The sequence below is a fragment of the Pueribacillus theae genome, assembly GCF_003097615.1.
GTDB classification, from domain to species: Bacteria; Bacillota; Bacilli; order Bacillales; family UBA6769; genus Pueribacillus; species Pueribacillus theae.
The window spans coordinates 1-57,671 of sequence record NZ_QCZG01000015.1; the positions used below are offsets into that span (position 1 = coordinate 1).

The following is a 57,671-nucleotide window of genomic DNA, read 5'->3' on the forward strand; positions in this document are numbered from 1 at the left end:
TGATTATTGCGGATGAATTGAGCCACTTCTGCAGAGTTTTGAGCCAGTCAGTGCGGAAAAGAGAGCCACCTTCTGCGGACTAGAGAGCCAATACGATAAATAGAATAACCTCTTGTATAATAAAAATTGCATGCAAACAAGCATGAAAATATTATACAGGAGGTTTTTTTATGGTTAATTGCCGAAAGATTCTGGAACTGTATTTTGAAGGGATCAGTCAAAGAACGATCAGTTCTAGCACTGGTCACTCCAGGAATACAGTCTCTGAGGTCGTTCACCGTGCCAAGAAACTTGGCTTGGAAAGTTTGAATGATACCATGACCAACTCATGGCTAGAAGCGTTTCTCTTTCCTGAGAAACAAGCTATTGAGAAGGGGTATTTCCCGGTTGATTGGGAAGTGGTGCATAAGGAGCTACAAAAAAAGAATGTTACCTTGGCCTTATTGCATCATGAATATGAAACGGAAGCACGTGAGGGTGGAAAAATCCCTTATGCTTACAGAACTTTTTGTGAGAAATACGGGAAGTATGCGAAGAAATATAAATTAACGATGCCTATTCGGAGAAAACCAGGTGAGATCATGGAAGTGGATTGGGCTGGCTCCACGCTGTCTATTATTGATCGTTCTACTGGGGAAACGATTCCGGCGTATGTATTTATTGCGACCTTGCCTTACAGTCAATTAAGTTACGTGGAAGCATTTTTAGATATGAAATCACCAAATTGGCTTAAGGCTCATATTCATGCATTCCAATATTTTGGTGGAGTTCCTGAAACATTGGTTCCAGATAATCTAAAAACAGGGGTTACAAAAGCCCTTCGAGATGAACCTCTTCTCAATGAGGCCTATCGTGAACTAGCAGATTATTATCGCACAGTCATCGTGCCGAGCCGGGTTCGAAAACCAAAGGATAAGGCAAGTGTGGAGGGAACAGTCGGCTACATTTCCCGACAGATTATTGCCTCGTTGAGAAACTATCAATGTTTTCATATAGAGGACTTAAATCAACGAATCTTTGAAAAGCTAGAAGAAATCAATACAATTGATTTTCAAAAACGCCCTGGTTCCCGTAAAAAGGTGTTTGAGGAAGAAGAGAAATCCCACCTTCAACAGCTTCCCCAAACACGTTACAAGCTTGCGGAATGGAAAACAGCAAAGGTTCAACTGAACTACCACATTCAAGTTGAACGAATGTATTATTCCGTTCCATATGATTACGTCCGTGAACAAGTCGATGTTCGACTGACTACGGATCTAATTGAAGTGTACTTCAAAGAAACACGGATTGCATCCCATAAAAGGTTAACCGGGGAAGTTGGCCAGTTCTCTACGAACACGGATCATATGCCTGATAATCATAAATTGTATCTAGAGCATACCCCTGAAAACAATCGGAAATGGGCAGAAACAATTGGACCCTCCATGGCACAGTTTGTTTCTTATATCTTAGAAATAAATCCAGAAAAGAAAGCATTAAACATCCTTGGCACATTAAGGAACTTATCAACAAAATATACAAACGATGAGATCGAGAGAGCAACGTATACATTGCTTGAAATATCAACAAACCCAACAATTTCTGTCTTAAAGGGTGTATTGGATAGAGGTAAGAAACGCAGGAAAAAGTCGAATATCGATAATTATCAAAACAATACGAATGATAATGGATTTACCCGTGGTGCTGAATACTTTGGAGGGAAAACAAGATGATGAACCAAGAAACATTACGTAAATTAACTGAAATGAAAATGGGTGCTATGGCAGATCTGTATCAGCAACAGAGTCTAAACAAAGATTATCAAGATATGGATTTCGACGATCGTTTTAATCTGTTAGTAGACCATGAGTATGATCGTCGAAAGTCAAATAGGCTGGAACGGTTAATTAAGCAGGCCACTTTCGACGAGCCAACGGCAGCTATTGAAGACATAGAGTATCATCCCGACCGCAACCTGGATAAGAAGCTAATATTAGAGCTGGCAACGGGGAGCTATATCCAAAATCACCATAACATTATTTTAATGGGTGCATCAGGGAACGGCAAAACATGGATATCTAATGCCTTTGGTGTTCATGCGTGTCGCCAATTTTACAAAGTAAAGTATATTAGATTACCGGAATTACTGGATGAATTAGCAGCAGCAAAGTATGAAGCCGATGGAAGCTTCCGTAAACTCATCCAAAAATATAAAAAGATTGATTTATTAATACTTGATGAATGGTTGTTAACTGAGCTTTCAGAGGAAAAAGCACTTCACATCTTGGAAATTATTGAGGCGAGATTAAAGAGAGCATCTACCATATTCTGTTCCCAGTTCTCTCCGGAAGGGTGGCATTCGAAACTAGGACAGGCACAGGTAGCAGATGCGATCCTTGACCGTATTGTTCATGATTCCTATAAGATCCTAGTCGATGGAGAGGTATCAATGAGAGAACGTCATAGTTTGGTGGTTAGAAAATGATTCCAATAGAGGTTGAAAACCGCATAGCTAACTATTTCTTTCATAGATATCTGCCGGAAGAAGTGATGATAAAAATAGTAGACAGATTACTAACTCCTTGTACACGGACCGATGAGGAGGATTTAGATATTGATGAACTGGTCTCTTGGGCAATTGAGATTATTGACGAACAGTTAGAAGATAAGCCACTTAGGTAATACTGGCAGCCATTGGAGTAAAGTGAAACTTCAATGGCTGTCTATTTATCTCTCTCTAAATATACAGTGGCTCCCTCCTCCGCACTCAGTGGCCCTATTATCCGCAAATGGTGGCTCAAAACTACGCACTAGTGGCTCATTCTGTCCGCAATACTCAAATAATTCAAGTCATCACCCCTTGTATAGTAGTTATTTATAAAACAAGGGGTTTTTATGCTCTAACCTTAATCGGCAAATTGGCCCGTTTGCTGTATAACCTTATATTACCTTTACCACAGGAAACCCCTTCAGATAAAGCATATCCAAAGGAGTAAAACGGTGCAACTTTATTATAAACGGTTGAACTTTGTTTTAAAGCTACATATAACCTGCAAAGTGTGCTTTGAAATAAAGTTTGAACAAAAAGACCTTACAAACCAACCCGTATTTTACGATAAATAAGAAGAATCCATTTTGAAAAAAAGATTGAACAAAATGGATTCTTCTTTAGCATATTTAAGTTTCGGTTTTATAATTTAGCATATTTAAAATAGTTTTGGCATAAATTTGTGCTGCAATCGCGCCCGTTTGCTTAACTCTTGCTTTCGGAAACAGGGATATATTTTGTAAAATAAGCACCTAAAATTAATAAAACCATGGTAATCGACCAACTGATTATTCCTAAAAAATCAAACCAATATGCTAACAGGTTTGTTATAGCTATAAGGTAAAAGCAAATTGAGGTCAGCGCATTTTTTATTCCGGTTATTCCAGCCCTTTTTCTTTTTGTAATAAAAACAGAATAGAAAATATAAGTGTGATTATTAGTGTTACAGATAAAACCATAGGCATCATCATTTCTTTCCCCCCAATTCAAGAAAATGGCCCATGTGTTTAATTGTATCATCCCTTAATTCCATAGAGTAGAGTCTATTGGAACAGACATAAAATTGTGCAAAATAGAGATTTATAAAGTCTCATACGACTTGTCTCAAAACTCTTACCGTTGTAAATTCGCATTTTCCTGATGCTACCCCCAAAGGCTTTTCTCCATGCAAGGTTCGGGTAGTATTTTTTGCCCTTTCCCCCTTGCATTCCGAAATTCGGCGGGTGCGGGCATGTCTCCAAGCCGACCAGACTCAAAGCGAGGGACCTGGAAGGTCAGCTTGCTCCGTCCATTGTACCCGCCGAAGCGCCAGTTCATCCGTCCATGACGGCGCTCTTACGCCATATTTAAACACGCAAAAGACCGTGGGGGATAGCCCCCACACCCCCAGCCAGCCTCCCACCTCAAAACAAGGAGGAAAACAGAAAAACAAGGTATTTTATCCCGCTTATCCCATTTCTCTATACCGAAAATAAAACAATAAAGTCGTTTAATTTTGATTGCCAAAAGCCGCATTCTTCCGTTGAAAAGTGCGGCCTTCAAAAAAATAATTGTTTAATTTTCATGTTCGACTCATGGTTATGGACGGAATTTGTGTAAATTTGTTGCTTTGAAATAAAGTTTGATCATTTTCTGCCCGTATTGTTACACAATTGCAACCTATTTCGGTAAATTAAAACTTACACTGAAGAGATTAAAAGGTTATTAATTGTTTACCTATCTTAAAACTAATTGGAATGCTTAACAATAGCGAAACCCCGACTGCCAAAGTGCTAATAATAAACTGAGAAATTGTTATTGTACCTAACTCTATTGCTGTTTTTACAATTAAACTGTTGATAGGGATGATTACAATAAGACCTGTAAACAGACCTGGCGAATAATAACGCTCAATTAGGGTTGAGATAAGATGTGGAAAAAGGATATTCAATATCATTGCACCCACAAACCCAAAATAAGAATACTTGAACAACCCAACATCTGGATAAAAAATATATAAAGCCGTAATTAAATAGGCTAAGCTTGTGACCCAAAATAATCCAAACAAAAATTCATCCTGTGTAACTGTTTTGTGCATTTTCATTTTACTTTTTTCAGAAGACTGCTGTCTCGTTAACCAGATGCCTTCTTCCAAATTGTGAATTGTAAATGCAAATAAAAAAATCAATAAGACTGCTCCGTTCATGCTAGCCCCCCTTTGCTCATAATTTATCATTGTTTACATGTAACCATAGAAAGGCGTTTATGGACTTGACTTGGAGCCTCTGTGGGCATGATTGGTCTTGAAAGGCTGAAGCCGTTGTTTCATCTGGCAAACGAGCCTAACCCACCCCTCCAAGTAAAGTCCTATTGTTGTTTACTTGAAAACTATAATTAATTACTATCTCAACTTTCGCAGCACAAATTAGGCAGGTAAGCCTTGATATAACTAGGTAGGCCTGCAATCCATTGCTGGAGTTGATCTTTAATTAATTTTTTGATCCGGTTGTTCGTTTGTTTCAAGGCATCGTCAAGAAGCTCGATGAGTTGCTGAAGAGCCACAGCCCAATCTAGTTTGTCAATTTCATCACAAAGTTCGTAGAACATGCCACCAAGTGTCCGATTATCCATACTACAACGGTTTTGCCAAGACAGTAAAATATACCTTGAAAACACAATCGTTGTGTGACTAATCAACAGATCATAAGACCGACCTTGAAATTCCTTTTGGAGTTTCAATAGCGATTTTGTTGTTTTGAAAAAGACCTCGATGTCCCAGCGCATACCGTAAATGCGGACAATCTCTTTTTCAGACAATGAACAGTCTGTGCTCAAGATTGCCAACCATTCACTTTTCCTATTGCGATTTTGAACAAAAACAACCTTTACATGAATCCATTAGCCATTGTCGTATGAATAGAACGCAGAATGCCCTTACTCCCTGTTATTGGAGTGGCCAGACGATATAACCCTTTCAAGTCAAAACGCTTGTCATTTACAAGATAACGTTGGTTCGTTGCTTTCACCATGCCAATGACATCAAAACCTTGTTCGACAATGGATTTGATTAAGGGTTGTTGTGTAAACCAAGTATCCATAAGCACATAGGAGGCATCGACACCTGCAGAAAGAGCGCGCTGAACCATATCTGTCACTACTTCTGGTGCAGACTTCAAAGCTTCAATGCGACGTTTATAACCAGAAGTTCGCTTATCAATTGATGGTGAGACACCGTTAATTTGAGCATTCTTTGAACTTAAAAGAGAAAAATCCAACGGCATAAATGTTGTCCCATCTGACCAACCCAGTGTTAACATCCGAAAACCTTTATAAAAGCGCATTTTATGTGAAGAGTGATCGAAACAGCGTGCAAGCAGTTCTACTTTTTTACTGCGATTACGTTCAAACATGGAATCATCGACAATGAGCACTTTTGGGCGATGGTGGCTTGTTAAGTCACTTACCTTTTTAATTGTTGAAACACTGAGCGAGAGTAAGAATTTGCGCCGCGCAAACCTTGAATGGTTTAAAAAGCGATAGACAGCATCTTTGGCGGGTAAAGTATCAGACTTCTTGCTTTCAAGCATTCGAAACCAATTCTTCTGTTGAAAGATTAAGCAAAAGACAAGTCGAAACAAATAGAGACATGAATAGCCAAAAGACTTTTTAATTCCGGCATCAGATAAATGCTTAGACACATTCAATTCACGAAAAGTTGATTTTATTTCATTTGGTAGTTGCCTAAGTTGATCTTGATTCGCTATCATAAAGGAGACACCTCTTCTGTTGGTAGTGTTTTCTAGTCAAATCCACTATACCAGACAGGAAAGGTGTTTTTCATTTTATTAGTTATTTGTCAAGGAACCTATTGAATTCGTAAATTAAGCAATACCATTAAGGCTTAAAGTTAATTTTCACTCTGCGAAAGTTGAGTTACTATATATACTGCTTCTACAAAAATACAAATATGGTGTTTTTCGTACACAGGATCGTTCATCTTTCTAATTCATCTTTTTTGCGTATTTTTGTTTCAGTAAATGATTTAATACGCTTTTGTTCTTTTTTTATTTTCTTTTCGGCATAATCACTAAAACTTTTTACATCTTGATTGGCTAAAAAGAAAATATATCGTTCTTTATCTTCTTTTTCGATAACCAAAGGGGCAATATCATTTTTCATCAATAAGTAATTCATTACCAATCGTCCTGTTCGTCCATTTCCATCCGCAAAAGGATGAATACGCTCAAACTCAATGTGGCTTTCACACACCAAATCAATAATATCTTTATCCGATTCAGCGATTTCAATACGGTAATTCACATTATCTAGCCATTGTTTCATGATCACAAAAACATTATCAGGATGTACTGTATCAAAATCTGCTCCCTTAATATAATTTGGTTCAGTTTTAAACATTCCTCGTTCGTGATGTAATCGATCCATTAAAATGGCGTGGGTCTCGAACAAAACATCAAAAGTAAAATCTTTTTCTAGCACATCAGGTGAAAATAAATATTGCATTGCATGTCGATGGTTATCAATCTCGTATAATTCTCTTAAAGACACTTTATTAGGAACAGTGTTATACAATATAATTGATACCGTTTCTGGTAGTGAAATTTTGTTATTTTCAATTGCATTCGAATGATGTGACATTCTTACTAACAAATCCTCCATGTATTCATTCGGTAACTTCATGAGAATCCTCCCTCACAAACAATCTCTTTTGATTATTATAACGGAACCAAGTAACGTTAAAACAAACTTTAACTTCTAAGTAATTTCAACTTTTATAATACGCTAAGCATTATATCTTATCAATTTATGAAAAATCTCAACAAATTCTTCCAAAATTTTCAAATAAGATTTATTGCTTTGGAATAAAGTTTGATCAAAGATACCTCACAAACCTATATTTTACGTTAGATAAAATTAACCCATTTTGAAAATAGATTGAGTCGAAAAACAAATTTATTAACTTTATAACTCGTATTAACACCAAAAGGTGTTATAATCATTTGTAACACCTTTTGGTGTTAATTAAAATGTGGAGGTATTATTTATGCAAACTCACGAATCACTACCAGAGATTCGTAAAGTGGTAGTTCTCAATGCTCCGATTGAAAAAGTATGGGACGCTGTTGCAACATCGGAAGGTATTGCAGTATGGTGGATGCCAAATAATTTTGAACCTGTTTTGGGGCAGGAGTTTACACTTTATACAGGGGAATATGGTAATTCTCCTTGTAGGGTTACAGAATTTGACCCACCGAATCGCCTTGGCTTCGACTGGGATAAGGATTGGCATCTTGCTTTTGAATTGAAAGAATTAGAGGACGGAAAAACAGAGTTTACACTTATTCATTCCGGATGGGATGCGAAAAAAGATACGGAATTTGGACAACCGCACTCAGTTATTCGTGAAATTATGGACGGCGGTTGGGAAAAAATCGTCAAAAAGAGCCTCCCTGAATATGTCGAGTCATAAACGGGGATGTATCCTTGTCAAAATACGATGTATTTCAAGCAGTTGCCGATCCTACCCGTCGCAAGATGTTAAAATTGCTTGCAGATAAAGAAATGTCTATTGCCGCAATTACCGAATGTTTCCCGATGAGCCGTACTGCCGTAAATAAACATCTGCTTGTTCTTTTTCAGGCTGGCCTTGTTACTAGGCAGAGGTCTGGAAAGGAAACTCGGTATAAACTTCAGCCAGAGCCACTGGTTAAATTAAAAGATTGGCTTGTATTTTTCGAGCAATATTGGGATGAAAAACTGTCTGTTCTAAAAGAATACGTAGAGGACGATAACGATTCAGATTGATTTTATAATAAGTTCTGGGAAGACAAGCTTCACAACTTGGAAAATTTATTAAATAAATAACGGAGGTTATTAACGTTTTATTGTGTAATGACAATAAAGTTGTTTAATATTGAAGCCAAAAATACGCATTATACCGTCTATGATTGTGGTTGATGTGAAAATAAAGTTGTTTAATTTTTGGTGCGATTGCTGGTTAACAACTCATAGATGTAACAATAAAGTCGTTTAAATTGATGGAGTTGTCCCACAATCGCGCCTGTTAATTAAACACTTGTTACTTTGTTCATTCTAAAATAAATCCAAAACGTAAGGGTATATGTATTGTAAAGTGAAAATAAAAAGAGCAATCAAGCCTATTGTGGATATTAAAAACACCCAAACTTTTTTATTCTTAACTGTACAAAAGCAGATACCAACACAAGAATATTAAAAATCAATATCATTGAAACCCAAACCCCATAAGTTTCATCTGGGTCTGGTGCAGCAATGCTAAATAGTGGGCCTAAACCAATAAGAGTTACTAATATGAATATCAATCCGTGTACCAAATATACTGCTGCCTTAAACAATTAAACCACCTGCTCTCCGGTCTCGATCATTAGTTAAATAATCCTTACTCTGTTAAATGGCCCGATTCATTTTAGGAATTAAAGCCCTTCATTTTGGAGATAGGCTATGATTTCATTAATACGATGTTTTTTAAAAATAAATTTAAATGTTCGATCATCATTTAATTTAAAATGAATACCTCCGTTTAATGGACCACTTATATCTTTAAATGAGGAAATTTCAGATAGATTAAATGAATAGACTAATGTTATTGACTGATGAACAAAGCTTTTATATACCAATATTCGGTGGTTAGTTAATACAAAAAGTATCGGCATATTCTCTTTTGTTAACCAAGAGATTTCTGGAAGGAATTTTAGCATTGGATTAGTTGGTGCCGTTTTCCCAGGGATTGACAATAAAACCTCTTCATTATTATCTAAATTATTATTAATTTGATCCATGATATGTTTGTTTATCTGCACGTTTTGTTCCTCCTCTTATATTAACGATGTTTGTGATTTGCTAATTTTATTAAAAAAACATCGATTAACCAAGAAATAATGACAAGTGTGAAAAATGCCAAAATTGTCCATTCAATATGACCTTTGACGAAAACTAAATTTTCACCAGTAAATAAGTCTGAGATTAGAAAAAAGGTCGCAAATGCAATACTGGAAATAAAGGCTTTAAATTTTAAAATACTTTTCCCCTTTTTTGAGTCAGCTTGAAATAAAATGCCCTTTTTTATTCCTAGAATAAGATACAGTAGACCTGCGACCAAAAAGATAATTAGCTCCATTAAGTAAGTATTTATGGGCGATTCTAGATAAATGGCCTTATATAATATGTCGCTTAGGATGCCTACTGAGAAAACGGAACCACAAATAGCAAGAGCTTGATGCCTCTCAGATTGGATACGCTCATCAATAACTTCTTTAGTGAATATCAATTTGTTCTTCCCCCATTCATTATTAATCTTCATTCATAAATAATTCATCAAGTGATTTTTCTAAAACCTTAGCAATACTAATGCATAATTTTATCGTTGGATTATATTTATTTTTTTCAATAAGATTAATGGTTTGACGTGTTACACCTATCCGATCAGCGAGATCTTGTTGTGTCATATTTTTGGCTACTCTGGCCAATTTAATTTTAGATACATTCACCAATAAACCTCCAAAAAAAAGAAATTTATAAATGACTCTAAGTATAATATATATTACTTAATGTAAATTATATTTTATATTCGTATAGCGTGTCAATTGTTTTCAGTAAAAATATCCAGATTAACTTCTAATGGTGTATTTTCATTGAACTAAACTGACTCAAATATTTAGTTTAATTAAATTGTTATCTCATAAAGGCCATTTAATGGAGTACCATATTGAGGTTTTAAAACATCGGAAAAAACAAAAAAATCCTGTTTAAATTAATACAGGATTTTAATCAAACTTTATTACAAATTATCGGACTTTGTATTAAATTATCAAACTTTATTTTAAACCTACAACCCCCGATTTTATCTTAATTTAATTAGTTAAGGATTAAGTTGGCCGTTCCCCAACAGATATTTTCTGGGAGCAAGGATATCCTATCCTATTTCGTCATTTTCCTTCCTATATCTTAATTATTCAATTTGACAGAAATCATTCCAAAAACTTATTATTGTTCCCTTACCTTTTTGATCTGTCTAAACCAATATTTTAAAATGATCTGCCGATAATTAATTTAGGTATTTAACTCACAATTTAACATAATTTATTTTTAATAAAAGAACTAGTTTAGAGATGCAACTTATATTTGAATAAAAATAGGATATCCTATTTTTAACAACCTTGTTATAAGGAGGTCTTTTATGCAAAATAAAGGGATTATGAGTGCTACCATAGCAATCGCTATCGGTATATTAATGTTGTACTATAATCAAGATATTAAAATAATTTCGGCAAGAGATATACCGGCTACCTCCTCGGTGGAGATTAATGATTTATCAAATGGTTCATCCATATTTGAAAAATCTGGGGATAAAGAGCTTATTATCGCGGAAAAAAAAAGATTAATAACAAAAGTTGAACAATCTGCTACGGATCAAGATATTACTTTTACAATTCATGATGTTTATTATAATGATAATCAAATTTTTCTTGCTTATTCAATTCAGTCCAAAACAGATCATTTACTGGAAGGACCTTATCCTTTTGGTGGAGATTCTATATTAATAAATGGTAAACGTCTTAATTCTGGTGGTAAAAGGTGGTTTACTAAAGTGTCAAATGACAAGTATGTGGGTGTTTATGATATAAACCCTATAACGGATCTACCAGATCAATTTCGTTTAGAAATGGTTTTCCCTAGAATCTTTAATCAAGAAGGAAATTGGTCATTTGATTTCAATGTGAAAGAAACGGTAGGTAATAAAATACCTGTCTTCGATAAAAGTAAATCATACAAGGAGTCTACACTTGCATTAAAATCAATGAAGTTAAATCCAGCCGGAACCGCTGTCTCATTTGACCTGACTCAGAATATAAACGAATCCGAACTGGATTCCTTTAATTTACTTACTGACGATGGAAAAGCATTAAATGTTTTGGATTTTGCAGGATTTTCATTGCCTGAGGATATTAAAGGAAACAAAGAAACAATTCATTATGTATCTAGATTTAGCGAAGTGAAGGAGAATACCCATATTTGACTTTAGTTCCATATATCACACCAGAAATTAAACACCTACCACAAAAGCAGACTAAAATTTTGGATGCTAATAAATTACCCATATCATTAAATCAAGGAAAGCCTGGAAAGTTAATTGTCACCGACGTAAAATATAAAAAAGGTAAGACACTGGTTTTTTTTAAGGATGAAATAAAATTTCCTTATCTTTATATCTTCCCAGGGAACAATATTTGGTTGAAAGATTCGGAAGGACTAGAAATCTCTCCAGAAAAAACAACTCCTCTAGGGGAAGGCAATTTATATGTGAGTGAATTTATAACAGTTAAAGATAATGAAAAGCCTATGAAGGTAGTGACGCGTATATATCCTATGCCAGAAATTATAAATGAGCTTAAAATTAAAATTCCTATAAAAAATGATTAGCAAAGATGATTGAAAAAATACAAAGACTCTCGTAATGAGGGTCTTTTATTAATATGATACCGAAGAATAGCTAATTGATTAGCAAACCCTAAACGGTTTTCTGCTCTTCTTCGCTTACTAAAGATTATTGCAACAAATTTCCCAATAACTTCTTACAACATTTTGAAAGCTAAAACTAATTGTAAAGGGTATAGGAGAAGTGGAACTATTTAAAAAATAGATAGCAAGAAAATCCCGAATTATGTTGTTTATTACAGGGTACGATTTGTTGAACGTTAGCAACCACAAAACCTTATTGCTGGGTTTATCTTGTTAGTCAAATTCCGTTTAAGAGAATAAAAAAGGCTTAAGCCTAAGGATTACAAGGAAAAACCATCAAGCGCATCGTCGATAATATCGTCTGATATACTGATATAACGCAACGTAACAGATGGAGAAGAATGGCCAAAAATCCCTTGCAACATAGCAACAACTGTTTGAGACAGTCCTTATCAACAGGGAAAAATACCTTAATAGCTGTTTTTGTAGCAAAAAGCGCCGCGTTTTTGTGTAAAGATATTTAAATATTGAAAGTACAAAAACTTAGAAGTAATTTTTGACTTCTAAGTTTTTGTAGGTTAAAAAATTATTGCCAAATATATAATGTATAACAATATAATCAGACCAAAAATTAGGCTGCCTATATAAAGAGAAAATTTCATCCTTCCCGGCTCTTTTTTTAATATAGCAATCAAACTTGCAATCAAACTTATACCCCAGAAAACCCAGCCCCAATTGTGGTAATTCATATACACTAAAGTAGGTCTTGTAGCAAAACCTATAATAATAATGGCAATAATAAATAGGACTAGACCGATTATAAACGTTATTAATGATAAACAGCTAAAAATTTTATTTTTAAACATTTTATCCCCGTCCCTTCACCTATAATCAAGACTTATTTGGAAATTTACTTTTAGTACAAATAGGTGGTGTAGATAATACATTACAAGAAGAATACAGAAGTGTTGAGATATTATCGGAAATTACTAACGATATATTAAATGAAATTGAGTGAGAGCAATTAGTTTTAGAATAAGAGTTTAACTCAAAAAAGGATCTAGACTGTTAGATTCTTTTTTGTTTTTCTAAGTCTTATTACCTCTTCAAATCAATTGGTTAATGTTATATAAATTTTTATGTTAAGTTAAAGTAGAAAATAAATTGTACTGTTCTATAAGCATTATTTATTGATTGATACTCATATTTCCATTGCCTTAAATCATTTGGCATATGAGAAATAGCATTAAAGAAAAGTTTCTTTGTTTTTCTATCGGAGGATAAATTGACACCCTCATTTTTTTATAAAGAACAGCCCCTCGTATAATCCCATCAATTTTTTCATAATCGTACGACCGATCTAGCAGCAAATTTGCAACTTTGGACTTCATCTTATCAAGCGAACCTTATTTTCTTTTGGCTCGGTATTGTTCTTTCCATTCTTTAGATGTTTTATCATAGAACCGAATTTTTTTCCTGGTAAGATTGGGTTCAACTGCTGCATATGGACATGAATATTATCCGTATTATAATGGATGGAAGCTGTCCAAACCGCTGTCTCTTCCATGCGTTCCGCTTTTAATAATTGACTCATGGATTCTAACGACACATTTCATTTTTTCTTCATTCAACTTCTTTGTCTTTGGATCGTACAAACCTTGTTCCTCTAGCCAATGCATTGTCAAACGAAATCACATCTTGCCACCGCTTCAAGCCTTTCTCGTGCTTCCTTTACCGCTGTATCTCCAAGACCAACGGTAGAAACAGTCGGCAAACCGTGGATTTCATTGCACTCTAATTCGACAAGCTGTCCATCAACACCTTGAATTGCAAAACTATAAACGATAGATGCCAATGATGCCACCTCATTTTCTAGTTAAATTGGCTACAATGGAAAAGGAAAAGTTGTGGAAAGAAAAGGGGAATGAAGCAGGGTCTCTTCTGATAACAGAATAATGATAAAAACTAAATGTGTAAATTAATTTGCAGACTCTCTAAAATATTTGTAAAATAAAAGTAATATATGTTTGGAAGGAATGAAACCAATGGAGGGATACCATTACTATTATCCACTGCGTGTCCGCTATTCAGAAATTGACGGGCAAAAAATCGTTTTTAATGCGCATTACATGACTTATATTGATTGCGCAGTTTCTGAATATTACCGGGAAGGGTTACAATTCAATATGTCAGAACTAGCCGAGAAAGGCGATTTTGATTTTGTTTTGGCAAAATCAACACTTGAATTTAAGCAATCTGCTTTTTTACATGATCTGCTAAACATTTGGTGCCGGACCAAAAAGATCGGCCGGACAAGCATAACAAAAGAATTTGTGATTACGAGGGAAGGAGAAAACGAGGCAATTTTGAATGCAGAAGTCGTGTATGTAAGCATTAATCCAAAAACATTGAAGCCACAGCCTGTTCCCGATTTTGTCCGGGAACGAATTGCAGAATTAGAGAAAAGGGATTTTTCAAAGTAAGAAAAGAATTTGGCAAAAACACATTATTTTCCAAAAATTGTAAAGAAAATGTTATCTTTTGGACATTCGTTCGACACTTTCATTTGATACACTAAGTGAAATTCGTTTAAGTGCGTGTTCAAAGGGGCTGAATCAGACGCAAGCAGATCGAGGCAAGGATTGCGATTAAAGAGATGCGCCGCGGATTTTCAGTGCTTTTTTGAACAAGCTCTTTAAGGGAGGCCATTCCCATGGAGAAACCAAGCCGGAAAAGGCTTACGATTGAAAAATGCCTTTCTCATTTGGATATGTTAAACGCTGATGCAAAAACAAAGCAAATTGTTTACATGTACATGGCTGAACTTTATCAAAAAGCCTATGATGAAGGATTTAGACAAGGCCAATATGATAACAGGAAAAAGATGAATTAATATACGGGAGAAAAACGACAGAGCATGTGGATTCTGTCGTTTTTTTGTATTTCGGAAAATATCCCTTCCTATTGCGTGAACGTGATGATTGGAGGTTTTTCAAGGAATGGGAGAAGGTTTTTTGTATCATTGGTCAACTCCTTCCCCGCCTGAGAACCGAGCGCCTCTTGCAATACGTCTAAATTTTCAAACTCCAACTCAACAATCAAATAAAGGTTTAGATCAGAGTTTCGGGTGTTAACGACTCGATGAATGGAACTTCCAATGATATTTGGAAGCTTTTCGGCGATTGGAATATGTACGCTAAAGTAGTGATTTTCAAATCCTTCCTTATCTTTAGGTTCCTCATACATGACGATCATTTTTGCCATCTTGAACATCCTTCCTTTCTTAACATCGTTTTGGATTTAATTTTACATGAATTCTTTAAAAAAGTATATGAAATTGTTCAAATATTGAAACATTATTATTAAATGGGCTTTCTTTTTTACACGAATGCTTTGTCCCCATCACAAATAAATATATGAAAAATAGAGCATTCTATAGTAAACAGTTAAGATTAGCCAGTTTCCAGATGTGAGTTCCATTCCCTTTTTCTCAAGTCGTTTATTAACGTTTTATTACAACTTAGCAGGTTTGTAACAATTCAAACAAAAGCCTTATAATTATAAAGTATGGAAAAAAACAGAGGTGAAAAGATGTCCGAGCCAATTATAAGGGTTGAAAATGCAACAAAGATTTTTGGAAAAAACCCGAAACTAGGATTGAAACTGCTGAATAGCGGTAAAACAAAGCAAGACATTTTAAAAGAAACTGGGATGACAGTAGGTGTGAATAAAGCGTCCTTTGAAGTATATCCAGGCGAAATATTCGTGATTATGGGGCTTTCGGGAAGTGGAAAATCAACACTTGTCCGATTGCTTAACCGTTTAATCGATCCGACTGACGGTAAAGTTTTCATCAATGGCAGTGACATCGTTAAAATGAAAAACGATGAACTCCGCGACGTTCGCCGCAAAAAAATGAGCATGGTCTTCCAGCGCTTTGCACTTTTTCCCCACCGTTCCGTCGTTGAAAACACAGCGTACGGCCTCGAGGTTCAAGGAGTTAATAAAGAAGAACGCTTAAAGAAAGCGACCGAATCCCTCGAACTTGTTGGTTTAAAAGGATATGAAAATAGTTTTCCATCTGAATTAAGTGGAGGAATGCAGCAGCGTGTCGGGCTTGCGAGGGCACTTGCCAACGATCCTGATATTCTTTTGATGGACGAAGCATTCTCTGCTCTTGATCCGCTCATTCGTAAAGATATGCAAGATGAACTTGTCGTTCTCCAAGAAAAAATGGAGAAGACAATTATTTTTATTACGCATGACTTGGATGAAGCGCTGAGGCTTGGTGATCGAATTGCATTAATGAAAGACGGTTCAATCGTCCAAATCGGCACGCCAGAAGAAATTATGATGAACCCTGCCAATGACTATGTTGAGCGGTTCGTTGAAGATGTTGATATTTCAAAAGTGCTAACAGCCCAGCATGTAATGATCCGGCCGGAAACATTGCATTACGACCGCGGACCGCGTGTCGCGCTTCAAGTTATGCGCGCCCAAGGCCGATCAAGCGTTTACCTCATCGATCGAAAAGGGAAACTTGTCGGGGCGGTAACCGCACAGCTCGCTTCCGACGCTGTAAAAAAAGGGCAATCATTAAAAGACGTCATGCTTGGAGACTTGCCAACCGTTACACCAGATACGCTACTTAGCGACATGTACGACAAAATGTCCAGCCATCCATTGCCTTTAGCGGTTGTCGATGAAGAGAACCGATTAAAAGGCATTGTCGTCAACGGAAGCGTAATTGGGGCACTAGCTGGAAATGAAGACGTCTTGAATGGAATCGGGGTGAACGAATAATGGATGCCATACCAAAAATCCCCTTAGCAGAGTGGACAGAAACATTCGTAGATTTTTTAAAAGACAACGTACAAGGCCTTTTCGATTTTCTTTCAACCGTCATTGGCGGGATTGTAAACTTTCTTGTCATGATTCTATCAAGCGTTCCAGCCATCGTTCTCGTTTTAATTATTGCAGCAATCGCTTGGTTTACAAGCCGGCGTTGGGGGATCGCACTGTTTAGCGCCATTGGCCTTTTGTTTATTTATAATCTCGGATATTGGGATGGAACAATCCAAACGCTGGCACTCGTATTGACATCTGTGATTATTTCCATGATTATCGGAATCCCGGTCGGGATTTGGATGTCACAAAACGACAGGCTGAGAAACATCCTTACGCCCGTCCTGGACTTTATGCAGACAATGCCAGCGTTCGTTTACTTGATTCCAGCTATTTTATTTTTCGGAATTGGAATGGTGCCGGGAATTATTGCTTCCGTTATCTTTGCGACACCGCCAACGATTCGTCTGACGAACCTTGGCATCCGCCAAGTACCGGAAGATTTAGTTGAAGCAGCAAATGCGTTCGGAGCTACGCCAAGCCAAAAGCTTTTAAGGGTACAGCTGCCGCTCGCAACCTCGACGATTATGGCGGGCGTGAACCAAAGCATTATGCTTTCATTGTCAATGGTTGTCATTGCTTCGCTTGTCGGTGCACCAGGGCTCGGAGCGGATGTGTACCGCGCTGTCTCACAAATTAAAGTTGGGGTTGGTTTTGAAGCTGGTCTAGCCATCGTGATTCTAGCGATTATTTTAGATCGGATCTCTCAAAATATAGGGAATGCAAAAAAATAAAGGAGAGGATTTTTCTTGTTTAAGATGAAGAAATCTTTATTCGCATTTATGATGCTTGTCGCATTATCACTTGTTCTTGCGGCCTGCGGTGGTGGCGGTGGTGATGCTGCTTCTGGCTCAATTGGCGAAGCAACTGATTACAAAATCGTTGGGATCGAACCTGGTGCAGGCGTCATGAAAGCTGCGCAAAATGCCATTGATGAGTATGGATTAGACAATTGGACACTTGTTGAGTCTTCATCAGCTGCAATGGGTGCTGAACTTACAAAGGCTTATGAAAACAAAGAACCAATTATTGTAACTGGCTGGACACCACACTGGAAATTCGCAAAATTCGATCTGAAATACCTTGAGGATCCGAAGGGCGTATTCGGTGAAGAAGAAACCATCCATACGTTAGTCCGCAAAGGCTTGCAAGATGATCAACCAAGCGCGTATACGGTTCTCGATCAGTTCGAATGGACGAGTGATGATATGGCTGAAGTGATGGTAGCTGTTGAAGAAGGGGCAAATCCTGAAGAAGCTGCTGCAAAATGGATTGAAGAGAACAGCGACAAAGTCGAACCTTGGAAAGAAGGGGCCGGCAAAGTGGATGGAGAAAAAATATCACTCGCTTATGTTGCATGGGATTCTGAAATTGCAAGCACAAATGTTGTAGCAAAAGTGCTTGAAAGCATCGGCTATGAGGTAGAGACTGTACAGCTTGACGCTGCACCGATGTTTGCTGCCGTAGCCCAAGGTGATGTCGATGGTATGGTTGCGGCTTGGCTTCCATTTACACATGCTGACAACTATGAAGAATACGGCGATCAAGTTGAAGATCTTGGTGAAAACCTTAAAGGTGCAAAGATCGGCCTTGTTGTTCCAACCTACGTTGACATTGATTCTATTGAAGATTTAAAGTCTAAGTAACAGCTTAAAACTCTGCCGTTTCAAAATGCGGCAGAGTTTTTTTGCAGATAAAAATTGCAGCAAGAGGTTCGAAGCCGGATTCGTCTGCATTTGTGAAGAGAAAATTTCTTTCAATTAGCGAAACACGATTTCTCCGGTTTCATCGAGTACAGCCAACACATTTTTTCGCTCCTTTTCAAAACAATACATGCGTTTACCGATTTGGATAACTGTATCTTCCATGGCATGGGCGATCGTAATGGTTTTATCTTTTGGCACGATCAGCTCTGTCTTTACCCCGAATCCTGAGCCGACTTCATTGGCGATAATCCCATTTCTCGCTTCAACTGTCCCTCCCCGGATAAACCCTGTTGCGGTAAAGCTTCCTTCCGCTTTGAATTTCGTATTGTACGCACCGCGGCCTGTTAAATAAATATCTCCATTGCAATACACGTCACTTTGTTGTGCGGAAGAAATGGTTGCCGAGGCAAAAGGCTGAAACAACTCTTCATAAAATGCCGCCAGCGCATCTAATTTTTCTTCAATTGTCAAAAATATCGTTTCGTCTATTTCTGCATTCTCGTTGCTTGCTACAAACACTTTTTTAAGTAAAATTTCTATCGCTTGCTCATCCGGGTGGCCTTTTTCCGTTCTTTTCTGTAGAAGGGAGAGATAATTGTTTATCTGGTTTTGAAGCGTAGGAAACTTTTGTTTTAACAAGATATTTATAATGAGTGAAAGGTTTAATTTGTTCATTTGCCCTTTTTTCCGCTGTGCTACGAGTAACCCTAGCAGCGCTTTATGAAAAGCATGAACAACATGTCGCAGTTCTTTCGTTTCTTCTTTTAAATTTTGTTCGATTTCGTCTGTTTGCCCTACTAAAATCTTGCCGCGAATGATATTTTTGTTGATTGTTAATGCCGTTCCTGCAGCAATATGTCCGCCGTGGACGCTGCCTGTAATGAGAATTTTTTCTTCTGCTTTGACGCTCATTGTTTCTTCAACGTTTCCTTGAATTTCTATATCTCCGACGAATGATAAGTTTCCACTTTTTATATCAACATCGCCGCGATGGACAAGTTTTTGGATGATGTCAATTTTAAAGACCGGCGGCCGTATCGTGACACTGATTGTTCCGGTTTCAGCTGCGATAATTTTGTTTTCCTTCAAGATGATGCCCTTGCCTTTTACAATTGCTTGTTTTACTTGTTTTGGGTTTAGTGCTTTATTTTCTACCGTTCGGCCTTGCTTTCCTTCAATCGGCTCGCGAACCATTCCAATGGCCTGTCCCTTTTCAACTGTAGGAATACGATTTGTTTCTCGAAAATCCACCGTTCCGTCTTCTCGTTTCTTTGGTTTTAAACTAAATCCTTCAAAATCGATGAAAAATTCAACAAAGCCGTTCTTTCCGTTCTCAGGCGGCAGCCCGTTTGCCACAGTGATTTCTCCGTACTCCTTTAATGTGCATGCTTTGTCAATTGCTTCTTCAGCGATGCCGTAGAGAATTCCTTTTTTATGTAGTTTCGCAATGATGTCATCTCGAGAAAACGAATCAATAGGCTCTTTCATTGTCTTGGCTTTGAGAGAAAGTGTTGGAGCAGGCCCTTCATCCATCGGAACTGTTTTTTCGATATAGCCAGGTGTGACGCATAGTAAAGCTGACAGCTTATCGGCAGATACTCTAATGTCTATCGAAGCCGCTTCTTTTGCAATCTCTTTCCCTTGAATTGAAACGAGATCCCCTTCATTCACTTCAATTTCTTCTTTTATTTCTTTGCCGTTCACTTGCAAAATAAGCTCATCGGACGGAATGATTGCCGGCTTATTCGTTTCTGTTGCATGGAATGATACCCTTCCGTCTTTCAGTTGAATCATGCCCGCTTGTATTTTCTCTTCTGTCGGTTCTTCCGGCGATTCCTTTACACTTTTCTTAGTTACCTTCACAACAGCCGGTTTAACGAGTAAGCCGAATAAACGATCTTCCTCTTCTTCCAGCACTTCAACAGTTACACTCTCAGCCGTTGCCCCTAGTTCTTTCAACGCCTTATCGATGGCTTCTTGAATATTTCTCCCCTTTGCTTCGATGCTATTCAATTGAGTTGCCTCTCCTTTATATAGCTTTTTTCTTCTTATATTTATCTTCGGCTAAGTTTGGCGTTTTTCAATAAGAAAAACGGATTCGCGTTTAAATTGGCGAGTTGCCAATTTCTTTATTTTTCAAAAAAAAGAAACCTGTGAAAAGGCTTCTTTGAAAGTTATTCGTTGATGTTCAATTCTCCGTCTTCATTGAGATCGAAAGGATGCTCGCCATTTTCTTTAAGCCGGCCGTCATTATAGCTGTCTTCGTCAACGAGGTCGAGCTCGTCCATTTCGTCATCCATTTTCATCTCATCTGCTTCATTGACATTCTCTTCTTCCATTTCTGTACGGTTTGTTTCTGGATTATCTATCGTATCATTGCATCCGGCGAGGAAGGATAAACTTAGCATCGCACTTGCAATCATTAGCAAAATTTTTTTCATGTTGTCGCCTCCCTAGATAGCGTTTAGTCTATCCAAAGAGACGATTTTTATGTAGGCTTTTTTAAACGATGCCGTTGATAACCCCGCGCGTACGATTTCCTTACAAGAAGCGAATTTTCCTCTCGGAAAAAAGGTTCTCTTCAAGCAAAATCGTCCCCGCTAAAGTTAAGTATCATCATTGGTTCCTTAACAAAGTCTTATATAAAAAGAAGCTATGCTTTGTCGCCGATTGCGAACATGATTTCAGCTTCACATACGAGTTCGCCGTCAACTGTCGCAATGCCTTTGCCTTTTACCATCACGCCTTTTGCACGGATGATTTCAACGTCGAGCTTAAGTTGATCGCCTGGCTTTACTTGCTTCTTAAACCGGCATTTGTCAATTCCTGCAAAGAAGCCTAACTTTCCTTTATTTTCAGGCTTCACAAGCATGGCAACACCGCCTACTTGGGCCAAAGCTTCCACAATTAATACGCCAGGCATGACAGGATATTCAGGAAAATGTCCGCTGAAAAATTGTTCGTTCGCGGTTACATTTTTGATGCCGACAGCACGCTTTCCTTCTTCAAGCTCAAGTATCCGATCAACAAGCAAAAATGGATAGCGGTGTGGCAAAATGGATTTTATTTCATTACTATCAAGCATCATGAACACCTCATTCTTTTACAACGATATCAGCAATATGCTGCCAAGTGCTTTTTTTGAAAACGTCAAAGGCATTTCCGTCACCTAATACGCCATATCCAATCATCGCTCCAATGGTTAGTGAAAGAATCAGCAAGACTAAAATGATTAACAAACGAAGCCAAATTGGAATAAGCCTTACCCGCGGTTTTTTCACTTTATCTTTTTGTTCCCTTGTCTCGGGTTTGTCAATATTTGGTTTTATTTCCGTTTGTTTCGTTGTTGTCATTATGAGTACCTCATCTTTTTACCATAAAATATAAATTTTTTTCGTTTTTTCTTACGGTTAGCGGAGCTTGTTGACGAGTCCCATCATGTCGTCGGAGATGGCCAATGAACGGGTATTTAATTGAAAATGCCGTTGTGTTTCAAGCAATTTGGCCATTTCTTCAGCAACATCAACGTTAGACGTTTCGAGAACACCTTGCGAAAAGACTTCAAGATTATTTACCGTTTCCAGTACATCTCCGAGAGCAATTCCGGATTCTGGCAAAGGAGCTGAGAAGCGGTTTTCACCGGCAGATTGCAATAATTGAGGGCGATGGACATTCGCAAGTTCAATTTGGCCGGCATCGATCGTTCCACCGTTTTGGAGGGTGACTGTCACCCGCCCATTTTTTGAGATGCTGACATCTTTATAGTTAGCGGGAATTTGAATCGGCCCATTGGCGCCGAGCAATAATGCCCCATCCGCAGTACCTACGTTAAGAAACTGTCCGTCCGCTGAAGGTTGGAAATAAAAGGAACCATCCCTCGTATATTCAATTTCTCCGTTATGTAAAACTTGAAAGAAATACGCCGGCTCTGTTAATGCAATGTCAAGCATCCGCCCCGTATCTTGCAGGGATCCTTGTTCGGTACGCAATGTTGTGCTTGCGGCAGATGCTCCGTGGCCAGCACGGATTCCTAGTGGTGTCAGCCTTCCTGTTTGATCTTGTAAATGATCGATTTGCTGAACGAGCAATTCAGAAAAAGAAACGTCTCTTCGTTTAAATCCATTCGTATTCATATTCGCTAAATTATTCGCAATCGAATCGAGTTTATGCTGAAGCTGTCCGAGTGTAACCGATGCGGCAATCGTTGAGCGATTCACTTGTTAACCACCTTTCAACAACAAATCTGATGGAGAAATTCGAGCTTAAGCTATTCGCCTAGGAATATCACGTCCTATGCCAATGTGAACCTCCGGACTTTTCTCATGGACGGTTCAAAAAGGAGGTTCAACTAAAGGCAGGCCATTCCTGTGGGCTCCGCACGTTTTGAACTTCCTCTTACAATTTTCCAATTTCATTTACAGCCTTATCAAGACTCTGATCGTATGTTTGCAAAACGCGCTGGTTCGCTTCAAATGTGCGGTATGCTTGCATCATTTCGATCATCGTCTGTTCAACATTCACATTTGACCTTTCAAGAAATCCTTGTTGCAGCTGATAAGAAACGTTCGGGTTTCCGATGGCGCTCTCGAGTTCATTTCCCTCCAAACGAAAAAGGCCGTAGCCTTCTTTTACGAGTTCGTTTGCATTTTCGGAAAAGACAACATTTAAGCGGGCAATCTCATTCCCATCCTCAATGATTGTTCCATCTGGACGAATCGTAAAGTTTTCCGTTCTTAAAACAATCGGATTCCCATTCGTATCAAGGACCTGCATCCCTTGGTTTGTAACAAGCGTTCCAGTGCTGTCTATTGTAAAATTTCCATTTCGAGTGTAGCGAACACCTTCGTTTGATTGCACGGAGAAAAATAGTGCCCCATTCTCAGGAAGGTTGCCGTCTATCAGAGCGATATCGGTTTGGTTTTTCGTTTCCATTACATTTCCTTGAAAAAAATTCGGAACCATCTCTTGGAGATAAACACCTGTTGAAAGTTCATTGCTTGAAGATTCATTTCGTTGTTCCAAGTTCGCGATGAGCATACGTGGAAATGTTCGAATGGATGCTTGGTCAGCTTTGAACCCAGGTGTACCCGCGTTTGACATGTTGTTTGAAAGCATCTCTTGGCGGCGCTGTTGCGCGATCATGCCAGAGGCAGCTGTATACATCCCCCGCAGCATATCTTCCCCTCCTAAATGAGTTTCCTTTTTGCTATTTTGTCAATATGCTCAAGCATTAAGCCTGTTCCTTTCGCTACACAGCTCATCGGTTCATCTGCAACGAGGACAGGAACTTTAAGCTCCTCAGCAAAAAGCTGATCGATGCCGTGAAGGAGCGCACCGCCCCCCGTCAAAATAACGCCGCGGTCAATAATGTCTGCTGAAAGCTCAGGCGGTGTTTTTTCCAGCACGCTTTTTGCTGCATGAATAAGATGTGACACAGGCTCTTCCAGTGCTTCCTGTACTTCTTTGGAATTCACTGTAATTGTACGTGGCAGCCCGGATACCATGTCGCGGCCTCTTATTTCAATTTCTTCGTCTCGAGCACCCGGAAATACTGTCGCAACATTCAATTTTATCTCTTCGGCTGTCCTATCTCCGATAAGCAGCTTATATTTCTTCTTTATGTAAGACAGTATTTCTTGATCAAACTTGTCCCCCGCCATTTTAACAGAAGTGGCGGTGACAATGTTGCCCATTGATAAGACGGCAATCTCTGTCGTTCCACCGCCAATGTCGATAACCATATTCCCGCTTGGCTGAAAAATGTCCATGCCTGCGCCGATTGCGGCCACTTTAGGCTCTTCTTCAAGAAAAATTTGCTTTCCCCCACTTTTTTCCGCAACTTCTCTTATTGCCTTTTTCTCTACCGCGGTAATATTTGTTGGTACACAAATGACTATCCGCGGCTTCGATAAAAATCCCTTTACGTTAATTTTGTTTAAAAAATGTGTTAACATCATTTCTGTTACATCGAAATCCGCAATAACTCCATCCTTTAACGGACGGATGGCAACAATATTTCCAGGTGTTCGGCCGATCATCCTGTACGCCTCTTCTCCAACCTCAAGCGCTTTCCCGGTAGTTGTGTCAATTGCTACGATTGATGGCTCATCTAGTACAATCCCCCTTCCTTTGACATAAATAACGACGTTAGCCGTTCCCAAATCGATTCCGATATCCCGTGACAGCATTCATGATTTCCTCCTTGCAAAATTCAATGTATCGTAAGTCCTAAATCCGTATATATAAATTTACCCATTATATGATTATAGCATAAATAAAATCGCAAGGAATAAAAACCATTAAATTTGTTTAAACAATGTTATTTTTTATTTGTTAACCGCTTCCTTTTTTGTGCTTTGCTTATATTTCTTTCTCGTTGCCTCACCTCCGCGTAAATGCCTGATTGATTTGTGGTAATCGAGTATTTGTTTTACTTGATTTGCAAGTTCTGGATTAATATTTGGCAGCCTCTCTGTTAAGTCTTTGTGTACAGTGCTTTTGGATACTCCAAATTCTTTGGCGATGACTCTTACAGTTTTTCTTGTCTCCACGATATATTTGCCAATCTTGATGGTACGCTCTTTGATGTAATCGTGCACACCACTCGCCTCCCTAACTTGGATGTGAGAGATGCGAAATGAGACTTCTCGTGATGCTGTTCGAAGGTAGAATGTAAAAGTCATCAAATTGTAAATCCTACTTCGCAGCGAACCACTTTCTCACCTCTGCCCCTCATAATTTGGTTTGTAACATTTTATTAATGAAGGATCGGTTATATACCAATTAGTCAAGGGGGACAAGAGGTTTTTATTTTTTTCTCTATTCAAACAACGATGCTGCTTGATGCCCCTCGGGTGCGATTTACCTTCCGAGAAGCGGGTTTTCCTTCTTATTTTTCAAAAAAAAAAAAAACAGCTTTGGCATTTTTCCAAAGCTGTTACGCGTTCGTCATTGAAGATGTCGCGTCTTTTTGTTTTGCGTTATTTTCAGTTTTTTCTTGTTTTTGATTATTGTTTTCGTTGTTGTTTTCTTCGTTATTGTTTTCCGCATTATTGTTTTCTTCGTTTGCCTGTTCTTCCAAATCAGCTTCAGATTCGCTTGTTACTTCAGCGTCTTCGCTGCTTGAAATGGCTGATACTGTCTTTCCATAAGAATCAAGCGGGTTTACTGGTTTGCCATTATCACGTATTTCAAAGTGGACATGTACGCCGGCATCTTTGTTAAATTGGTTTCTGCCTGCTTCACCGATGACATCGCCTTGTTCCACTTTGTCTCCGACTTTAACGGATGAGTTAGCAAGGCTTTGATAGATGGTTGTTATGCCATCGCTATGCTTTAATTCAACAACGTGGCCTAATAATGCATCTTTTTCAGCTTTTGCAACGGTTCCACTCATAGCAGCCGTTACGTCGAATGTTTCTCCGCTTTTCAGTGTGTAATCCATTCCCTTGTTTTGGTAGTATTTGTTATTATAAAAAACGAGGGCAGATTCCTGTTCTTCAGCAGATGCCTTTTCATCATAAAATGGCACTTTGACTTCAATATCTTTCGCCAATACAGGCTCAACGAATACTTCCTGCTGTTTTGCAGTAGGCACGGCTTCTTCATCATAGTTATGCGCTGTCCCTGTTCCTTCCTCTTCGGTTGCGGATTCATTGCCATTTTGCATCCACAGGACAGTAGCTATGATAATAGCGGCAACACTTAAATAGACAGCCGGGAAGAACCAACGTTTGCGAAATAGCCTTTTCATTTTTGAAGGCATTTCTTTTTCATGATCTTTCATTTTTATCACCTCAGGAACCATTTTGATCAGATTCCTGGAATAATATACCTATTTATGCAAAAAATATTAATTTTTAACAATTAATTTGCTTTCAAATGGTTCGATGTTGGAAATTTCGATGCCTTTGTAGTAATGTGCAACGATTTCTTCTGCTTTTCTCCCTTCCTTTGCCATGCCATTCGCTCCGTATTGGCTCATGCCAACACCGTGCCCATAGCCTTTTGTGTAAATTGAAACGGTATTCCCCTTCCGTTCAATGGAAAAGTCTGTCGAATTCAGTTCAAGCTTTTCCCTTACTTCACGGCCTGTAAATGTTTTATCTCCAATTTTAATTTCTGCAATCCGTTTCCCTTCTGTCCGTTTCATAATGGTACCGGTGTTTTTTTCTTTTGAAAGTGAGATGCCAAGCTTTTCTTCAAATGCTTTGACAGGCATTGTTTCGCTTGACTGAAATTTAGGCGATACTTTATCCCACGGACTTGCCACGCTTTTTAAATAAGGAAGTTCATTTTCCCAATAATCTTCTGCATTTTCTGTGAATCCGTTGCTCGTTGAAAAGAACGATGCTGTTATTGGCTGATTGTCATACGTTAGAATTTTTCCTTTCGTTTCTTGAACCGCTTTTTGAATGCGTTCATATTTCCATTGGAAATCTTTTCCCCAAAGTTCTTTTAGTTCGTCATGACTGAGGTAAACTTGGTGAAGAGGAGTATCTGTTACAACTGCCCCTTCCGGTAAATTCATTTCTGCAGGATGAAGCAGCTGTTTTACAATGTACGTTCTTGCTGCCAATGCTTGGGCTTTAAGTGCCTCCAGTTCAAAGTTTGCCGGCATTTCTGAAGAGAGAACCCCAGCTACGTAGCTTTCAAGCGGGACATTTTCTACTTCTTTTTTTAATGTGCGATACACAGGAATATCAATTTTTTCTTCTTCTTGTTCAGGTTCCGCCACTTTTGTTTGGATGTCGCTTTTCTGTTTTTCGCTTGAGGAAAAAGGAAGAACGATTAAAGTAGGTATAAGAATGACAATTGTTGTTAATAAAGATAAATAGAGTAAAATTCGTTTCATATATGCGCTCCCCTATAATAGTTTTTTCCTTATATTTTATGGGGAGAGACAGGCTGTTAGAACAAAATGAAAAACTTGAAATTTGAAAGCATGATTAATACAAGCACTTAATACAATTTAAAAAAACGACAGCAAATGTGTCGTTTTTTAAGCAAAATTTGGATTTACTTTTAAAATGGCTGGTTTGCTTTGAGGGATGGCTTCTTTCTCTTTCACTGGAACTGGTTCTTCGATTACCCGTTCAATATTTGCACCCAATGATGCAAGTTTTTCGGTCAGATTCACATAGCCGCGATCGATGTGATGCAGTTCAACAACTCTTGTACAGCCTTCAGCGACGAGGCCTGCAATAATGAGGGCGGCACCGGCTCTTAAATCTGTTGCAGCAACTTCTGCACCTTGTAAGTTGCAGCAGCCTTTTACAATAGCTGAACGCCCTTCAATTTTAATATTGCCATTCATTCGGCGAAATTCTTCAACATGCATGAAGCGATTTTCAAACACCGTTTCAGTGACGACGCTTGTGCCTTTTGCTTTCAATAAAAGAGCCATCATTTGAGACTGCATATCTGTTGGAAAACCTGGGTGGGGCATTGTTTTAATATCGACCGGCTTTAATTCTTCAGGGCCGATGACACGAATCCCATTTTCTTTTTCAATAATTGTCACGCCCATTTCTTCCATTTTGGCGATCAACGGACGTAAATGTTCGGAAACGGCCCCTTCAATAAATACGTCTCCACCTGTAATCGCGGCAGCGGCCATAAACGTCCCCGCTTCAATCCGATCACAGATGACAGTGTGCGTCGCACCGATAAGCTCCTTGACCCCTTCTATCCGGATTGTTCCTGTTCCTGCACCTCTCACTTTTGCACCCATTGCATTTAAATAATTCGCAAGACAGACAATTTCGGGCTCTTTTGCGACATTTTCAATGATTGTCGTGCCTTCTGCAAGTGTTGCTGCCATCATAATGTTTTCCGTTGCACCGACGCTAGGGAAGTCGAGGTAGATTTTGGCTGCTTTTAGTTTTCCGTCAACAAAGGCTTCGATGAAGCCATTGCCGATCTGTACCTTAGCGCCCATCGCTTCAAAACCCTTTAAATGCTGATCGATTGGTCGCGACCCAATTGCACAACCCCCTGGCAATGCAATTCGGGCGTGACCGCGTCTTGCAAGGAGAGGTCCCATGATAAGAAAAGATGCGCGCATCTTTCTTACCGATTCAAACGGAGCTTCCGTCTTTAAGGCGTCTGTTGCGTCTACAATGATTTGGTTATTTTCGAATGTAATTCCGCAATTTAAGTTTTCCAGCACTTCTTTGATTGTATATACATCTGCAAGGGTAGGCACATCATTAATAATGCTGATGCCTTCTTTTGCTAATATTGATGCAGCTATTACTGGCAAAACGGCATTTTTTGCCCCTTCCACTTTGACGGAGCCTTCCAGCCGTCTACCACCACGGACAATGATTTTTTCCAACATATTCCCCTCCGCGTCGAGTTAATTTCTTTATTAATATTCATTTAATAAAATAGGTGTTCCAATCAATACTTCTACAGGAGTATTTTTGCCTTTGTTTCTAAGTGCAATTTGAAGATTCATTTTCTTTTCTTTCGTTTCCAATGATGTTTGCCACAATTCAGTATATGCGGATAGGGAAACGAACGTTTCTTCATGAATTCCTTCGACAAAATCCGCGTCAAATTTATGTATGATTTGTTCCGCCCGCTTACTCAAAGCAATAACCATTGTATCATTGATTTTTCCTGAGATACAAGAGAAAAAAGAGGGGTTTGATGAAAATAGTTCGCTAGTACGAGTCGAAAAAAGGCTGAATGCGTCGTTTTTAACCTTTTCGCTCCAACGTTTACCAGTCATACTATAGGAAAGTACTGAATAATAGTGTTCATCTAAACGATGTGTCGAAATTGTTAACGTTTCGGTGATGTTCCCGTCCTTTGATTTTTTGGTCCCTTTCACAATGATCGTTTCACCTTTGTATTCCGGTTTTCCCCAAGTAAAATCAAGTGTTTTATTATGTAATTTGTCTACCCTTGATTTATACCCCTTCCAATCTGACTCAAAACCAGAATTTTCCTTGGCAGTCATGGTCCATCCGGTCATTTCGATTTTGAGCTCATCCATCGCTTTAGCCATATCATCCAAAGGATTCATATGCTTTGCATCCGTTTTGTATGTATGATGAACCATGGCAATAATGAACAAAACGAGTGATATCAATCCAATTTTTTTCACTGTAAAACACTTCCTCTCCTTATTCATCAGTTTGGACAAGAAGAGGATGAACATACATGGAATTTTCAGTCATCTTTCGACAGAAACTTTTCGTTCGTATGTTCTAAAAGTTGACAAAAAGAGCAAGAAACCGCAAAAACGAAGTTGACGAAGAAATTCGGCAGCTTAAAATGTTATTAAAGGTTCACGTCCTGTGCACCTCAGACTTTTTAGGACAATTTTTTAAAATAAATAGCGTAGCCTTGTCGCCCATTCCAAATAATTGATGAAGAAATTTCCAACAAGAGACCCGATCGCAATCGTGAGTAAAATGAGTAGTGTTTTTGCTTGAGGACTGTTTGGATTTTTTAAAAAAATATCTAGCCTAAATGTTTGCAGCGCCCACCACGTAACGATAATAAAAACAAGCTGAATAATAATATTAACGATGGCTTGAACTCCAAAACCTTCCATTTGTCTACTCCCTCCTGAAGCCATTTTAAGACAGACTTAGACAGAAAAAACACCAAGTGAAGGTTCACTTAGTGCTTAACCTGTTACTCCGCAACTTCCAATCGGGTTATCGCGCGCCTAAGGGCTAATTGTGCACGGGCAAAATCAATTTCATCTTGTTTTGCTTCGTTGAGTCTTTTCTCGGCACGTTCTTTAGCTGCTCTCGCGCGGTTTACGTCGATTTTGTCAGGCAGCTCAGCCGCTTGTGCCAAAATGGTTACTTGTTCCGGCCTTACTTCGATGAAGCCGCCGTGCACAGCCACAAGTTGTGTCGAGCCGTCTTTTTTAAGGCGAACGGGATTAACCGTCAATGGGGTGACGAGCGGGATATGATTCGGCATAATGCCAAGTTCCCCGCTTTTTCCCCTTACACTGACAATTTCTGCCTCACCGTCATAAACTGGACCGTCCGGGGTAACTACACTCACTTTAACTGTTTTCATGTGATCCCCCCTCCATGTTAGATATAAGAAAATGGATCCATATAAATTTGCTCATTCGCCAATTTAAACCAATCTGGCTTCTTTATACGTTCGCTTCCATTTCTTTCGCTTTTTCAACAACTTCTTCAATTCGTCCAACGAGGCGGAATGCGTCCTCAGGAAGGTCATCATATTTTCCTTCTAGAATTTCTTTGAATCCTCGGACGGTTTCCTGAACAGGGACGTATGAACCAGGTTGGCCTGTGAATTGCTCGGCAACGTGGAAGTTTTGTGATAAGAAGAATTGGATGCGGCGCGCACGCGCTACAGTGAGCTTATCTTCATCAGACAATTCATCCATACCTAGAATGGCAATGATATCTTGTAATTCACGGTATTTTTGAAGTGTTTGTTGTACTTGGCGTGCAACATTGTAATGTTCTTCTCCAACAATTTCAGGAGCAAGCGCACGTGACGTTGAAGCAAGCGGATCAACCGCTGGATAAATCCCTTGCTCTGAAAGTTTACGCTCAAGGTTCGTTGTTGCATCCAAGTGAGCAAATGTTGTCGCTGGAGCCGGGTCTGTGTAGTCGTCCGCAGGAACGTAAACGGCTTGAATGGAGGTTACAGAACCAGTGTTCGTTGATGTAATCCGTTCTTGCAATTGGCCCATCTCCGTAGCCAATGTTGGCTGGTAGCCAACCGCTGATGGCATACGGCCGAGCAAGGCAGAAACTTCCGAACCCGCCTGTGTAAAACGGAAAATATTGTCGATGAAAAGAAGCACGTCCTGCCCTTGTTCATCACGGAAATATTCAGCCATTGTCAAACCGGTAAGCGCTACACGAAGGCGGGCGCCAGGCGGTTCGTTCATTTGTCCGAATACCATAGCTGTTTTATTGATAACACCTGAATCTTTCATTTCAAAGTAAAGGTCGTTCCCTTCACGCGTACGCTCTCCAACACCGGCAAAAACGGAAATGCCTCCGTGCTCTTGTGCGATGTTGTTAATCAATTCTTGGATTAACACCGTTTTACCTACTCCAGCTCCGCCGAAGAGGCCAATTTTTCCACCTTTAATGTATGGAGCAAGCAAGTCAACAACTTTAATGCCTGTTTCCAAAATTTCCGTTTTCGTTGAAAGGGATTCATACTTAGGCGCTTCACGGTGAATCGGTTCTTTACGCACATCAGCAGGAATGTCCTCATCCAAATCGATTTTTTCACCTAAAACGTTAAACACGCGGCCTAGTGTCACATCGCCAACCGGTACTGAAATAGGACCGCCTGTATTCACAACTTCCATGCCACGCCTTACTCCATCTGTTGATGACATCGCAACCGTACGCACAGTGTCATCTCCAAGGTGCAAAGCAACTTCAAGTGTTAGGTCAATGTCTGCTTCAGATTCAGACTGCGCTTTGTAATTAATCTTAAGCGCATTGTTTAATTCAGGGAGAGCATCGCTGTCGAACTTAACGTCAACGACGGGACCCATTACTTGAACAACTCGTCCATTGCTCATCGTTTTCCCTCCTACTTTTTTCTGTTACTTTCCAATGATAATTTTTATATAAAGCGTGTTACTCGAGTGCGGCAGCACCGCCGACGATTTCCGTAATCTCCTGTGTAATGGCTGCTTGGCGAGCCCTGTTGAATGCGAGCGTGTAAGAATCAATAAGTTCATCCGCATTGTCTGTTGCACTTTTCATCGCTGTCATGCGCGCGCCATGCTCACTTGCTTTTGCATCAAGCAAAGCGCCATAAATCAAGCTTTCTGCATATTGCGGAAGCAATACGTTTAACACTTCTTCTTCAGACGGCTCGTATTCATAAGAGCTTGCTGCACTTCCGTGCTCCAAGTCTGTAATTGGCAGCAATTTTTTTTCGGTTAATTGCTGGGAAATTGCACTTACGTAATGGTTATAGTACATATATAACTCGTCAAACACACCATCAGAAAACATGTTTACCGTTTTTGAAGCAATGGCTTTAATCTCAGCGAATTCAGGCTGGTCATTCAACCCGACAATCGAATCAACAACCGGCATGTTGCGTTTTTGAAAGAATTGCAGCCCAACCTTGCCAATTGCGATAATTGCATAGTCATCTTTTGATTTGTGGCGTGATTGAATCGTTTGGTAAACATTTCGAAGAACATTGCTGTTATATGCACCCGCGAGACCGCGATCAGCCGTGATCACAAGGTAGCCTGTTTTTTTCACTTCACGGCTTTCAAGCATTGGATGTGACGCGCTTTGGCTTCCAAGTGCGATACTTGCTACAACGTCCTGTATTTTTTCCATATAAACGACAAATGTTTTTGCATTCAATTCAGCCCTATTTAGCTTTGCCGCTGATGTCATTTCCATCGCTTTTGTAATCTGCCGTGTTTTTTTCGTGGAGTTAATTTTCGTTTTGATGTCGCGTAATGATGCCATTTGCTTATTCACCACCTTTGTAAACAAGGTTGATTAGGAAGTTTAAAAATTTAGAGGTTCTTCTCTAAATAACATGCGAGGAAAGAGGCGGGAACGCCCCGTTGTTACTCGCTTATTACAAATGTTTTCTTGAATTCCTTGATTGCTGCATTAAATTCTTCTTCATCAGGAAGATTTCCTGTTTCACGAATGCCATCTAACAGCTCTTTTTTATTATGTTCGAGCCATGTATAGTAATTTTCTTCAAATCGGCTAATGTCAGCCACTGGAATATCATCAAGGAAACCTTTTGTAAGGGCGTAAAGAATCGCCACTTGCTTTTCAACAGCTAAAGGTTTGTGCAAGCCTTGCTTTAGAACTTCTACCGTTCTGGCACCGCGGTTCAATTTTGCTTGTGTTGCTTTGTCAAGGTCAGAACCAAACTGTGAGAATGCCTCTAGCTCACGGTATGAAGCGAGATCCAGACGCAGTGTACCAGATACTTTTTTCATCGCTTTAACTTGGGCTGCGCCACCGACACGAGATACAGAAAGTCCGGCATCTACCGCTGGGCGCACGCCAGAGAAGAATAAGTCTGATTGCAAGAAGATTTGCCCGTCAGTAATGGAAATAACGTTCGTAGGAATGTAGGCAGATACGTCACCTGCTTGCGTTTCAATAAATGGCAGAGCGGTTAATGAACCGCCGCCAAGTGCGTCACTAAGTTTTGCAGAACGCTCGAGTAAGCGTGAATGCAAGTAGAAAACGTCACCTGGGTATGCTTCACGGCCTGGAGGACGGCGAAGCAATAAAGAAAGCTCGCGGTAAGCAGATGCCTGCTTCGTTAAGTCATCATATACGACAAGTACATGTTTGCCGTTGTACATAAACTCTTCACCCATCGTTACCCCTGCATAAGGCGCTAGGAATAATAATGGCGCAGGTTGGGATGCAGATGCAGAAACAACAATCGTATAGTCAAGCGCACCGTGCTGTCTAAGTGTTTCAACTACACCACGAACGGTTGATTCCTTTTGGCCAATGGCAACGTAAATACAAATCATGTCTTCATTTTTTTGGTTGATGATCGTGTCAATGGCAATTGATGTTTTACCTGTTTGCCTGTCACCGATAATAAGCTCACGCTGCCCGCGGCCGATCGGAATGAGTGCGTCAATCGCTTTTTGTCCAGTTTGGAGCGGTTCGTGAACCGACTTACGATCCATAACACCGGGAGCAGGGCTTTCAATCGGGCGTGTTTTCGTTGTTTCAACCGGGCCTTGTCCGTCAATCGGCTGTCCAAGCGGGTTTACAACACGGCCAAGCAATTGCTCTCCGACTGGCACTTCCATAATTCTTCCTGTCCGTCTTACTTCATCGCCTTCACGAATGTCTGTATAAGGTCCAAGGATGATAATCCCAACGTTGTTTTCCTCTAGGTTTTGGGCCATACCCATTACACCATTTGAAAATTCAACGAGCTCGCCAGCCATTACATTGTCAAGGCCATGTACACGTGCGATACCGTCACCGACTACAATCACTGTACCGACTTCGTTCACTTTTATTTCAGATTGGTAATTTTCAATTTGCTTTTTGATAAGCGAACTGATTTCTGCAGCATTGATGCTCATGAATATTCACCCCTATCATCATGTGTGGTAATAACCAATTTCGGGTAGTATAGATTGCTCAAAAAGTCCGGAGATTATCCGAACATCCTGTTCTATAACTCTTCTGTCCTTTTTTTGAATGCTTATGCATTCGCAGCAGCAAGCTCCCGTTTCATGCGTTCCAGCTTGCCGCTTACACTTCCATCAAAGATTTGATTCCCGACTCGAATTCTTAATCCGCCAATCAGGTCCGGATTTATAACATTACGCATACGCAATTCCTGTTTTCCGACTTTTTCTGCAAAGATTTTAGAAATTTCTTTCTGCTCTTTTTCAGTTAATGGTCTGACAGAATAGACAACCGCATCCGCAACCCGTTCCTTTTCCATAGCAAGCTGAATATACTGTTCAGCCATTTCAGCAATGCTGTCCCCGCGCTTACGATCAAGCATCAAAAAAAGTGTGTTTATTACATTTTCGGATACAGCGTTTTTCAAATTGCCCGAAAGGATTGCTTTTTTCTGTTGAATCGTAATTTTAGGATGCGAGAAAAAACTTTGAAGCCCATTATCTTGAAAAAGCTGTTTAACTAGCTCCATCTCTTTTTCAATTTGTGAGACCGTCCCATCTTGCTCGGCAAGCTCGAACAATGCGATAGCATAACGCTTTGCAACTACTTCATTCGACATGCTCATCGTTCTTCTCCTACTTCTTTCAGGTAATCATTGATAAGCGCTTCTTGTGCTTTTTCATCGAGTTCTTTTTCAATGACTTTCGATGCAATCATGACAGATAAGGAAGCTACCTGTTCTTTCAGTGAAGTAATCGCCGCTTCTTTTTCACGCTCAATTTCAGCGACGGCTTCTTTTTTAATGCGCTCTGCTTCTTCTTTTGCTGCAGCGATAATTTCTTTTCCTTGATTCTCGCCAAGCTGTTTCGCATTTTCAATCATAGATTGCGCTTCTTCGCGCGTTTTCTTTAATTCTCTTTGTTGTTGTGCCAAGAATTCTTGTGCTTCCGCGCGGTTCTTTTCCGCTGTTTCAATTTCTGAAGCAATATGTTCTTCGCGTTGTTTCATGATGCCCATCAAAGGGCCCCACGCAAACTTGCGTAATAACGCCAATAAAACTAGAAATATAATTAATTGAGCAATAATCGTGCCACCGTTAACGGCTGCACCTATTGTCAAAAATTCCACTTCCTTCACTCCCTTCGAAGTCTACATAAGAAAAGCTGAAGCGGCTCGCCCTGCTCCGAAGAGAAAATGCTCTTCCGAGGAAGGGGTGCTTTTTACCCCGGCCGAGGAAGAAATTTTCCCGAGGAGCAAGCCGCTGAAGCTGGACAATAGTAAAGCTGGGGCTAGACAATACGAATGGCGAAGGTTCCATTTCATCGTAGAACAGACTTCGCCATTATGAAACACTTCTAAAAACATGCTATTCTTGTTATCTACCCATAACAATAAACGCAATAACGACCCCAATGATTGGAAGGGCTTCAACTAAAGCGACACCGATAAACGCAGTTGTTTGTAGTGTACCGCGCAATTCAGGTTGACGAGCAATCCCTTCAATTGTTCTACCAAAAATAAGACCGTTACCTACACCAGCACCTAGAGCTCCCAAACCGACTGCAATTGCAGCTGCGATAAGTCCCATTCTAAATATCCTCCTTTTATTTGTAAGAAAAAGTTATTTTTTATAAAATTAATGGTCATCAGCCACTTTGTGTGCCATATAAACCATCGTCAACATTGTGAAAATAAATGCTTGAATTGTACCTACGAAAACACTGAATCCTTGCCAAGCAAGCATAGGAATTGCCCCGCCAATTGCGCCAAAAAAGCCGCTTGTCATGAGGCCTGCCAAAAGCCCAAGCAACACCTCGCCTGCAAAAATGTTTCCATAAAGACGAAGGCCAAGCGTGAGCGTGTTTGCAAATTCCTCAATAATCTTTAGCGGGAATAACCACCACATTGGTGAGAAAAAGCCTTTCGCATACCCGGAAAATCCTTGCAATTTTATTCCATAATAGTGGGATAACAAAACAATTAACGCCGCCATAGTAAGCGTCAATGTCGGATCGGCTGTCGGTGATTTCCACCAGAGCACATGATCTTCTCCAACTGAAACGGCAAACGGCAATCCTAGCATATTTGATACAAAGATATACATAATCAGAGTCATGCCAAGGGTTAAAAAGCGACCGCCCGTCTTCCAGTCCATTGTACTATTAATGATGCCTTTCACAAAATCCATAACCCATTCGATGAAATTCTGCATTCCTGTCGGGCGCATCTGTAGATTTTTCGTAGCGACCATGGCGATAATAAAGACAATAACTGCAGAAATAATTGACATTAAAATAGTAGACATATTAAACCATAAGCCTAAAAATTCCACTTCTGGATTCTTATGATCCAAACTGTTTCACCTCACTTCCTAACGAGAATGTAGGGTTTTAAAAATGGAATCTATAAATATGATAAGATAAGCAGCCATAAGGCCAATTACCATACTTACCATATGAAAGTAATCTGGAAAAAGAGTAACGATAAGCACCGCAAGCCCTGCCATCGCAAACCGGTGAAGCATCCCGAGCGAACGGACTTTCTTGCCTTCCACTACTGCCTGTCCCATACGTTCTATGCGAAAATAAAGAATAAAAATATTTATAAAACTTACAATAGTCCCTAGTATAAGCCCAAGAAAAACGTCGTGATAAGGGGTAAAACCCCAGCCTAATACTAAAAACGCGAGCAAATAGGCAGCATACGATAAATATCGATGGACTATGCTTTTTTGGAGCATTCGGTTCTCCCCTGAATTCGCAAAGTTTTCATACTATATATGCAACGAAAAATCTATTGCGGAGTTCTGTTTCGATAGATCTAAGAAAGCGGATACTTGTAACGCCATCCTTTGTTAGAATACAATAGGAAATATAGACTGTCAAACGTATAATCATGGAATCAAGCCCGTATTTTCAGCCTCTTAATTCTTGTAACAAATTAGCCACACTTTTACCAGTTATTTCGTTCCAAAAAGCCTGTCCCCAGCATCCCCAAGGCCAGGAACAATATATCCCTTTTCATTTAAACTTTCATCAAGCGCAGCGAGATAAATATCTACCTCTGGATGCTCAACAGTGATTTTACTTACACCTTCAGGTGCAGCGACAAGGCACATTAATTTTATCTGCTTTGCTCCGCGGCTTTTCAATGCTTTAATCGCAGCAGAAGCTGATCCTCCTGTCGCAAGCATAGGATCAAGAATGATAAACTCGCGCTCTTCCACATCCGAAGGAAGTTTCACGTAATATTCAACTGGCTTTAATGTCTCTGGATCGCGGTAAAAACCAACGTGTCCGACTTTTGCTGCTGGAATAAGTTTTAAAATCCCTTCCACCATGCCGAGGCCGGCCCTTAATATGGGGACGACACCGAGTTTTTTTCCGGAAATCACAAACGATTTTGCTTCTCTGACCGGTGTGTTGATTTGCACTTCACGAAGCGGCAGATCTCTAGTGATTTCAAATGCCATTAACGTCGATACTTCATCAACCAACTCCCTGAATTCTTTCGTTCCTGTTTCTACATTACGGATAAATGTTAGTTTATGCTGGATGAGGGGATGATCAAGTACCAGTATTTTTCCCAATGCATTAACCCCCTTTACTTTGTCTTTCCTTAAAAAATATTACAGAAAAACGTATGGCAATTCAAGCATGGATTAAAGAACGCCCAATTCGTCCTACATTTGCACACAAAAAAACAGGACACCTTAACGCCGGTCAGATATCCTGTTATTTTGAATTAAAAGTTTTCGTACATTGGAAAACGATCGGTTAATGCTTTTACGCGGGCTTCCGCGTCTTTAAGAACGGCTTTGTCTTCGATGTTTTTCAAGACAATAGAAATAATGTTTGCAATTTCGTCCATTTCTTCGAGCCCGAATCCGCGTGTCGTTACCGCAGCTGTTCCGATGCGAACTCCGCTCGTAACAAATGGGCTTTGCGAGTCAAACGGAACCGTGTTTTTATTCACTGTAATGCCAACTTCATCCAGCGCCTCTTCAGCCGCTTTACCTGTAATGCCAAGATTCGTTAAATTAACGAGCAGAAGGTGGTTATCAGTCCCGCCGGAAACAAGTTTAATTCCCTGGCCAACTAATGATTCTCCCAAACGTTTTGCATTGTCAATAATTTGCTGTGAATAGGTTTTAAATTCTTCTTGCAATGCTTCACCGAATGCGACTGCTTTCGCAGCGATAACGTGCATGAGCGGGCCGCCTTGGATGCCAGGGAAAATGGATTTATCAATCTGTTTCGCAAATTCTTCTTTGCAAAGAATCATGCCGCCGCGAGGCCCTCTTAATGTTTTGTGTGTCGTCGTCGTAACAAAATGGGCATGCGGCACAGGGTTCGGATGGTGGCCTGTCGCAACAAGCCCAGCAATATGAGCCATATCTACCATCAAATAGGCGCCAACTTCATCAGCGATTTCACGGAATTTCGCAAAATCAATTTGACGGGGGTAGGCGCTTGCGCCAGCGACGATTAATTTTGGCTGATGTTCTTTCGCCTTCTGCCTCACATCTTCGTAATCAATATATTCTGTTTCCTTATCAACGCCATACTCTACAAAATTGTATTGCACCCCGCTAAAGTTTACAGGGCTTCCATGGGTCAAGTGCCCGCCATGGGAAAGATTCATTCCGAGTACGGTGTCACCTGGCTCAAGTACAGTAAAGTAAACAGCCATGTTTGCTTGTGCGCCGGAGTGCGGCTGGACGTTGACATGCTCTGCTCCGAAGATTTCCTTCGCACGGTTTCGCGCAAGATCCTCAACGATATCCACGTATTCGCAGCCGCCATAGTAGCGGCGGCCAGGATAGCCTTCCGCGTATTTATTCGTTAAAACTGAGCCTTGTGCTTCCATGACTGCTTCGCTGACAAAGTTTTCAGAAGCAATTAATTCGATTTTGCTGCGTTGCCTTCCAAGCTCTTGCTGAAGCGCATCATATACTTGTTTATCCGCATTTTGTAAATTCTTCATATTAAACTCCTTCCGATTTCTCTATGCTACAACCATAATAGATTTTGACTCGAGTTTCAAGCTAAAAACGAATCTTTTTAATGATCTTTGGATAAATGTACGGATTTCGAGTAATATTCTTTAAAATGAGTGAAAGCCGGTATGCTACCGTGCATAAACCGGCTTATCGTTTATCACGCCTCAATCGTCCGTAAGATCCCCACTTCAAGACTTCGAGGAAGTCTAAGTGGGGGACAACGGACGCTAATCCCCTGATAAGTCTCCGTTTATCGAGACTACGAATAAAAGTGAGTTAGCGAGAACTATACTCTGTGAGTGCTAACCATGAGTGGGGGATGAAGAAAAACCCCACTCATGAAAGTCTCGCTTTATAGCAGGCTCGTTCTCCACCGATAAGCTTTGGTCTTGTTGTTGCTAATGTAACATAGGCTTCACCGATCCAACGGATCGAAGCTCGGAGTGGCACTGCCACCCGTTTTAAATGCATGCCAATCATTGTGTTGCCGATATCGATGCCAGCATCTGCTTTGATTTCTTCAACGACGACTGGGTTCTTCATTCGTTCGAACGCATACGCCGCCATAGAGCCACCGGCATTTGGAACGGGTATGACGGCCACCTGCTCATAGCCGCGCTTTTCCGCTTCGGCTTCATCGATCACGAGTGCGCGATTCAAATGCTCACAGCATTGGAACGCAAGTGCAGCGCCTGTCCGCTTTTCAAAATTTGCTAGCGGTTCATAGAGTGCTTTTGCAACTTCGATCGCGCCTGACGTTCCGATTTTTTCTCCAATCACTTCGCTTGTGCTCGCTCCAATTACGACTAAAGAATGCGGTTTGAACGTGACAAGCTTCTCAAATTGGAGCAAAAGCTCATTCAGTTGTTTCGTTACGTGTTCCATTCTTTTCGCCAACCTTCGAACGTTATTGTTTCTGCTCATATTGCGCAATTTTGTTTACGCGCCGTTCATGGCGTCCGCCTTCATACGCTGTTTCAAGCCAAACTTTAGCAATGTCCCTTGCCAGTCCCGGACCAATTACACGCTCACCCATTGCAAGGACGTTGCTATTATTATGCTGCCTAGTCGCTTTTGCAGAAAACAAGTCATGGACAAGTGCGCAGCGGATGCCTTTTACTTTGTTGGCGCTAATCGAAACACCGATGCCTGTGCCGCAAATGACAATGCCCCGATCCGCTTCTCCGCTTGCAACTTTTTCGGCAACGGCAATGGCAAAATCAGGATAGTCAACGGACTCTTCACTATGTGCTCCGTAATCGGTATAATCAATGTTCATTTCATCCAGTAATTGTTTTATTTCTTCCTTTAGTTTGAAACCTGCATGATCAGATCCAATTGCCACTTTCATCATGATTCCTCCCGTTCAATGTGATTCATTTTTTTAATGAGCTTATCCACAAGTGTTTCAAGTTCAAGCATCGTTTGGCGGTATGTTTCAATAGAGCCTCCGTATGGATCGGAAATATCAAACGATCCTGTGCTTTTTTTGTCCTCTTCGAGGAACTGCTTGAATGTATGCACTTTGCTTGCATATTCTGGAAATTCCACGTGTATCATTTGCTTATGGCTGCTTGTCATTGTTAAAATGAGATCCGCCCATTCTGCCAACGTTTTGTTCATTTGCTGTGTACGATGTTCACACAGTATTCCTTTTTCCTTCAAGACTTGAACAGTATTTGGATTTGCTGTTCCGCCGCGACAAGCAAACAATCCCGCGGACTGTACATTTACATTTTTATTTTTATGTTTAAGCAATGCTTCTGCCATCGGGCTTCGGCAAGTGTTTCCTGTACAAACGAAAAGAATATTTTGCATGGATATCCTCCTGCTTACGTGCACGTTTGAAAAGCTCCATTTTTTGAACAACTCTTCTAACACTATCGTACACTACTTTGTCCTTATCAATCTATTTTAATGGAAAATGAAAAACTGACAACTTTTTTATATCATCAGAAGAAGCGTTTTAATCCCAAATGCGATCAAAATGGATCCGCCAATGAGCTCACTGTACGTACCAAATAAATTCTGAAACTTTTTCCCAATAAGTAATCCAGTCATTGTCAATAGCGTGCTTGCAAAACCGAACAAAAGAACCGTTACGAGCACACGCGCCCCAAAAATGCCAAGGCTCAATCCAGCCGAGAAGCTGTCAAGGCTTACGGTCATGCAAAAAATGATGAGCCCTATGCCGTATGGTTCAATGAATGATTTGTCTTTATTGTCATGAAACGAGGAATGAATCATGGTTCCGCCTATAAAAATAAGCAGCAAACCGCCAACAATCACGGCCACATTTCCGAAATGAACAGAAAGCACTTTCCCAATCATCATACCTGCAAGCGGCATAACAACGTGAAAAGCGCCCGTTAGAAAAGAAATAACAGCTATTCTTCTAAGCCTAAGCTGAAGCATCCCCATCCCAAGGCCAACCGAAAAAGCATCCATTGACAAAGCAAATGCCATTGCAGCAAGCGTGAGCAATTCGCCGATTATGTATGTAGCATCCATCTGCTTTCCCCCTAAGAGCGTAGCTCTTATAACGGTATGCACGTCCCATATCTTTTAGACGGGATTCGGGTTTTTTGGGAATGATTTTAGATTGGCCTAAATTTGCAAGTGGGCAATTTTATACATTCTTTCAAGAAAAAGTGTGAGCAGGAATCATCGGTTTCCAGCTCACACTTTTTCATGAGGAGTGTAAGGCAATGTACTCACACTGCGCTCAAAGAGCGCTAGTGAGCGAGAGCCGTACTCTGCTATGCCTCTCTTTTCGCCTTTTAAGGCTCGCCAATCGACGGGTTTTCTTTAACGGCGGCTTTTTCAAGCCGGTTCATTATCGCTTCCCCTATCCCTTCTTTCGGAAACGTCTCACTTAAAATGATATCCACATGTTGGTCATCAAATGTTCTTAAAGCGCTGTACAGTTGTTCAGCAACTGTGAATAAGTTGCTTCTTTCTCCGCAAGCAACGACATAATCGGCATGATAGCAGTGTTTCTTTTCTTCTGTTGTCAACACGCCGACGCGTTTTCCGTTTGCTTTCTCTTTATCAATCACTTGCTGCATATCCTCTGCCGTTGCATCAATAAGGTAAACAGGCGCATCTGGTGAATAATGGGTATATTTCATGCCAGGGGATTTAGGGGCTGCTGTTTTACTAGGCTTATATTCGTGGACATTTTCTTTTGAGAGAACTTCTTCAAGCTCTGATTGGGTAATCCCCCCTGGACGAAGAATGGTGATTTGGTCCCCTTTGCATTCAATGACGGTGGATTCTACACCGATCCCTGCGCTTCCTGCATCAATCACCCCGGCTATTTTTCCATTTAAATCCGTCAACACATGCTCAGCAGCCGTAGGGCTAGGTTTCCCTGAACGGTTCGCGCTTGGCGCAGCGATTGGCAAATTTGCCGCTTCAATAAGTGCAAGCGCAACAGGGTGATCAGGCATTCTTACGCCGATCGTTTGAAGCCCGGCCGTTGCATACTGACTAATTCTTTCGCCTTTTGGCAAGATGAGCGTTAAAGGTCCCGGCCAAAAACGCTCCATTAACTTTTTGGCCGTTTCCGGTATGTGGCGAACAACCCCGTTTAGCTGGTTAAAACTAGCTATGTGAACGATTAACGGGTTATCCACAGGCCGCCCCTTCGCTTCAAAAATTCTTTTCACGGCCTCATCAGAACACGCATTGGCCCCAAGTCCATAAACAGTTTCCGTTGGAAAGGCAACGACTTCATTTTTTTTTATTCGTTCCGCAGCTTCTAAAATGGAACGGGTTGTGCTTAAGTTATCAACAGATTTATCCACATGCCATCTTTTCGTTTTCCATTTTTCCGTCACTTTTATCCCCCCTTTGACTAGCCATATTCTATCCAAAAGCAGCACTTGTCCACAAACTGTTGATAAGGCTAGCCAATTTGTTAACAACTACAGCAAATTTTTCAGAAATGTCCACAGATTGGAAAGTAAATCCACAATAAAAAATTTAATCTCAGGATCCTTCGGTTCCTCTTTTTGTTCTGCTGGCAGATCTTTATTAGGATCATCTTCTTTTATTGCTTCCCCGCTGTCAATGTCAATAAAACAGAGCGGCGGAAACAACACACACCACCAATTTGCCCCTAGGCCTTCACCGAGCGTAATCAACACGGCTTCATAATCGCCAGCCGGATAAATGAAGCTGCCATATAATTTCGTCGGAAAGGAAAAGGTCCCAAGCTGAACGGAAAATGTTGTGTGTAACCCTGCCTTTTTTAATTCATTTGCAACAATTTCTTTAATTTCAGGCAAATGGCTGTTAATCACTTTACGCGCTTTTTCCACAGAACGGTAGTTTTCCACCCATGACTCAATTTCTGTTCTTACTGCATCCCTTATTTGCCGTTTGATTTCTTGATCTTGTTGTGAATTGCTATTTGCCAAAATGCGAAGGCGAATCGCATCGTCTGGAATCACGCTTGATTCGAGCTGCCGATAGCCAACTGATGGTTGAATAGATGAAAATAATAGACTAATAGATAAAAATAAAAAAATGATTGCTTCACGTTTCATTAAATTGCACCGTCCTTTCAATAAGACAGTTTGGACAGTGCGATTCAATTATAAACGAAAAACAATCCGTAAAAAAACTCCATAAATCGACATTGTTCTTAAACACTTTTGGAAAATTAACGAAACTTTTATTTATGAAAACCCGATTTCTGCGGTAACCATCCGTTCCTTATGATTAATATCGGGCGTGATTTCGACTTTTGCATTTGGAAATTTCCCTTTCATCAAGTTGGAAACGGTCTTTGCCTGCCCATCGCCAACTTCAAATGCAACAATTGCCTGCGCATTCAATACAGAAGAGAGGTTTTCAATGATGCGTCTATAACAATGGTAACCGTCCTCTCCCCCATCAAGCGCAAGACGCGGCTCATGCTCTCGGACGACAGTGTCAAGCTCGTCAATTGTGTTTGTTTCGATATAAGGTGGGTTTGAAACAACAACATCGAATGTTCGATTCCTCTCAATCGCCGGCGAAAGGAAACTGCCTTGTAAAAAGCAAATGTCGGCATGAAGCATTTCCGCATTTTGCCTAGCAACTTCAAGAACCGCGGGTGAAATGTCGATGGCAGTCATTTTAACTTTCGGCTGTTCTAGCTTTAGCGTAACCGCGATTGCGCCGCTTCCCGTTCCAATATCACAAACATGAACCTGTTCTTTTTTTGAAAAGCGTTGATCGATTTTTTTAATTACTAGCTGAACGAGCTCTTCTGTTTCAGGCCGGGGAATTAAGACTGATTCATCGACTTTGAATGGCCGTCCAAAAAATTGTTCCTCTCCCATCAAATACTGAATGGGAATCCCTTCTTTTTTGTGGAGGATAATGTCATGCTTAAATTTTTTTAACACATCATCTGGACACGGTTCTCTTAGTTTCATGAGCATTCCCGTCCTGTTGCAATGTAAGTGATGCGCAAGAAGTATTTCTGCTTCATTTCCTTCCTTTTCCAAAAAAGAAGAAGCCCAATTCAAGGCTTCAATGACCGTCTGCTTCTTTTCCATTACTCACCAACCTGCTTCATTCGTTCTGTTTGATCTTCGATAATAAGCGCATCGATGATTTCATCAATTTTCCCTTGTAAAATCTGGTCGAGCTTTTGAATCGTTAAGCCAATTCGGTGATCCGTCACCCGGTTTTGAGGGAAGTTATACGTTCGAATCCGTTCAGAACGATCGCCTGTTCCAACGGCCGATTTCCGGTTTGCATCATACTCCTGTTGTGCTTCCTGCTGAAATTTGTCGTAAATGCGAGCACGCAGCACTTTCATTGCTTTTTCTTTATTTTTGATTTGGGATTTTTCATCTTGGCATGACACAACAATGCCTGTCGGCAAGTGGGTTAACCGAACAGCAGACATTGTCGTATTTACGCTTTGGCCGCCGGGACCGCTTGAAGCAAACGTATCGACACGGATATCTTTTTCATGAATGTCGACTTCCACCTCTTCCGCTTCGGGCAAAACGGCAACGGTTGCCGTTGACGTATGAATTCTGCCGCCTGATTCAGTTTGCGGAACGCGCTGGACTCTATGGGCGCCATTCTCATATTTCAAACGGGAATATGCACCTTTTCCGTTCACTATAAAAATTATTTCTTTATACCCGCCAAGTTCTGTATAGTTCGCTTCAATCACTTCGGTTTTCCAATTTTGCATTTCCGCATACCTGCTGTACATTCTGTAAAGATCGCCGGCGAACAATGCGGCTTCATCCCCTCCGGCAGCTCCGCGGATTTCAACAATTACGTTTTTCTCATCATTCGGATCTTTAGGAAGCAAGAGAACTTTTAATTTTTCTACAAGCTCTTCTTCTTTGTCTTGCAGCTCGCTAATTTCCATTTTGACCATTTCGGCCATGTCGTTATCCAATTTTTCTTCAAGCATTGATTTTGCATCATTTAATTCTTCATTCACTCGTTTGTATTCCCGGTAAACTTGTACCGTATCCTCTATATCGGATTGTTCTTTCGAATAAGCTTTTAGTTTTTCTGTATCGCTAATGACGTCGGGATCACTTAAAAGGCTGTTCAATTTTTCATAACGATCTTCAATCGCCTGTAGTCGTTCAAACACCTGCTTACCACTCCAATTCCATTACGTGTAAGGCATAACATTACTATTATAATATATGGAGGGTTATTTTCAAAAGATAATCTCAATTTACTCTTGAAATTTCAGCAAAATTTGTTAGAGCGTATGTAAATGCCCCAACGAAAGGGTTGAGGCATTTTACGGCTTAATCGTCAATAATGAGACGTATGTCGTAGCGGGGCATGGCAGCTTGCAAGTCATCACGGAGGTTATCAATTTTTAACTCTTTCCGATTTGCATTTTGCGGCACCCTCACGTGTACGTATGCTTTGTCACCGATAATTGCAACCATGCCTGGATTAAGATTTCCTTCGCTTTCTACAATCCGGCGAATTTTATCTTGATCATCGCTAATTGAATATTTCACATCAGAGAGGTTACGTATGCTTTGCGGATTTTGGTTCGCATCAAAGCTGTAGCGTATGCCGTCACCGCTTCGCGTCCATTTATAATTAATCGGGCCTGCTCCAAACAATCTGTCTTGGATTGGATTTTGGCTGTTGTCAGCTTGTGGAGGCGATTGGTTTGTACATGCAGCAAGCATGATTGCCAATGTGCCAGTAAGCAGTAGTCGTTTCAATTTTTGGACACCTCCCTTTTACTAAGGTGCCCGGATTTTTTTAATTCAAAGCTGTTCTTTTATTCCAATAATGAACAAAGCTCCCAAACGGGAGCTTTTTATTGTCAATGCCTACACAAAGGCCATTTCGTTTTTACGAACTTATTTAAGGTTGTATTTTTTCTTGAATCGATCAACTCGTCCGCCTGCATCAGCAAATTTTTGGCGGCCAGTGTAAAATGGATGGCATTCAGAACAAATTTCTACACGCAAATTTTCTTTTACAGAGCCTGTTTCAAATTCATTGCCGCATGCACAAGTGACTTTCACTCTATTGTATTCTGGATGAATTCCTTGTTTCATCTCGTTCATCTCCTTCCGCCCTGAATCCCTAAGAAACAGAGTTATACTTCATATTACAGAAATACATTATAACAGGGAAAAACGTAATTCGCAAGCACTTTTCTCTTCGGAGCAGAACGAGCCGCTTCAGCTTTTCGATTGTCCAGCTTCTGCGGCTTGCTCCTCGATAAAATTTCTTCCTCGGCCGGGGTAAAAACCACCCCTTCCTCGGAAGAGCATTTTCTCTTCAGAGCAGAACGAGCCGCTTCAGCTTTTCGATTTATCAATTTCCGTTTTTGTCTTTTTGGAATCGTTGAAAAAACTCTTCATTTGTTTCGGTTTCTTTTAGGCGTTTTAAGAAGTGTTCGACAAATTCGAGGGAACCGTCCATTGTTTTGCGGATTGCCCAAAGAATATCGAGCTGTTCTTTTGGCAGTAGCAGTTCTTCTTTGCGGGTTCCAGACCTTGTAATGTCAATTGCTGGGAAAATCCGCCGTTCGGCGAGCCGCCTGTCAAGATGAAGCTCCATATTGCCTGTCCCTTTAAATTCTTCATAAATCACATCGTCCATCCTTGAGCCTGTGTCGATAAGCGCTGTCGCTAAAATCGTTAAGCTGCCGCCTTCTTCAATGTTTCTAGCTGCGCCAAAAAAGCGTTTTGGCCTATGAAATGCAGCTGGATCGATTCCACCGGAAAGTGTACGGCCACTAGGAGGAATGACGAGGTTGAATGCTCTTGCAAGCCTTGTAATGCTGTCCAACAAAATCACGACGTCTTTTTTATGTTCAACGAGGCGCATCGCACGTTCCAGAACAAGTTCTGCGACCTTAATATGGTTTTCAGGCGTTTCATCAAACGTTGAATGGACGACATCCCCTTTTACCGATCGCTCAATGTCTGTTACTTCCTCCGGACGCTCATCAATCAATAATACGATTAATTCGGTTTCGGGATGATTTTCTGCAATGCTGTTCGCAATTTCTTTTAGAAGGATTGTTTTTCCCGCTTTTGGCGGCGCAACGATTAATCCGCGCTGGCCAAACCCGACAGGGGAAATCATATCGATAATCCTTGTTGAGATTTTTTTCGCTTCTGTTTCAAGCGTCATTTTTCTTTCGGGATAAAGCGGAGTAAGCGCTGGAAAGTGAACGCGTTCTTTGGCGGAATCGGGCTCTTCTCCGTTTACTGCTTCGACATGAAGCAGGCCGTAGTACCGTTCGTTTTCCTTCGGCGGCCGAACCTTCCCTGAAACCTTATCACCATTCCTTAAATCAAAGCGGCGAATTTGGGAAGCTGAGATATAAATATCTTCTACACTTGGCGAATAATTAATCGGCCGTAAAAATCCGAAGCCTTCACTCGAAATAATTTCCAAAATGCCTTCCATGAATAAAAGCCCGTCTTGTTCAGCTTGCGCTTTTAAGATAGCAAATATAAGTTCTTTTTTGTTTAATTTACTGTAGTAAGAAACTTTGTACTTTCTTGCTTGCTCATACAGATCTTTCAGTTTCATATTTTCTAATTCTGCTAGTTTTACACCCATTAGGACACCACACTTTTCTTTAAATACTTTTTATAAATAAACATGGAGTTCATTTTATTGCAATGATTGGTTGGATTAGTGATTTGGGGTTTTATAGTGAAGCTGTAGTATGAGAAGCCGCCAGGGGTCTTACTAAAGCGAGACTTCCATCGGTGGGGGTTTTTCTTCATCCCCCCACGGACGGTTACACCGGGATAAAATGGATGGATTCCCGTAAAAAGTTTATGAGAAATCTCTTCATGATTCAATTGTACCCAGTTTCTTAACGTTTCATAACAAGATTTGGTTTTTTATTTAAATTATGTTTCGCTTGTATATAGCGAAGAGTGCCTGTTTTCGCACGCATAACGAGCGTTTCTGTTTCAGCTATTGGTCCATCAAAGCGAACGCCTTTCAACAATTCCCCCGTTGTGACACCTGTTGCCGCAAAAATAGCGTCATCACCTTTTACAAGATCCTCCATTCGGAGAACCGAATTCGTATCATCAATACCCATTGCTTTACATCTTTCAATTTCTTCTTCAGTTTGCGGAGCTAATCTTCCTTGCAGTTCGCCACCAAGGCATTTCAAAGCCACTGCAGCTAAAACACCTTCCGGCGCTCCGCCCTGGCCAAGAAGCATATCAACTCCGGTCCCTCTCATTGCAGCATTTATCGCACCAGCCACATCACCATCTGAAATAAACTTAATCATCGCTCCAGCGTCTCTTATTTCTTGAACGAGCTTTTCATGGCGCTCTCGTTTGAGAACTGTAACAACGACATCTGTTATGTCTTTATTTTTTGCTTTTGCGACTGCTTTAAGATTATCGTACACGGAAGCATTAATATCAACCTGGCCGGCTGCTTCAGGCCCGACTGCTATTTTATCCATATACATATCAGGCGCATGAAGCAAATTGCCTCTGTCGGCTATTGCAACAACAGTCAGCGCATTCCAAGAGCCTGAAGCAACAATATTTGTCCCTTCCAGCGGATCCACTGCTATATCAACGCTTGGGCCGTTGCCAGTACCGAGTTTTTCTCCAATGTAGAGCATCGGAGCTTCGTCCATTTCTCCTTCGCCGATAACAACGACACCATCCATAGGAATCGTGTCAAATACCTCTCTCATCGCTGTAGTCGCAGCATCATCCGCTTCTTCTTTTTTCCCTTTTCCATTCCATCTTGCCGACGCTAATGCTGCAGCTTCCGTTACCCGGACAATTTCCATCGTTAAGCTTCGTTCCATCTTCTCTCTCCCTACATACTTTTTACGTGAGCTTCCTGCTCTTCCAGCGTCATTTCTTCCCTCCATACTTTGGCACCAAGTATGGTTAACTTATCAACTAACTGTTCGTACCCCCGATCAATATGATCGAGGCCGTAAATTTCCGTTACACCGTTCGACATTAAACCTGCTGCAACGAGTGCAGCACCGGCTCTTAAATCACTCGCTTTTACTTTTGCGCCTTCAAGGTTTACAGGGCCTGATATAATTGCTGAGCTGCCTTCTATTTTTACTTCCGCACCCATTCTGCGGAGTTCATCAATATGTTTGAAACGGGCATTGTAAATCGTATCGGTTACGATGCTTGTCCCATTCCCTTTTGTTAACAATGCAGTAAATGGCTGCTGCAAATCTGTCGGAAAGCCTGGATAAACGAGTGTTTTTACATCGACTGCCTTTAAATGATCTCCGTTCGTACGGACGATGACGCTATCTTCAAATGTTTCTACATCTACGCCCATTTCACGCAATTTCGCGATAAGGGATTCCACGTGCTGAGAAATCACATTGTCAATGGTTACTTCTTTGCCCATTGCGGCCGCAAAGATCATGTATGTACCCGCTTCAATACGATCCGGAATAATGGAATGGTAGCATCCGTGCAAGCTTTCAACCCCGTCAATGCGAATGACGTCCGTTCCTGCACCTTTAATTTTAGCGCCCATGCTTGTAAGCAAAGTAGCAACATCAATAATTTCGGGCTCTTTCGCGGCGTTTTCGATCACGGTTCTGCCTTTTGCTTTTACAGCAGCAAGCATAATATTGATTGTCGCCCCGACACTCACTACATCTAAATAAATTCGCGCGCCTGTTAATTCTCCCGCACGCAAGTAAATCGCTCCACGCTCATTTGTTATCGATGCACCGAGGGCTTCGAAGCCTTTAATATGTTGATCGATGGGGCGGGGACCTAAGTTGCAGCCACCAGGCAAGCCAATAGCCGCTTTTTTGAAACGGCCGAGCATAGCCCCCATTAAGTAGTATGAAGCTCTAAGTTTTTTTACATTGCCGTTAGGAAGCGGCATAGGGATCATATTTGCAGGATTCACAATTAGCTTATTGCCTTCAAGTGAAACGTCTCCTCCAATTTCCTTAAGCAGTTCACTTAAAATCTTTACGTCAGATATATTAGGCAAATGATCGATTGTTACTGTTGAATCCGCAAGAATGGCTGCAGGTATAAGGGCTACTGCGCTGTTTTTCGCTCCGCTTATCTCCACTTTACCTTGCAGAGGATAACCCCCCTCGATCATAAGCTTTTCCATAATGCTCTCCTTTCTACTCGTCATTCTAAGAATGCACAAAGGCCTATTTCATTAAGAAAAAACGCTAACGCGCCTTTCTTGAAGGCGAGAGATGCGATTGGCTTCAATTGTTGAATACCCATTTATACTTTCTTAGGAAGCCAACATCTTAAGCCGGGCTGAAACCGCGAAAAGAGCCGCTAAACAAACTCATTCGCTAAATTTTCAAGTACTCATTTCATTGTTCCTATTGTTTCCGATTAATCATAAATCATGTATGAAATACCAAGAAAATCCAAATCAAAAAAATTAATCGGTTTGGGCATTTTCCCAGTCTGATAAAAACTTTTCAAGACCTTGATCAGTCAATGGATGTGTCAACAATTGGCTAATGACTTTATAAGGGATTGTGGCAATATGCGCACCGCTGAGGGCTGCCTGCGTGACATGAATCGGATGGCGAATGGAAGCCGCGATAATTTTCGTCCGTATGCCATGTATGTTGAATACGTTAGCTATGTCACGAATAAGCGGTATGCCTTCCTGCCCTATATCATCTAAACGCCCTAAAAATGGGGAAACATACGTGGCACCTGCTCTAGCAGCAAGCAGAGCTTGGTTAACAGAAAAAATTAACGTGACATTTGTTTTAATATTAAGATCGCTAAGTGCTTTTACAGCTTTCAAACCATCTTGGGTGATCGGTAGTTTTACGGTAATGTTCGGGGCAATGCCAGCAAGAATTTTTCCTTCTTCAACCATTCCTTCCGCATTCGTTGAAATAACTTCCGCACTTACCGAGCTTTTCACAATACTTGTGATTTCTCTTAATCTTTCATGAAAATCAACTTTCTCTTTCGCAACAAGCGAAGGGTTTGTCGTTACGCCGGCAAGTATCCCGAGCTCACTCGCTTGTTTAATTTCGTCAATATTAGCCGAATCAATGAAAAATTCCATGGTTAAGGATGCACCTCACGATCGGTATAAAATTTTGCCACTAATTAAGTCCCGCTCCGTATATCGTGTACTATTTTGAACAAAGTCGCTGACGCGTCCTTATTCGGAGGCCAGAGGCCGGATTGGTTTAAATTTGCGAAAGAGCTAATTTATACTTTCTTATTTTTTGAATAGAACCGCCAGTCTGGCGGTTCTTACGCTTTATTTGATGAACCGAATTCCCGCATTTTGCTTTTGACTGTTTCTTTAATGGCTTCACGGGCAGGTCCTAAATATTTCCTTGGATCATAAAGATCCGGTTTTTCAGCAAGCACTTGACGAACTGCTTTTGATGCGGAAATTTGGTTTTCAGTGTTGACGTTAATTTTTGCAGTGCCAAGCGAGATGGCGCGTTTAATATCTTTTGTAGGAATTCCAGTTCCTCCGTGGAGGACGAGCGGAACACCTGTTAAGTTCATTACTTCTTCCATGCGATCAAAACCGAGATTCGGTTCGCCTTTATATGGTCCGTGAACCGAGCCAAGGGCAGGCGCAAAACAGTCTACTCCCGTCTCTTTCACGAGTTGATCACATTCTGAAGGTATAGCATACATTGCTTCAGCATTTTCTACAACGAGATCATCTTCTTGGCCGCCAATTCGTCCAAGCTCAGCTTCGACAGACACACCAACTGCGTGTGCGACGTCAACGACTCGTTTCGTTAAAGCGATATTTTCTTCAAGCGGCAAATGCGAGCCATCAATCATGACAGAAGTAAACCCTGCGTGAATCGCTTCAACACATTTTTCAAAGCTTGAACCATGGTCGAGATGAATGGCAACTGGGACCGTCACGTTATATTCTTCCATCAAGGCTTCAACCATCTTAACAACTGTTTTAAAGCCGCCCATGTAACGTCCGGCTCCTTCTGAAACACCACAAATAAGCGGTGACTTCTCTTCTTCAGCTGCCTGTAAAATGGCTTGCGTAAACTCAAGATTATTTAAATTAAACTGGCCGACGGCATAGCCTTCTGCTTTTGCTTTCTCTAACATTTCTTTCATCGAAACTAAGGGCAAGGCGTGATCCCTCCTAATCAAAAGTATGTATTGATTCATGCAGTTTCGTCTTGAGAGACATTTAAACAATTTATTATTCCTTCTTACCGTAACCATTATAGCATAAGTTCAAAAGAATCGAATAACATCCATTTAACAAGTTGTAAGAAAAAACGCTGACGCGACTTTCGTTCTAGAAGTTAGAAGTGAGAAGCGGGATTGGTTTTCTTGGCGAATTGCCAATGTAAATTTAGAATATAAAAATGGCTGTCCTATCCTTCTCGCTTTCCAATTTTCAAGCTTGACCGTTTTGGTGCATTTCTTTATGGACAGTTACCCTAACCTCTTCAATGTCAAACGGCTTCGAAAAGTAAGCAACCGCCCCATTTGCCATTGCTTCATTGATCATGTTCAATTCGCCGTATGCTGTCATAATAATCACTTTCGCTTGTTCATTCATTTCCTTAATACGTGTTAAAATTTCAAGCCCGTCCATTCCTGGTATTTTCATATCTAACAGAACTAAATGAGGCTCTTTTTTTGCAACGATTTCCAATGCTTCCTGCCCGCTTGCTGCTGAAAACGTTTCATATCCTTCTTTACTGAAAATTTCATTCAGCAAGATACGGATCCCGAATTGATCGTCAACTACTAAAATTCTCTTGTTGTCCATCTTCCACCCCGCTAACTGTATATTTAAGTAATGAAATGAACAAATGAACAATGGAATAAAATAATTTTTGTAACTAGCCTCTCTGTCATTTATGCAGTTGAACGATTTTAAAGTATACATTCGATTTATCTTAATGAATTCCTTCTAATATTTGGCAATACTTTCAAAACCTTGAACCCTTCCACCTTAATTTCTTACGAAAATAGCGTCTTCCCGCCTAAGTACGATAAAAAAAGAACAGTGAAAGTAGGCTTACCTTCACGGTTCTTTAAATAGTGACGCATGGATAAAACCTTCAAAAAGAGGGTGCGGCCTCGTCGGGCGCGATTTGAACTCCGAATGAAATTGTGAAGCGACAAACCATGGGTGATCATTAAGCTCTATAATTTCGACTAGGCGCCCATCAGGGCTTGTGCCGGAAAATACAAACCCGGCTTCTTCCATTTGCTTTCTGTAGAAATTATTAAATTCGTATCGATGGCGATGGCGTTCAAATACCTCGCTGCCTCCATACGCCCTATATGCTTTCGTTCCTTCCTTCAGCCTGCATGGATAAAGGCCTAGTCGGAGCGTGCCGCCTAAATCCTCTACATTTTCCTGATCAGGGAGCAAAGCAATAATCGGGTGAATTGTTTTTTCATCAATTTCGGCTGAATTCGCCCCTTCTAGTCCAACGACATTGCGTGCAAATTCTACAGAAGCAAGTTGCATGCCTAAGCAAATCCCTAAGAAAGGCACATTGTTTTGCCTTGCATAGCGGATGGCTTCAATCTTGCCTTCAATGCCTCTGTCTCCAAAGCCTCCCGGGACAAGAATGCCATCAGCCTCATTTAAACGTTCGTGTACATTTTCTTTCGTCAAGCTTTCGGAATCAATCCAATCAATCTCAATATCGGCATCATACCGATAGCCAGCGTGCTTTAATGCTTCAACAACAGAAAGATAAGCATCCTGGAGTGAGACGTATTTTCCTACAAGTGCGATTCTCGTTGTCTTCGTTAAGTTTGTTACTTTTTTGACAAGTTCTTGCCATTCACGCATATCTGCTTCTCGGCAGTCTAAGTTCAAATGATCACAAACGATTTGATCAAGGTTTTGCTTTTGAAAATCGAGCGGCACTTCATAAAGTGTTTCAGCGTCTCTCGCTTCAATCACAGCTTTCGGATCAATGTCACAAAACAATGCAAGCTTGTCTTTCATGTCTTGAGGAACTGGCATTTCCGTCCTTACGACAATGACATTTGGCTGAATGCCGAGACTTCTGAGTTCTTTTACACTATGCTGAGTTGGTTTTGTTTTCATTTCCCCTGCAGCCCTCAAGTAAGGAATGAGCGTACAGTGGATATACAGGACGTTTTGTGCCCCAACATCACTTTTAATTTGGCGAATCGCTTCAAGAAAGGGCAAGCTTTCAATATCGCCGACCGTTCCGCCAATTTCTGTAATGACAACGTCTGATTGTGACGCGCGCCCTGCCCGAAAGACCTGTTCTTTAATTTCATTTGTAATATGGGGGATGACTTGAACCGTTGCACCTAAATAATCGCCGCGCCGTTCTTTTTTAATGACGCTTGAATATACTTTACCTGTCGTTATATTATTGTATTTCGTTAAATTAATATCGATAAAACGTTCATAATGGCCAAGATCCAAATCCGTTTCCGCCCCGTCTTCGGTAACAAATACTTCTCCGTGTTGATAAGGACTCATTGTGCCAGGATCAACGTTAATATAAGGATCAAACTTCTGGATCGTCACTTTTAATCCACGGTTTTTTAACAGCCGGCCAAGAGAAGCTGCTGTAATGCCTTTTCCAAGAGAGGAAACGACACCGCCTGTGACAAAGATGTATTTCGTATTCATGAGAATGGCCCCCCTCTATTCCTTTATGTTTTCCCCAACTTTTAAAATTAAGACGATAATTAAAAGGCATTTTAAAAAACAAAAAAAACAAAAGCGGCACCCAAGTATATAGGGGCCGCTTTTGTTAAAATGTAAATGAAAAATGAACGATTATTCGTAAAGCCCAAAAATGATTGTAACGATTACGCGATCATCTGTCAAGCGGGGTCGCCCGATTATTCTTCTTCCTCTTCTTCAAATTCGAATTCTTCCTCTTCTTCATCAAGAAAGTCATCATCTACTAATTTCTCCTCCTCCACTTCATCTAGGAGTTCAATGTCTTCCTCTTCATCTTCTTTAAAGTCATCGAGCTCTTCATCTTCAAGAAGCTCTTCGTCAAGATCGTCGTAATCATCGAAATCGTCATCAACAACTTTTTTCTTTTTCTTCGGTTTAATCGTTGTGCCAAGCTCTTCTTCTGTTTGCTCAAAAGGGTACCAGCTTTTTAGGCCCCATTGATTGTCTCCCAGTGACACGAAACGTCCGTCAATGTTCATATCCGTGTAAGCCTGGACAAGCTTATCTCTCATTTCGGTTTCTGACCAATTTTTATATTTTGCAATTTTATTCATCAATGTATAAAAGTCTACCGTTTGTCGTTCCTCGCTCAGGTAATGGTACATAATATCAATCATTGGCGTTTCTTGCAGTTCTTCTTTTGTAAGATTGTCTAATAGCGACATAAAGGCACACCCTTTCATCAACATCTAAAATCATACCATCCATTATAAACAATTTGTGCCTAAATATGCTATAGATAAACAATTGAATTTGTGAAAAAAATCTGCTGTGGGTTTTCCCATCGGAAAAGAAATCGGTGCCTCCACCGATTTCACCTTAATCTGGCTTCCGGCCTCTGACTTCTGGACTTGAAGAGTCGAAATCGATTCTTTCATCGATTTCTTCAAATCCGGCTTCCGGCCTCTGACTTCTGGAATCACATATTGCGGCGATATTTTCCGCCAACTTTGTAAAGCGCATGTGTAATTTGCCCAAGGCTTGCTGTTTTAACCGTTTCCATTAGCTCTTCGAAAATGTTTCCGCCGCTTATGGCTGTTTCCTGCAAGCGTTTCAAGGCTTCTTCTACCTCTGTTTCGTTCTTTTTATGAAATTCCTTTAAGTTATGAATTTGCGTTTCTTTCTCTTCCTTTGTTGCACGCGCTAGCGGAATATCAAACTCTTCATCAGAAGGGGGATTCGGATTTTCATATGTGTTAACTCCGATGATTGGAAGCTCTCCGCTATGCTTCAATGTTTCATAGTACATGGACTCTTCCTGAATTTTGCTCCGTTGGTATTGTGTTTCCATTGCGCCGAGGACTCCGCCTCTTTCATTTAGGCGTTCAAATTCCATGAGAACCGCTTCCTCAACCAAGTCTGTCAACTCTTCTATAATGAAGGAACCTTGCAATGAGTTTTCATTTTTCGCGAGGCCAAGCTCTTTCGTAATAATCATTTGAATGGCCATTGCCCTTCTAACAGATTCTTCTGTCGGTGTTGTCACCGCCTCATCATAAGCATTCGTATGCAAGGAGTTGCAGTTATCGTAAATGGCGATCAATGCTTGGAGCGTTGTTCGAATGTCGTTAAATGCCATTTCCTGTGCATGGAGGGATCTTCCCGATGTCTGGATATGATATTTTAATTTTTGGCTTCTTTCGTTCGCCCCGTATTTATCACGCATAACAGTAGCCCATATTCTTCTGGCGACGCGGCCGATGACGGTATATTCTGGA

Annotated in this window: 65 protein-coding genes and 3 pseudogenes (1 of these 68 running past the window's edge); 13 read left to right on the forward strand and 55 right to left on the reverse strand. The window is 40.5% G+C overall.

Translation table 11 applies throughout. The features are described 5' to 3' along the window. Positions 1-170: 170 nt before the first annotated feature. Genes istA through DCC39_RS08620 form a run of 3 tightly spaced genes read left to right on the forward strand, consistent with a single transcriptional unit; the run spans position 171 to position 2,661 of the window. Positions 171-1,712 carry an IS21 family transposase gene (gene istA / locus DCC39_RS08610; RefSeq protein WP_116554488.1) on the forward strand — a complete coding sequence of 514 codons (1,542 nt, stop codon included), beginning with the start codon at positions 171-173 and terminating at the stop codon, positions 1,710-1,712. Next, a complete protein-coding gene (gene istB / locus DCC39_RS08615; protein WP_116554489.1) occupies positions 1,709-2,464 on the forward strand; it encodes an IS21-like element helper ATPase IstB in 756 nt (251 codons plus the stop codon). Before istA ends, istB begins: the two co-directional genes overlap by 4 nt. Next, positions 2,461-2,661 (forward strand): hypothetical protein, encoded by a 201-nt coding sequence (locus tag DCC39_RS08620; RefSeq protein WP_116554490.1) that lies wholly within the window; start codon positions 2,461-2,463, stop codon positions 2,659-2,661. Before istB ends, DCC39_RS08620 begins: the two co-directional genes overlap by 4 nt. A 571-nt stretch (positions 2,662-3,232) precedes the next feature. Here DCC39_RS08620 and DCC39_RS19805 read toward each other — a convergent pair. From DCC39_RS19805 to DCC39_RS08640, 4 genes and pseudogenes are all read right to left on the reverse strand, one after another. After that, positions 3,233-3,495: pseudogene (locus DCC39_RS19805) on the reverse strand (hypothetical protein). A gap of 725 nt (positions 3,496-4,220) precedes the next feature. Next, entirely contained in the window at positions 4,221-4,712 is a 492-nt protein-coding gene (locus tag DCC39_RS08630; RefSeq protein ID WP_116554491.1) for an HXXEE domain-containing protein, read from the reverse strand. Positions 4,713-4,912: 200 nt separating this feature from the next. Next, positions 4,913-6,273 (reverse strand): annotated as a pseudogene (locus DCC39_RS08635) (IS4 family transposase). A 226-nt stretch (positions 6,274-6,499) separates the two neighbouring features. After that, positions 6,500-7,204, reverse strand: coding sequence for a Fic family protein (locus DCC39_RS08640; RefSeq protein ID WP_116554492.1), 705 nt, complete (start codon positions 7,202-7,204; stop codon positions 6,500-6,502). Between the two features lie 364 nt (positions 7,205-7,568). Here DCC39_RS08640 and DCC39_RS08645 point away from each other — a divergent pair, with 364 nt between their 5' ends. Both DCC39_RS08645 and DCC39_RS08650 read left to right on the forward strand, forming a co-directional pair. Next, positions 7,569-7,994 carry an SRPBCC family protein gene (locus DCC39_RS08645; RefSeq protein ID WP_116554493.1) on the forward strand — a complete coding sequence of 142 codons (426 nt, stop codon included), beginning with the start codon at positions 7,569-7,571 and terminating at the stop codon, positions 7,992-7,994. 14 nt (positions 7,995-8,008) lie between these two features. Continuing rightward, the gene (locus DCC39_RS08650; RefSeq protein ID WP_276309904.1) at positions 8,009-8,329 is read left to right on the forward strand and encodes an ArsR/SmtB family transcription factor; all 321 of its coding nucleotides are present in this window, start codon (positions 8,009-8,011) and stop codon (positions 8,327-8,329) included. Positions 8,330-8,694: 365 nt separating this feature from the next. Here DCC39_RS08650 and DCC39_RS08655 read toward each other — a convergent pair whose 3' ends face one another. The 4 genes from DCC39_RS08655 to DCC39_RS08670 all read right to left on the reverse strand — a co-directional run bounded on the left by DCC39_RS08655 (position 8,695) and on the right by DCC39_RS08670 (position 10,050). Next, positions 8,695-8,898: a hypothetical protein gene (locus tag DCC39_RS08655; protein WP_116554494.1), complete on the reverse strand. Its 204-nt coding sequence runs from the start codon at positions 8,896-8,898 to the stop codon at positions 8,695-8,697. A gap of 78 nt (positions 8,899-8,976) precedes the next feature. Further along, on the reverse strand, positions 8,977-9,363 hold the full coding sequence (locus tag DCC39_RS08660) for a PH domain-containing protein (RefSeq protein ID WP_116554495.1): 387 nt from the start codon (positions 9,361-9,363) through the stop codon (positions 8,977-8,979). 20 nt (positions 9,364-9,383) lie between these two features. Next, positions 9,384-9,830: a DUF6773 family protein gene (locus DCC39_RS08665; protein ID WP_116554496.1), complete on the reverse strand. Its 447-nt coding sequence runs from the start codon at positions 9,828-9,830 to the stop codon at positions 9,384-9,386. Positions 9,831-9,852: 22 nt separating this feature from the next. Then, entirely contained in the window at positions 9,853-10,050 is a 198-nt protein-coding gene (locus DCC39_RS08670) for a helix-turn-helix transcriptional regulator (RefSeq protein ID WP_116554497.1), read from the reverse strand. Between the two features lie 689 nt (positions 10,051-10,739). On the opposite strand from DCC39_RS08670, the gene DCC39_RS08675 reads away from it, so the two are divergent. The 3 genes and pseudogenes from DCC39_RS08675 to DCC39_RS08695 form a co-directional block, all read left to right on the forward strand. Then, on the forward strand, positions 10,740-11,579 hold the full coding sequence (locus tag DCC39_RS08675; protein WP_116554498.1) for a DUF4179 domain-containing protein: 840 nt from the start codon (positions 10,740-10,742) through the stop codon (positions 11,577-11,579). Beyond that, positions 11,576-11,983 carry a hypothetical protein gene (locus tag DCC39_RS08680; protein WP_116554499.1) on the forward strand — a complete coding sequence of 136 codons (408 nt, stop codon included), beginning with the start codon at positions 11,576-11,578 and terminating at the stop codon, positions 11,981-11,983. The genes DCC39_RS08675 and DCC39_RS08680 overlap by 4 nt, the downstream gene beginning before the upstream one ends. Positions 11,984-12,914: 931 nt before the next feature. After that, a pseudogene (locus DCC39_RS08695) lies at positions 12,915-13,040 on the forward strand (stage II sporulation protein P); the annotation flags it as partial. A 369-nt stretch (positions 13,041-13,409) separates the two neighbouring features. Here the strand turns inward: DCC39_RS08695 and mobL are convergent. Genes mobL through DCC39_RS19090 form a run of 3 tightly spaced genes read right to left on the reverse strand, consistent with a single transcriptional unit; the run spans position 13,410 to position 13,877 of the window. After that, positions 13,410-13,616, reverse strand: a complete 207-nt coding sequence (gene mobL, locus DCC39_RS19810) for a relaxase MobL (protein WP_165820812.1) — start codon at positions 13,614-13,616, stop codon at positions 13,410-13,412. Then, a complete protein-coding gene (locus DCC39_RS19085; RefSeq protein WP_165820810.1) occupies positions 13,549-13,707 on the reverse strand; it encodes a hypothetical protein in 159 nt (52 codons plus the stop codon). Before DCC39_RS19085 ends, mobL begins: the two co-directional genes overlap by 68 nt. Beyond that, entirely contained in the window at positions 13,704-13,877 is a 174-nt protein-coding gene (locus DCC39_RS19090; protein ID WP_165820811.1) for a hypothetical protein, read from the reverse strand. Before DCC39_RS19090 ends, DCC39_RS19085 begins: the two co-directional genes overlap by 4 nt. A 190-nt stretch (positions 13,878-14,067) precedes the next feature. Here DCC39_RS19090 and DCC39_RS08705 point away from each other — a divergent pair, with 190 nt between their 5' ends. Further along, a complete protein-coding gene (locus tag DCC39_RS08705) occupies positions 14,068-14,505 on the forward strand; it encodes an acyl-CoA thioesterase (RefSeq protein WP_116554502.1) in 438 nt (145 codons plus the stop codon). A 230-nt stretch (positions 14,506-14,735) separates the two neighbouring features. After that, entirely contained in the window at positions 14,736-14,915 is a 180-nt protein-coding gene (locus DCC39_RS08710) for a hypothetical protein (RefSeq protein WP_116554503.1), read from the forward strand. Positions 14,916-14,983: 68 nt separating this feature from the next. Here the strand turns inward: DCC39_RS08710 and DCC39_RS08715 are convergent, their stop codons facing one another. Then, complete coding sequence (locus tag DCC39_RS08715) at positions 14,984-15,286, reverse strand: EthD family reductase (RefSeq protein ID WP_116554504.1); 303 nt, start codon at positions 15,284-15,286, stop codon at positions 14,984-14,986. A gap of 327 nt (positions 15,287-15,613) precedes the next feature. On the opposite strand from DCC39_RS08715, the gene DCC39_RS08720 reads away from it, so the two are divergent. From DCC39_RS08720 to DCC39_RS08730, 3 genes are read left to right on the forward strand one after another with little or no spacing between them, the layout of a single operon-like run. After that, positions 15,614-16,825 carry a quaternary amine ABC transporter ATP-binding protein gene (locus tag DCC39_RS08720; protein WP_116554505.1) on the forward strand — a complete coding sequence of 404 codons (1,212 nt, stop codon included), beginning with the start codon at positions 15,614-15,616 and terminating at the stop codon, positions 16,823-16,825. After that, positions 16,825-17,661, forward strand: coding sequence for a choline ABC transporter permease subunit (choW, locus tag DCC39_RS08725; protein WP_116554506.1), 837 nt, complete (start codon positions 16,825-16,827; stop codon positions 17,659-17,661). The genes DCC39_RS08720 and choW overlap by 1 nt, the downstream gene beginning before the upstream one ends. A 24-nt stretch (positions 17,662-17,685) precedes the next feature. Beyond that, positions 17,686-18,573: a glycine betaine ABC transporter substrate-binding protein gene (locus tag DCC39_RS08730; protein WP_116554564.1), complete on the forward strand. Its 888-nt coding sequence runs from the start codon at positions 17,686-17,688 to the stop codon at positions 18,571-18,573. A 114-nt stretch (positions 18,574-18,687) separates the two neighbouring features. On the opposite strand, the gene DCC39_RS08735 is transcribed toward DCC39_RS08730, so the two are convergent. The 43 genes from DCC39_RS08735 to icmF form a co-directional block, all read right to left on the reverse strand. Next, positions 18,688-20,646 (reverse strand): DUF342 domain-containing protein, encoded by a 1,959-nt coding sequence (locus DCC39_RS08735; RefSeq protein ID WP_116554507.1) that lies wholly within the window; start codon positions 20,644-20,646, stop codon positions 18,688-18,690. 161 nt (positions 20,647-20,807) lie between these two features. Next, entirely contained in the window at positions 20,808-21,074 is a 267-nt protein-coding gene (locus tag DCC39_RS08740) for a hypothetical protein (protein ID WP_116554508.1), read from the reverse strand. A 212-nt stretch (positions 21,075-21,286) separates the two neighbouring features. Then, complete coding sequence (gene fabZ / locus DCC39_RS08745; RefSeq protein ID WP_116554509.1) at positions 21,287-21,718, reverse strand: 3-hydroxyacyl-ACP dehydratase FabZ; 432 nt, start codon at positions 21,716-21,718, stop codon at positions 21,287-21,289. A 10-nt stretch (positions 21,719-21,728) separates the two neighbouring features. Further along, a complete protein-coding gene (locus DCC39_RS08750; protein ID WP_116554510.1) occupies positions 21,729-21,986 on the reverse strand; it encodes a DNA-directed RNA polymerase subunit beta in 258 nt (85 codons plus the stop codon). A 57-nt stretch (positions 21,987-22,043) separates the two neighbouring features. Beyond that, on the reverse strand, positions 22,044-22,850 hold the full coding sequence (locus DCC39_RS08755) for a flagellar hook-basal body protein (protein ID WP_116554511.1): 807 nt from the start codon (positions 22,848-22,850) through the stop codon (positions 22,044-22,046). Positions 22,851-23,028: 178 nt separating this feature from the next. Then, the gene (locus DCC39_RS08760) at positions 23,029-23,808 is read right to left on the reverse strand and encodes a flagellar hook-basal body protein (RefSeq protein ID WP_116554512.1); all 780 of its coding nucleotides are present in this window, start codon (positions 23,806-23,808) and stop codon (positions 23,029-23,031) included. An 11-nt stretch (positions 23,809-23,819) separates the two neighbouring features. Next, positions 23,820-24,821, reverse strand: a complete 1,002-nt coding sequence (gene mreB / locus DCC39_RS08765; RefSeq protein ID WP_116554513.1) for a rod shape-determining protein — start codon at positions 24,819-24,821, stop codon at positions 23,820-23,822. A gap of 138 nt (positions 24,822-24,959) precedes the next feature. After that, positions 24,960-25,232: a sporulation transcriptional regulator SpoIIID gene (gene spoIIID / locus DCC39_RS08770; protein ID WP_116554514.1), complete on the reverse strand. Its 273-nt coding sequence runs from the start codon at positions 25,230-25,232 to the stop codon at positions 24,960-24,962. Positions 25,233-25,570: 338 nt separating this feature from the next. Continuing rightward, positions 25,571-26,419 carry a M23 family metallopeptidase gene (locus tag DCC39_RS08775; RefSeq protein WP_165820813.1) on the reverse strand — a complete coding sequence of 283 codons (849 nt, stop codon included), beginning with the start codon at positions 26,417-26,419 and terminating at the stop codon, positions 25,571-25,573. Between the two features lie 66 nt (positions 26,420-26,485). Next, complete coding sequence (gene spoIID / locus DCC39_RS08780) at positions 26,486-27,487, reverse strand: stage II sporulation protein D (protein WP_116554516.1); 1,002 nt, start codon at positions 27,485-27,487, stop codon at positions 26,486-26,488. Positions 27,488-27,634: 147 nt separating this feature from the next. Further along, the gene (murA, locus tag DCC39_RS08785; protein ID WP_116554565.1) at positions 27,635-28,972 is read right to left on the reverse strand and encodes a UDP-N-acetylglucosamine 1-carboxyvinyltransferase; all 1,338 of its coding nucleotides are present in this window, start codon (positions 28,970-28,972) and stop codon (positions 27,635-27,637) included. A gap of 33 nt (positions 28,973-29,005) precedes the next feature. Continuing rightward, positions 29,006-29,749 carry a YwmB family TATA-box binding protein gene (locus tag DCC39_RS08790; protein WP_165820814.1) on the reverse strand — a complete coding sequence of 248 codons (744 nt, stop codon included), beginning with the start codon at positions 29,747-29,749 and terminating at the stop codon, positions 29,006-29,008. A 222-nt stretch (positions 29,750-29,971) separates the two neighbouring features. After that, positions 29,972-30,202: a DUF1146 family protein gene (locus DCC39_RS08795; RefSeq protein WP_116554518.1), complete on the reverse strand. Its 231-nt coding sequence runs from the start codon at positions 30,200-30,202 to the stop codon at positions 29,972-29,974. An 83-nt stretch (positions 30,203-30,285) separates the two neighbouring features. Then, complete coding sequence (locus tag DCC39_RS08800) at positions 30,286-30,684, reverse strand: F0F1 ATP synthase subunit epsilon (RefSeq protein WP_116554519.1); 399 nt, start codon at positions 30,682-30,684, stop codon at positions 30,286-30,288. Positions 30,685-30,766: 82 nt separating this feature from the next. Further along, the gene (gene atpD / locus DCC39_RS08805) at positions 30,767-32,188 is read right to left on the reverse strand and encodes a F0F1 ATP synthase subunit beta (protein ID WP_116554520.1); all 1,422 of its coding nucleotides are present in this window, start codon (positions 32,186-32,188) and stop codon (positions 30,767-30,769) included. Between the two features lie 58 nt (positions 32,189-32,246). Beyond that, positions 32,247-33,104: a F0F1 ATP synthase subunit gamma gene (locus DCC39_RS08810; RefSeq protein ID WP_116554521.1), complete on the reverse strand. Its 858-nt coding sequence runs from the start codon at positions 33,102-33,104 to the stop codon at positions 32,247-32,249. A 104-nt stretch (positions 33,105-33,208) separates the two neighbouring features. After that, complete coding sequence (gene atpA, locus DCC39_RS08815; RefSeq protein ID WP_116554522.1) at positions 33,209-34,717, reverse strand: F0F1 ATP synthase subunit alpha; 1,509 nt, start codon at positions 34,715-34,717, stop codon at positions 33,209-33,211. A gap of 122 nt (positions 34,718-34,839) precedes the next feature. Then, positions 34,840-35,391: a F0F1 ATP synthase subunit delta gene (locus DCC39_RS08820; protein ID WP_116554523.1), complete on the reverse strand. Its 552-nt coding sequence runs from the start codon at positions 35,389-35,391 to the stop codon at positions 34,840-34,842. Beyond that, positions 35,388-35,894 (reverse strand): F0F1 ATP synthase subunit B, encoded by a 507-nt coding sequence (gene atpF / locus DCC39_RS08825; protein WP_407071848.1) that lies wholly within the window; start codon positions 35,892-35,894, stop codon positions 35,388-35,390. Before atpF ends, DCC39_RS08820 begins: the two co-directional genes overlap by 4 nt. Positions 35,895-36,141: 247 nt before the next feature. Next, complete coding sequence (gene atpE / locus DCC39_RS08830; RefSeq protein WP_116554525.1) at positions 36,142-36,354, reverse strand: F0F1 ATP synthase subunit C; 213 nt, start codon at positions 36,352-36,354, stop codon at positions 36,142-36,144. 48 nt (positions 36,355-36,402) lie between these two features. Next, positions 36,403-37,119 (reverse strand): F0F1 ATP synthase subunit A, encoded by a 717-nt coding sequence (gene atpB / locus DCC39_RS08835; RefSeq protein WP_116554526.1) that lies wholly within the window; start codon positions 37,117-37,119, stop codon positions 36,403-36,405. An 18-nt stretch (positions 37,120-37,137) separates the two neighbouring features. After that, the gene (locus DCC39_RS08840) at positions 37,138-37,506 is read right to left on the reverse strand and encodes an ATP synthase subunit I (RefSeq protein WP_116554527.1); all 369 of its coding nucleotides are present in this window, start codon (positions 37,504-37,506) and stop codon (positions 37,138-37,140) included. Between the two features lie 219 nt (positions 37,507-37,725). Then, the gene (upp, locus tag DCC39_RS08845) at positions 37,726-38,355 is read right to left on the reverse strand and encodes a uracil phosphoribosyltransferase (RefSeq protein WP_116554528.1); all 630 of its coding nucleotides are present in this window, start codon (positions 38,353-38,355) and stop codon (positions 37,726-37,728) included. A 155-nt stretch (positions 38,356-38,510) separates the two neighbouring features. After that, positions 38,511-39,752 carry a serine hydroxymethyltransferase gene (glyA, locus tag DCC39_RS08850; protein WP_116554529.1) on the reverse strand — a complete coding sequence of 414 codons (1,242 nt, stop codon included), beginning with the start codon at positions 39,750-39,752 and terminating at the stop codon, positions 38,511-38,513. Positions 39,753-40,104: 352 nt separating this feature from the next. Then, complete coding sequence (locus tag DCC39_RS08855) at positions 40,105-40,653, reverse strand: TIGR01440 family protein (protein ID WP_116554530.1); 549 nt, start codon at positions 40,651-40,653, stop codon at positions 40,105-40,107. A 22-nt stretch (positions 40,654-40,675) separates the two neighbouring features. Next, positions 40,676-41,119, reverse strand: coding sequence for a ribose 5-phosphate isomerase B (gene rpiB, locus DCC39_RS08860; protein WP_116554531.1), 444 nt, complete (start codon positions 41,117-41,119; stop codon positions 40,676-40,678). Further along, complete coding sequence (locus DCC39_RS08865) at positions 41,119-41,586, reverse strand: low molecular weight protein arginine phosphatase (RefSeq protein ID WP_116554532.1); 468 nt, start codon at positions 41,584-41,586, stop codon at positions 41,119-41,121. Before DCC39_RS08865 ends, rpiB begins: the two co-directional genes overlap by 1 nt. Before the next feature lie 126 nt (positions 41,587-41,712). After that, on the reverse strand, positions 41,713-42,279 hold the full coding sequence (locus DCC39_RS08870; protein WP_116554533.1) for a manganese efflux pump MntP: 567 nt from the start codon (positions 42,277-42,279) through the stop codon (positions 41,713-41,715). A 269-nt stretch (positions 42,280-42,548) separates the two neighbouring features. Next, a complete protein-coding gene (locus DCC39_RS08875) occupies positions 42,549-43,610 on the reverse strand; it encodes an L-threonylcarbamoyladenylate synthase (protein WP_407071849.1) in 1,062 nt (353 codons plus the stop codon). An 87-nt stretch (positions 43,611-43,697) separates the two neighbouring features. Next, on the reverse strand, positions 43,698-44,321 hold the full coding sequence (spoIIR, locus tag DCC39_RS08880; RefSeq protein ID WP_116554534.1) for a stage II sporulation protein R: 624 nt from the start codon (positions 44,319-44,321) through the stop codon (positions 43,698-43,700). A gap of 132 nt (positions 44,322-44,453) precedes the next feature. Beyond that, positions 44,454-45,320, reverse strand: a complete 867-nt coding sequence (gene prmC, locus DCC39_RS08885; RefSeq protein WP_116554535.1) for a peptide chain release factor N(5)-glutamine methyltransferase — start codon at positions 45,318-45,320, stop codon at positions 44,454-44,456. Continuing rightward, positions 45,320-46,390: a peptide chain release factor 1 gene (prfA, locus tag DCC39_RS08890; protein ID WP_116554536.1), complete on the reverse strand. Its 1,071-nt coding sequence runs from the start codon at positions 46,388-46,390 to the stop codon at positions 45,320-45,322. The genes prmC and prfA overlap by 1 nt, the downstream gene beginning before the upstream one ends. Positions 46,391-46,553: 163 nt before the next feature. Further along, entirely contained in the window at positions 46,554-46,988 is a 435-nt protein-coding gene (locus tag DCC39_RS08895; protein ID WP_116554537.1) for a hypothetical protein, read from the reverse strand. Positions 46,989-47,129: 141 nt separating this feature from the next. Then, complete coding sequence (gene rpmE, locus DCC39_RS08900; protein WP_116554538.1) at positions 47,130-47,330, reverse strand: 50S ribosomal protein L31; 201 nt, start codon at positions 47,328-47,330, stop codon at positions 47,130-47,132. 262 nt (positions 47,331-47,592) lie between these two features. Then, complete coding sequence (rho, locus tag DCC39_RS08910; RefSeq protein ID WP_116554540.1) at positions 47,593-48,852, reverse strand: transcription termination factor Rho; 1,260 nt, start codon at positions 48,850-48,852, stop codon at positions 47,593-47,595. A 262-nt stretch (positions 48,853-49,114) separates the two neighbouring features. Beyond that, positions 49,115-50,083 (reverse strand): class II fructose-bisphosphatase, encoded by a 969-nt coding sequence (gene glpX, locus DCC39_RS08915; protein WP_116554541.1) that lies wholly within the window; start codon positions 50,081-50,083, stop codon positions 49,115-49,117. Between the two features lie 11 nt (positions 50,084-50,094). Continuing rightward, on the reverse strand, positions 50,095-51,387 hold the full coding sequence (locus DCC39_RS08920; RefSeq protein WP_116554542.1) for a UDP-N-acetylglucosamine 1-carboxyvinyltransferase: 1,293 nt from the start codon (positions 51,385-51,387) through the stop codon (positions 50,095-50,097). Between the two features lie 288 nt (positions 51,388-51,675). Continuing rightward, positions 51,676-52,323: a fructose-6-phosphate aldolase gene (fsa, locus tag DCC39_RS08925; protein WP_116554543.1), complete on the reverse strand. Its 648-nt coding sequence runs from the start codon at positions 52,321-52,323 to the stop codon at positions 51,676-51,678. A gap of 194 nt (positions 52,324-52,517) precedes the next feature. After that, complete coding sequence (locus DCC39_RS08930) at positions 52,518-53,381, reverse strand: class II fructose-bisphosphate aldolase (RefSeq protein WP_116554544.1); 864 nt, start codon at positions 53,379-53,381, stop codon at positions 52,518-52,520. Between the two features lie 274 nt (positions 53,382-53,655). After that, entirely contained in the window at positions 53,656-54,033 is a 378-nt protein-coding gene (locus DCC39_RS08935; RefSeq protein WP_116554545.1) for a response regulator, read from the reverse strand. A 258-nt stretch (positions 54,034-54,291) separates the two neighbouring features. Then, a complete protein-coding gene (locus tag DCC39_RS08940; RefSeq protein ID WP_116554546.1) occupies positions 54,292-55,896 on the reverse strand; it encodes a CTP synthase in 1,605 nt (534 codons plus the stop codon). Between the two features lie 215 nt (positions 55,897-56,111). Then, positions 56,112-56,618: a DNA-directed RNA polymerase subunit delta gene (gene rpoE, locus DCC39_RS08945; protein ID WP_116554547.1), complete on the reverse strand. Its 507-nt coding sequence runs from the start codon at positions 56,616-56,618 to the stop codon at positions 56,112-56,114. Positions 56,619-56,872: 254 nt separating this feature from the next. After that, positions 56,873-57,671, reverse strand: partial view of a fused isobutyryl-CoA mutase/GTPase IcmF gene (gene icmF / locus DCC39_RS08955; protein ID WP_116554549.1) — the 3' portion only. It continues 2,456 nt past the right edge of the window; only the last 799 of its 3,255 coding nucleotides appear in the window; its start codon lies beyond the right edge, outside the window; it ends in the stop codon at positions 56,873-56,875.

Bases quoted from the DNA above. Each gene is read 5' to 3' on its own strand.
- istA (WP_116554488.1), top strand. From the start codon at position 171: ATGGTTAATTGCCGAAAGATTCTGGAACTGTATTTTGAAGGGATCAGT.
- istB (WP_116554489.1), top strand. From the start codon at position 1,709: ATGATGAACCAAGAAACATTACGTAAATTAACTGAAATGAAAATGGGT.
- DCC39_RS08620 (WP_116554490.1), top strand. From the start codon at position 2,461: ATGATTCCAATAGAGGTTGAAAACCGCATAGCTAACTATTTCTTTCAT.
- DCC39_RS08630 (WP_116554491.1), bottom strand. From the start codon at position 4,712: ATGAACGGAGCAGTCTTATTGATTTTTTTATTTGCATTTACAATTCAC.
- DCC39_RS08640 (WP_116554492.1), bottom strand. From the start codon at position 7,204: ATGAAGTTACCGAATGAATACATGGAGGATTTGTTAGTAAGAATGTCA.
- DCC39_RS08645 (WP_116554493.1), top strand. From the start codon at position 7,569: ATGCAAACTCACGAATCACTACCAGAGATTCGTAAAGTGGTAGTTCTC.
- DCC39_RS08675 (WP_116554498.1), top strand. From the start codon at position 10,740: ATGCAAAATAAAGGGATTATGAGTGCTACCATAGCAATCGCTATCGGT.
- mobL (WP_165820812.1), bottom strand. From the start codon at position 13,616: ATGAGTCAATTATTAAAAGCGGAACGCATGGAAGAGACAGCGGTTTGG.
- DCC39_RS08705 (WP_116554502.1), top strand. From the start codon at position 14,068: ATGGAGGGATACCATTACTATTATCCACTGCGTGTCCGCTATTCAGAA.
- DCC39_RS08710 (WP_116554503.1), top strand. From the start codon at position 14,736: ATGGAGAAACCAAGCCGGAAAAGGCTTACGATTGAAAAATGCCTTTCT.
- DCC39_RS08715 (WP_116554504.1), bottom strand. From the start codon at position 15,286: ATGGCAAAAATGATCGTCATGTATGAGGAACCTAAAGATAAGGAAGGA.
- DCC39_RS08720 (WP_116554505.1), top strand. From the start codon at position 15,614: ATGTCCGAGCCAATTATAAGGGTTGAAAATGCAACAAAGATTTTTGGA.
- choW (WP_116554506.1), top strand. From the start codon at position 16,825: ATGGATGCCATACCAAAAATCCCCTTAGCAGAGTGGACAGAAACATTC.
- DCC39_RS08730 (WP_116554564.1), top strand. From the start codon at position 17,686: ATGAAGAAATCTTTATTCGCATTTATGATGCTTGTCGCATTATCACTT.
- DCC39_RS08740 (WP_116554508.1), bottom strand. From the start codon at position 21,074: ATGAAAAAAATTTTGCTAATGATTGCAAGTGCGATGCTAAGTTTATCC.
- fabZ (WP_116554509.1), bottom strand. From the start codon at position 21,718: ATGCTTGATAGTAATGAAATAAAATCCATTTTGCCACACCGCTATCCA.
- DCC39_RS08750 (WP_116554510.1), bottom strand. From the start codon at position 21,986: ATGACAACAACGAAACAAACGGAAATAAAACCAAATATTGACAAACCC.
- DCC39_RS08760 (WP_116554512.1), bottom strand. From the start codon at position 23,808: ATGCTGCGGGGGATGTATACAGCTGCCTCTGGCATGATCGCGCAACAG.
- mreB (WP_116554513.1), bottom strand. From the start codon at position 24,821: ATGCTGTCACGGGATATCGGAATCGATTTGGGAACGGCTAACGTCGTT.
- DCC39_RS08775 (WP_165820813.1), bottom strand. From the start codon at position 26,419: ATGAAAGATCATGAAAAAGAAATGCCTTCAAAAATGAAAAGGCTATTT.
- spoIID (WP_116554516.1), bottom strand. From the start codon at position 27,487: ATGAAACGAATTTTACTCTATTTATCTTTATTAACAACAATTGTCATT.
- DCC39_RS08795 (WP_116554518.1), bottom strand. From the start codon at position 30,202: ATGGAAGGTTTTGGAGTTCAAGCCATCGTTAATATTATTATTCAGCTT.
- DCC39_RS08800 (WP_116554519.1), bottom strand. From the start codon at position 30,684: ATGAAAACAGTTAAAGTGAGTGTAGTTACCCCGGACGGTCCAGTTTAT.
- atpD (WP_116554520.1), bottom strand. From the start codon at position 32,188: ATGAGCAATGGACGAGTTGTTCAAGTAATGGGTCCCGTCGTTGACGTT.
- DCC39_RS08810 (WP_116554521.1), bottom strand. From the start codon at position 33,104: ATGGCATCATTACGCGACATCAAAACGAAAATTAACTCCACGAAAAAA.
- atpA (WP_116554522.1), bottom strand. From the start codon at position 34,717: ATGAGCATCAATGCTGCAGAAATCAGTTCGCTTATCAAAAAGCAAATT.
- DCC39_RS08820 (WP_116554523.1), bottom strand. From the start codon at position 35,391: ATGAGCATGTCGAATGAAGTAGTTGCAAAGCGTTATGCTATCGCATTG.
- atpE (WP_116554525.1), bottom strand. From the start codon at position 36,354: ATGGGACTTATCGCAGCTGCAATTGCAGTCGGTTTGGGAGCTCTAGGT.
- DCC39_RS08840 (WP_116554527.1), bottom strand. From the start codon at position 37,506: ATGCTCCAAAAAAGCATAGTCCATCGATATTTATCGTATGCTGCCTAT.
- glyA (WP_116554529.1), bottom strand. From the start codon at position 39,752: ATGAAGAATTTACAAAATGCGGATAAACAAGTATATGATGCGCTTCAG.
- DCC39_RS08855 (WP_116554530.1), bottom strand. From the start codon at position 40,653: ATGGAACACGTAACGAAACAACTGAATGAGCTTTTGCTCCAATTTGAG.
- rpiB (WP_116554531.1), bottom strand. From the start codon at position 41,119: ATGAAAGTGGCAATTGGATCTGATCATGCAGGTTTCAAACTAAAGGAA.
- DCC39_RS08865 (WP_116554532.1), bottom strand. From the start codon at position 41,586: ATGCAAAATATTCTTTTCGTTTGTACAGGAAACACTTGCCGAAGCCCG.
- DCC39_RS08870 (WP_116554533.1), bottom strand. From the start codon at position 42,279: ATGGATGCTACATACATAATCGGCGAATTGCTCACGCTTGCTGCAATG.
- spoIIR (WP_116554534.1), bottom strand. From the start codon at position 44,321: ATGAAACGTGAAGCAATCATTTTTTTATTTTTATCTATTAGTCTATTA.
- prmC (WP_116554535.1), bottom strand. From the start codon at position 45,320: ATGGAAAAGAAGCAGACGGTCATTGAAGCCTTGAATTGGGCTTCTTCT.
- rpmE (WP_116554538.1), bottom strand. From the start codon at position 47,330: ATGAAACAAGGAATTCATCCAGAATACAATAGAGTGAAAGTCACTTGT.
- rho (WP_116554540.1), bottom strand. From the start codon at position 48,852: ATGGGTGTAAAACTAGCAGAATTAGAAAATATGAAACTGAAAGATCTG.
- glpX (WP_116554541.1), bottom strand. From the start codon at position 50,083: ATGGAACGAAGCTTAACGATGGAAATTGTCCGGGTAACGGAAGCTGCA.
- DCC39_RS08920 (WP_116554542.1), bottom strand. From the start codon at position 51,387: ATGGAAAAGCTTATGATCGAGGGGGGTTATCCTCTGCAAGGTAAAGTG.
- fsa (WP_116554543.1), bottom strand. From the start codon at position 52,323: ATGGAATTTTTCATTGATTCGGCTAATATTGACGAAATTAAACAAGCG.
- DCC39_RS08935 (WP_116554545.1), bottom strand. From the start codon at position 54,033: ATGGACAACAAGAGAATTTTAGTAGTTGACGATCAATTCGGGATCCGT.
- DCC39_RS08940 (WP_116554546.1), bottom strand. From the start codon at position 55,896: ATGAATACGAAATACATCTTTGTCACAGGCGGTGTCGTTTCCTCTCTT.
- rpoE (WP_116554547.1), bottom strand. From the start codon at position 56,618: ATGTCGCTATTAGACAATCTTACAAAAGAAGAACTGCAAGAAACGCCA.